Origin of the sequence: Serratia sp. Nf2 (assembly GCF_003028435.1) — a bacterium.
In the GTDB taxonomy this organism is placed as follows: domain Bacteria; phylum Pseudomonadota; class Gammaproteobacteria; order Enterobacterales; family Enterobacteriaceae; genus Serratia; species Serratia marcescens_L.
This window is the reverse complement of sequence record NZ_PYTW01000010.1, coordinates 168,633-225,840: the sequence shown is the minus strand read 5'-3', so window position 1 is coordinate 225,840 and position 57,208 is coordinate 168,633. Positions and strand designations below refer to the sequence as shown.

Genomic DNA, 57,208 nt, shown 5'->3' with positions numbered 1-57,208 from the left:
TGCAGGCTCAACGCCTGATAGGAAGGCAGCCCGGCGCAAAACTTCAGCAGAAAACCGCGGCCGGTACCCTCATACCCCTGTACCGTGGTGGTCAACAACACGCGAGGGAAATAACCGATCAACTGCTGCAACAGCGGCGCGGGGATCGCCGCCGCTTCATCCACCAGCAGCCAGCCCACGGCGCTGACGTCCCCCTCCCGGCACTGCGCCAGCAAGGCATCCGGCGCCCAAAACTGCGCGCGCCCCTGCGCCCACTCCCCGGCCACCTCAGTGGCGGCGCGGCTCGGCCCGGTTATCCAACAGGTCAGCGGCGACTGCGCCACCAGCATGCCGGCCAGCGTCGATTTGCCACGACCGCGCGCGGCGGTCAGCACCCACACGCCGGATTCGGCCTGCAGCAGCGTCGTCAAGATAGCCTGCTGTTCCCCGGTCGGCCGGCCATCCGGCGGTTGCCAACCCTCGCGCGCCGGCAGCGCGGCCAGCGTCAGGGGCTCATCCTGCCGCCAGATCGTCACTTCGCGGTCATCGGCCAGATGCTGCTGCAAATGGTGGATGAAATGCGGAGTGGTAATCGGCTGCGGGCAATCGCTCCAGCGCAGGCTGTCGCCGTCCGGCTGCTGAGGCCATTGCCGCCAGGGCGGCGTCAGCAACAGCAGCCAACTGCCGGCGCGCAATGCGCCGCACAGCGCCGCCAACGCCTCCACGTCCAGCGACTGACTGGCATCGAACACCGCGTGCAGCCGCTCCTGCCCCAGCAATTGGCGCACGGCGCCACTCGCCAACGCCGTCGGGCCGGGCGGCGGGTTTTCCCCCACCCACGGCCAGTCACCCGGCAGGATCGCCGCCAGCCGCTGTGCCTGTTCGCGACACCAGTCGGGTTCGCCGCTGAGCACCAGCAGGCGCCGGATGCCCTGTCGCCGCATGAGTTGTTGCGCTGCCTGTAACATAAGGCTGTGTCTCAATCCGAAAAAAATGCCGGAGTCAGGCTCCGGCACTTGAGGCGTTAACGGGATGCAAAGGTGTTGCAGGTATTGGGATCGCCGCTGTCGAAGCCCTGTTTAAACCAGGTGTAACGCTGCTGCGAGGTGCCGTGAGTGAAGCTGTCCGGCACGACGCGGCCCTGACTCTGCTGCTGCAACCGATCGTCGCCAATCGCCTGCGCGGCGTTCAGCGCCGCCTGCAGGTCGCCCTCTTCCAGCATCTGCTGCTTCTCGGCATATTTGCCCCACACGCCGGCGAAGCAGTCCGCCTGCAGCTCCATTTTCACCGACAGGCGGTTCACTTCCGCCTGGCTGGCGCCCTGCTGCATCTGGCGGACCTTGGGCTCGATGCCCAACAGGTTCTGCACGTGGTGGCCGACTTCGTGCGCCACCACATAGGCCTGGGCGAAATCACCGCCGGCACCCAGCTTGGTTTTCATGTCCTGATAGAAAGACAGATCGATATACACCGTTTTGTCACCCGGGCAGTAGAACGGCCCCATCGCCGCCTGACCGGTGCCGCAGCTGGTGCGCGTCACGCCGCGATACATCACCAGCTTCGGCGGTTGATAGGTTTTGCCCATGCGCTGGAAAATCTCTTTCCAGTTATCCTCGGTCGAAGCCAGCACCACCGAGGTGAATTTGGCCAGCTCATCGTCTTTCGGACTGATGTTGGCGCTCTGTTGTTGACCCTGCGGTGCGACGTTACCGCCGTTCAATAGCGGCGACAGATCGATGCCGTAATAGCCGGCCACCAGCACCACCACCAGAATGACGATGCCGCCCTTGCCGCGCACCGGCACGCGGAAACCGCCGCCACCGCCGCCCAAACCTGAAGACTGCCCGCGACGATCCTCAACATTGTCACTTTCCCGACGCCCTTGCCAACGCATAAATATACTCCAGATATTTCCCCTGCTCGTTGAAGTTGCGCCGCGATCGTAAGCGCAAAGGCAGCTTCAAGCCTGAGTGGGATAGGTTTTAGTCATCTCGCATCCATCATTATAAATGGTCTGCCGCGGAGGAAATGTAGAAATTTTCTGGAAAAACGCAGAATAGCGGGACGATCCGGTCGGATCGCCCCGAATGGCGGTGCCGACGCTTAGTCGAGTTTCACGCCGATGCGGCGCGCTACTTCTTCGTAGGCTTCGATCAGGCCGCCCAGGCTTTGACGGAAACGGTCTTTGTCCATCTTGTCCAGAGTGTTTTTGTCCCACAGGCGGCAGCCGTCCGGCGAGAACTCATCGCCCAGCACCACTTCGCCGTTGAACAGGCCGAACTCCAGTTTGAAGTCGACCAGGATCAGGCCCGCGTCGTCGAACAGCTGGGTCAACACGTCGTTAGCGCGGTAACTCAGCTCACGCATGCGCGCCAGATGTTCTTTGCTCACCCAGCCGAAGGTTTCGCAGTAGGATTCGTTGACCATCGGATCGTGCATGGCGTCGTTTTTCAGGAACAGATCGAACAGCGGCGGGTTCAGCACCAGGCCTTCTTCGATGCCCAGACGCTTCACCAGCGAACCGGCGGCGCGGTTGCGGATCACGCATTCCACCGGCACCATGTCCAGCTTCTTCACCAGCACTTCGTTGTCGGACAGCAGACGCTCCATCTGGGTCGGGATGCCGGCTTCTTCCAGTTTGCTCATGATGAAATGGTTGAACTTGTTGTTCACCATGCCTTTGCGATCGAACTGCTCAATGCGCTGACCATCCAGTGCTGACGTATCGTTGCGGAACTCCAACACCAACAGATCGGGATTCTCGGTGGTGTAAACGGTTTTTGCCTTTCCGCGATACAGCTCAGCTAGCTTTTGCATCTTACTTACTCCAGTGATGTATCCCCGATGTCTCCCGAGCGCGGCCCGAAATTAGGGGGTATAGAATTGACCTAATGAATTCTTTGGCGTGCCGGACACTATTGTGCCAAACCTGCGACGCAAACGATACCGTATCGATAAAACAAAAAGGGGCCGAAGCCCCTTTTTGATTAGTTAACGCTGGTTTTACTGAAGGCAGACTGGAATGCCGCCACCAGTGCGTCGTTTTTCGACTGGGTCAGCGGTTTGCCTTTCGGATCGATAAATTGCAGGCTGGTGCGGTTGTTAAGATCGCCGACCTGCAGTTTGTAATCGCCTTCCGCCAGTTCAGGATCCTTGACGCCCAACGCATCCCAATCGCTGCTGCTCAGGGACTTGTAGGTCACGGCGACGGTGCCCTGCGGACGGCTGCGGTCACCCACTTTCATCCCCAGTTTTTCGAGCGCCGGCGGCAGGCGATCCCACACGACGGTGTACGGGCCGCGCACCACCAGCATCGGCAGGCCGGTGTCATCGGCGCCGCTCTGCACATCCAGCGCGCCGAAGCGGCTGGCGGTCTGGCTGCTCGCCAGGTTGTCCTGCTTGTCCAGGCCTTCGATCAGGGTGTTGATCATCATGCCGTTGTAGCGCTGGATCTCAGACTGATCGGTCACCTGCTCGGTCTTGCCCTGCTGCTGCAGGCCAACGCTTTTCACCACCAGCGCCTGCTGGTAGCCCTGCTGCTGCACGCTGATCTGATAACGGCCTTCGTACTGGTTGTCTTCGTCCAGACGGTTCCACTTCACCCAGTCGGTGGTCAGGGTCTGACCGGCGTCCTGGCGGGAAGCGATCGCGATGTTCTTCGCCTGCAGCAGGCTGACCACGCGCGACCACAGGTTCTGGTTCTGCGGGCTGTTTTCCAGCAGCAGCGTGCCGCTGTCGCCGGCGTATTGCGCGCGTGAACCGCTCAGCAGCGCCAGCGGCTGCACCGGCGGACGAATGTCCAGCTGCTTGCCGACGTTGCCTTGCAGCGTCGTGGCGGGAACGTCATAGTTGCCGCTCTGCACCGGCAGGATCATGCCGGACGGCGCGTTCAGCGCTTTGAGCGGAGCCGCGTCGAGGTAGGCCTCGTCGCCGCTGACCTGGCGCTTGTAGCGCTGATCGCTGCTGCAGGCTGCCAGCATCATCACCAAAGAGATGCCCACTACTTTTGCTACCGTCGACTTTTGCAATGAATAAGCCATCAAATTTCCCTTAGAGTTACAGCAAACCGACGCTTTTCAGCGCGCGCTCCACCACCGGGCGGGCGGCTTCGCTCAACGGCGTCATCGGCAGACGCAGCGTATCGGTTGCCATCAATCCCAACGCCTTACAGGCCCACTTCACCGGAATTGGGTTTGCTTCTACAAATAGATCCTGATGCAACGGCATCAAGCGCTGATTTAAGCGGCGCGCGTCGGCAAACTTGCCCTGCGCCGCCAGCGCGCAAAGTTCCGCCATTTCGCGCGCGGCCACGTTGGCCGTCACGGAAATCACCCCTTTGCCGCCCAGTTGCATGAAGTCCAGCCCGCTGGCGTCGTCGCCGCTCAGCAAGATGAAGTCTTCATCGTCAACCAGCACTTGGATCTGACTAACGCGACTTAAGTTCCCCGTCGCTTCTTTTACAGCAACAATATTCTTGATTTTTGCCAGCCGAGCGATGGTCGGCGGCAGCATGTCGCAGCCGGTGCGCGAAGGCACGTTGTACAGGATCTGCGGCAGCTCGGTGCTCTCGGCGATCGCCTTGAAGTGCTGATACAGCCCTTCCTGCGTCGGCTTATTGTAGTACGGCGTCACCGTCAGGCAGCCCACTACGCCGGTATTGGCGAAGCGGGTGGTGAGCGCGATGGCTTCGGCGGTGGCGTTGGCGCCGGTGCCGGCGATCACCGGAATGCGGCCGTCGGCCAGCTCCAGCGTCTGCAGCACCACGTCAACGTGCTCGTCATGGGCAAGCGTTGCGGACTCGCCGGTGGTCCCTACGGAAACGATCGCCGCGGTGCCACTGGCTACATGATAATCGATCAATTTTTTCAGGCTCGCGCGATCGACAGCACCTTTGTCGTCCATCGGCGTAACCAGTGCAACAATACTTCCCGTAAACATTGGCCGTCCCCTCCACAAACAAGTCACTCATGGTACTTTTGCTGCCTATCCAAAAGCAAGCGCACAACCGCGTTGTAAGCGCTTGGCAGGCGGTTTTTTTTATGTTTACCATGGTAACCCCATTAAGCACGACAGGAAGCGCTATTTTGCCTCAGTCAGACGAACACTATCTCGTGATTACCGCGCTCGGCGCCGACCGCCCCGGAATCGTCAATACCATCACCCGCCACGTCAGCAGTTGCGGATGCAATATCGAAGATAGCCGTCTGGCCATGCTGGGAGAGGAGTTCACGTTCATCATGCTGCTGTCCGGCAGTTGGAACGCCATCACCCTGATCGAATCCACCCTGCCGCAAAAAGGCGCGGAGCTGGATCTGCTGATCGTGATGAAGCGCACAAACTCGCACGAAAGGCCGCCGATGCCGGCCACGGTGTGGGTGCAGGTAGAAGTGAAGGACTCGCCGCACATCATCGAACGCTTTACCGATCTGTTCGACTCCAGCCAGATGAATATCGCCGAACTGGTCTCGCGCACGCAGCCGGCGGAGGGCGACCTGCCGCCGCAGCTGTATATCCAAATCACCGCCCACAGCTCCGGCGATCGGGACGCCTCAAATATTGAGCAAGCCTTCCATCGCCTATGTACAGAATTGAACGCGCAAGGCAGTATTAGCGTGGTGAACTATCCACAGCATGACGAGAAAGATGGAGAGTAGTGATGAGCCCATTGAAAGCCGGTGACACAGCGCCGAAATTTAGTTTGCCTGACCAGGACGGTGAGGAAATTAATTTGGCCGACTTCCAGGGACAGCGAGTATTGGTCTATTTCTATCCGAAGGCGATGACGCCGGGCTGCACCGTGCAAGCCTGCGGCCTGCGGGACAACATGGACGAATTGAAAAAGGTCGGCGTCGAAGTGCTGGGCATCAGCACCGACAAGCCGGAAAAACTGTCGCGCTTCGCCGAAAAGGAGCTGCTCAACTTCACGCTGTTGTCTGATGAAGATCATCAGGTGTCGCAACAGTTTGGCGTGTGGGGCGAGAAAACCTTCATGGGCAAGACCTACGACGGTATTCACCGCATCAGTTTTCTGATCGATGGCAAAGGCAAGATTGAAAAAGTGTTTGATGATTTCAAAACCACCAATCACCACGACATCGTTCTGAGCTACCTGCAGCAGTAATTCTCACGAAGCGCAGCGGCCTGCTGCGCTTCGTTTCTTCCCTGTCAACCGGCCTTGTCTTCCACTTCGACCCGCAGTTCATCCGGCCAGGCGTGGATCACCGCCTTCACCAGCGTCGCCAGCGGTATGGCGAAAAACACGCCCCAAAAGCCCCACATCCCGCCGAACACGATCACCGACAGGATAATCACCAGCGGATGCAGGTTGACCGCTTCGGAGAACAAAATGGGCACCAGCAGGTTGCCGTCCAGCCCCTGCACCACCAGATAGGCGACGATCAGCGTCCAGAAATCGGCGCCGACGCCCCACTGGAACAGCGCCACCACCACCACCGGTATGGTGACCAGCACCGCGCCGATGTAAGGGATCAACACCGAGAAGCCCACCAGCACCGCCAGCAGCAGCGAGTAGCGCATGTCCAGCACGGCGAACACCAGGTAGGTCGCCACGCCGACAATCACCATCTCCAGCACCTTGCCGCGAATGTAGTTGGTGATCTGCTGATTCATTTCGTTCCAGACCTGCCCCGCCAGGCCGCGATTGCGCGGCAGCACGCGGCGCACCGCGTTCAGCAGCTGCTCTTTGTCCTTCAACAGGAAGAACATCATCATCGGCACCAGGATCAGGTAGATAGCCAGCGTCAGCAGGCCGACCAGCGACGCCAGCGAGAATTTCACCACCGATTCGCCCATGCCGGACAGCCGGCTGCGCAGATTTTCCGCCATCATGTCGATGATGCCGGCATCCACCAGCGCCGGATAACGCTTCGGCAGCGTCGCGGCGAAGTTATAGAACTGGTTGAGCATACCCGGCAGATCGCTCATCAGATTGATGCCCTGTTGCCAGGCGGTCGGTGCGACGACGAACACCAGCAGCATGGCGATGCCCGCGAACACCAGCAGCATGATGCTCGCCGCCCAGGTGCGCGAACAGCCGATGCGCTGCAGGCGTGCGGTCGGCCACTCCAGCAGATAGGCCAGCACGATGGCGACCAGCAACGGGGTCAGAATGCCGTGCAGAAAATAGAGAATAAGGAACCCGGCGACCAGGATCACCAGCAGCGCGATAGCCTGCGGATCGGTGAAGCGGCGGCGGTACCACTGTAATAACATCTCCAGCATCAGAGCGGGCTCCTCGAGATTTGGCGGGCGGGCATGGCGATTCCTGTGATGAGCCTGATTAAAGCATAGATACAACGGACGCACGCGAGGTGTGCAAAGCACTCAGAGTACTCAAAGTTCGCCATACATCAACAGCGATTTGGCTGATTTTATCGCGCGGGCAGGCGATCGACGCAAAAATCCGCAGACGCGGCGACAGGCGCGGTGAGCGGCCCCGAGCGGGGCCGCGGAAGATTACAGCGAGGTACCGATGGAAAGGGGCGAACCGACCGCCAATGCGAACAACAACACACAGCCAATCGCGATCGCCGCCGCCAGATCATTTTTCATTGTCCCGTCCCCTGATGCTTAAACTGGTTATCGTCACGAACTCTGTCGGTTCTAGGTTGAAAGCCTTTGCCGATGCACGTCATTAAAAACCCCCGCCTAAGCGGGGGAGAAAACGTTCTGGTGCATCAAGTGTTACAAGGAGGTCATGAGGGATTGCTAACCCTAAATGACTATTTCAAGCTAGGATTATTCCCAGAGCATGGCAAGCGATCGCGTCGAGGTTATCCGCACTTTGAGATAAACCTCATAAAAAAATCCCGCACGGCAGCGGGATGAAGGGATGATAACGTCATGAATTTTTTATGCAGACAATGAGGCGGTATTGTCGTCATTTGGCGACAATACCGCGCCGACACGGTGGTCACAAGGGAAATTTGGCCACGGTCAGGAAATCAGAATTTCGCCAATGTCCGCGATCGTACGCCAGTCAGCATCAACGAAAAAATGGGATTTTCGTCAGACAGTCGCCAGGCAAAAACCGGTAGCATGGCCGATAAAATCCCAAACGCCGTAGGGGAAAAAAGATGAACAGCAAACCGTGTGAATTTGATGAAGCCATCTGCCTGGCGATCGGGCGTGGCATTTGCGAAGTCGTGAAGATAGGGGATGAAATCAGCGTCTTCTCCCTGCTGGAAGCTATCGAGTGCTTCATCGAACGGCAGGCGCTCAGCGAAAGCGAAATCGCGGCGGCGGACGACGCGCTGGATTTGATCAGCGTCCTCACCCATCGGTCATGCTGAAAAACGCCCCCCCGGTGGCGAAGGAACCGGCGACCCATCGCATGTGGGCCGCCGTCGTTTCTGTATCGATTAGAAGTCGTAAGTTACCGACGCTTTCAGCGTCCTCGCCTGTCCCTGGAAGACATAAGTGCCATTGCTTTCTACGCCAGACCAATACTTCTCATTCGTGACGTTGTCCAACCCCACACGCCATACCAGCGTATTTTGATCCTCATTCAAACGCATGCGATAGCGAAGGCCGAGATCCAGGGTCGTGAAACTATCGAACTTTTTGGTATTGGCGGAGTCGGCATATTGCGAACCGGTATGCCGCACTTTCGCCGTTGCCGTCAGGCCATCTACCGGCTTGATATCGTACTCCGCTCCCAGCACCGCGTAGAAGTGCGCTACGCCGATAGCGTCTTTGCCATCGTTACGGCCGCCCTGGGTTTTGGTCAGCTCGGGCGAAAGCCAGGTAGCGCTGCCGTTGAGGCGCAGGCCGAATGCCGGTTCGCCGAACACATTCAATTCCACGCCGCGGTTGCGTTGTTCGCCGTTCAACGTGTAGTAGTTGTTGCTGTCGATCAGGGTGGCCGGCTTTTTGATTTCAAACAGCGCCAACGAGCCGCCCACGCGTTCGAAATCAACTTTCACGCCCACTTCATTTTGCTTGGAACGGGCGATACCGGTACTCTGCCCGAAGTTAGCCGCCTCTTTCGGCGCGATGCCGCCAGGCTGTAACGCCTCGGTATGGTTGGCATACAGCGACACCGTTTCCCACGGCTTGTAGACCAGCCCGAACGTCGGCATCCAGCGGCTTTGCGTATAACGGGAGGCGGTATCCTCCAGGCCGGTGGCGTTGCTGTAATTACGCACCACCACTTTCTGATGGCGCGCGGCCGCCGTTAACAACACCCGGTCGCCGAAAAAGCCCAACGTATCGCTGAATAACCAGCCCTGCGTCCGGTTGCGCGCCGTGGTCAGCGGATCGCTGTAGTTGCCGCCGAAATAGGCGTTGTCCGGTATTGCGACATCATGGTTATCGTAGATATTGGTCGTCGGATTGTTGGCGGACATGCGCCACGCGGTTTTGTCGCGTTTAATCTGTGCGGAATAGCCGACGTTGACCCGATGCGAAACCGCCCAGGTCGTGAACTTGCCCTCAAGCCCCGCCATGCCGCTGAAAGCGTCGATGATGCGATTGGTGTCCAGGCGCCCAACCGTGGCGTCGCCGTTGGCGTTGATGAGCTTCGGCGCGCTGTAAACACCGGTTTCATGGCCGTGCTGCGCGCCCAACCCGGCATAGGCCTTCCAGTCGCGGGTTAAATCATATTCCGCTTTCGCCATGCCGAATTCGTTCTCGATATCGCTGTAGCCCCACTGCTGACTGTAATTTTTACGGGTGTCAGGCACCGCGGGTACCACATCGATGCCGCTGATGTTGACCCCCATCGTTCCGCCATGGAAGGTCTTTTTCTGATAACCGAAGTCCAACGATGAACGGAAACGATCGCCGCGATAGTCCAGCCCGACCGATGCCAGCGTGGTGCGCCGCTTATCATCCTCAACCGCCGTTTCCCCCTCTCGGTGCACCAGGTTGACGCGAGCGCCAAACTGGTTGTCGTCACCGAAACGGCGGCCCAGATCCAGCTTGCCGCCCACCTGAGAGTCGGAGGTGTAGTCGATACCGATCTGAGTGGTCGGCGTTTCTTCCGCCCGCTTCGGTTCAAGATTGATCATGCCGCCAACGCCGCTGGAAGCCAGGCCGTTCAGCAAGGCGTTCGCCCCTTTGAAGATCTCAACCCGCTCCAGCATCTGGGTATCCACTACCTGACGCGGCACTACGCCCGGCAGCCCGCCCATCGTCATGTCGTCGCCGTCCAGTTGGAAACCGCGGATGCGATAGGTTTCGGCGAAGTTACCGTATCCCTGCACCGCCTGCACTCCCGCATCGTTGCTGACCACATCGGCGATGGTCTTCGCCTGCTGATCCTGTACCAGCTTTGCGGTATAGCCTATGACGTTGAACGGAACGTCCATCGCTTTCTGTTCACCCAGCATCCCCAGGCGGCCACCGTGGGCGACCTGTCCATCCAGGTAGGCGGGGACCAAATCATTGCCGCCGGAGTTGAAATCGGCGTGTTTTTCGGCCCGGACGACCAGGGTGTCCTCCCGGTTTTTCTTGGCGTCGCCGTCTGCGGCCAGTGCGCTCTGGCTCAGCGCGCCGATAGTCAGCGCCAGCAGCGTTTTACGTAAAGGGAAATTCGTTGTACTGGTGTTGTGCATAATTCACTCATGAATGAGGATAAAAGTTAAATGGCCCGTTGCCGGGCCGATGGGGCTTATTTATTCAACGCGATGCGAACCACGCTGTCCGGCCCCTGAGTGGAATGATCTTTGTTAAACGGTTGTTTGACCGTAACGAACAATGTCTGGCCGTCTGCCGACAACAACAAGCTGTTTGGATTCGGCGGCAGCGCCCAGCGCTGTTTCACCGCATAGGTCGTCGCATCCAGGCTCAGTACATTGCCGGATTCACGCTGCGAGATATAAATTTCGTTGCGCCGTGAATTGAAAACGACAGCCAAAGAGTCGCCCACATCAAGCCGCTTCAATAACTTTCCGGTGTGAATATCCAAGACCAGCGTGGTCTTCGCCTTGGAGTTGTCAGTGACGAACAAACGACCGGTAGCCTCGTCCTCCGCCATATTGAGCAGCAGTGCCGGTTGGTCTCCCAACGGTTTCCAGCGTTTTTCGATGCGGTTGGAACGCGGGTTGATCACCAGGATCTCGCCGCTGCCATTGGCGGCATACACGCGTTGGGTCTGTTCGGAGTAATGCAGGCCGGTCATCCATTTTCCGGTATTTTTAATGCGCGTTTTCAGCTTGAGCGATTCGGCATCAACCACCCAAATTTGCGCCGGATCGGCCACCGCCCCCACATACAGCGTGTTGTTGTGAGCCAGGATTTGGCGCGCACCATACGGCAACCCTTTCTCATTGCGCTCGCTGAACAGCAAACGCCCTTTCACCTTACCGTCGGCAGCGCCGATTGCGCTGATACCGCCGTCCAGCGAATTGCTGACATAAAGGGTTTTCCCATCCTCAGAGGCCTGCATGGCGAAATTTTTCAGATCGGTATGCGTCGTGCCAAGGGTTTTCAGAGTCTTGGCGTCCAGCTTATAGACCACGCCGCCCTGCACAGCTTTAAAACTTTCGGCGCTGGCGACGTACAGCGCATCTCCCCCTGGCGTCAGCGCCATTTCATACAAGCCATAAGCCAGTTGGCGTTTGACGACGCTGTCGGATTGCGCCGCTTGCGCGAGAGGTTGCACAGCAGGAGAAGAGGAAGTGGTTTGGTGCGGCGCGCAGCCGCTGAGCGCCATACCCGTCAGCAGGGCGAGCACAGAGATTTTCATTTTCATCGGGGAAATCCTTGACCATTTAAAACGGCGTTAACGGGGGCTCTGCAGTTTAGTTTTGAGCTTTCTCATAACGAGAAATGAGCGCCACCGCGCGTCTCAGTGTTTCCCTGTGAATCAACTATCACGCTAATGCAGGCTAATAACTCCTTCATGCGCCCGCGAACAACAAAGAGAATGAGAAACATACTCATTATTATTTACGCAATCAAGCGTAAATATTTTCCTTCTCTCTCTAAAAGTCATGGCGGTATCTCGTATTATCAAAGCCAATACGTCAGCTATCGATCGCGGTGCCGGGCATGATTATCTCGCCTTACACCGTGGATAGACTGCCTCACCCTGCGTACAGGCAATTAACGGCAAACGAGCAGACAACAGGAGAAGAACCCTCATGACAACGCCTGTCCCACAGGAGTGGCAGCGTGCGGACTATCTCGTCAGCACCGATCCCGCCCAGCTGGATCTCGATGCCATTCATGCGTTTCTGACCCGTTCATCCTGGGCGGAAGGCATTGATAAAGAGACCGTTCGCCAGTCCCTCGCCCACAGCCTGTGTTTCGGTTTGTATCACGATGCCAGGCAAATCGGTTTCGCCCGGCTGGTCACCGATTACGCCACCTTCGGCTATCTGTGCGACGTGTACGTGCTGGAGACGCATCAAAAAAGCGGACTGGGCCTGTGGCTGGCAGAATGTTGCCAGGCCCATCCGCTGATGGCGACGCTGCGGCGAGTCATGCTGGTCACCAGCACCGCCCCCTGGCTCTATGAAAAAGTGGGCTATAGCGCCATTAACCGTCCCGATTTTGTCTGGCAGATCGCCCGGCCGGACATCTATCGGCGTTAATTTTTAAGTAAGCTCGCTCTGCTCACACTCTTTCCCCGCGGCATTGGCAATCGCGGCGGTTAGGGTTCATGCTGGCGAAAAATTTTACCGTTTTCCCTTTTCAAGGAGAGTCTATGCCCGTTTCAGCCCGTAACCAGTTAGCCGGTACCGTGTCCGCCGTCGCTAAAGGGGCCGTCAATGACGAAGTGGAGATCACTTTGCAAGGCGGTGAAAAACTGGTGGCCATCGTCACGGTACAAAGCCAGCAGTCGCTGGGTTTAAGCGTCGGCAAAGAGGCCGTCGCGCTGATTAAAGCGCCGTGGGTGATCCTGGCGACGGAGGATTGCGGTTTGCGTTTTTCCGCCCGCAACCAGTTTGCCGGGGAAGTGATTGCGGTTGAGCACGGCGCGGTCAACAGCACCGTACACCTCAAAGCGGATGCCGGTTTTGTGCTGACGTCGGTAATCACCAATGAAAGCCTGCAGGAGATGGCGCTGAAGAACGGTTCGCGCGCCATCGCCCTGATCAAAGCCTCATCGGTGCTGCTCGCCGTCAGAGCCTGATACCGCCTGGCCCGCGCAGGCGGGCCTTCCGTGCCCTATTTCAGCGCCTGTTCGGCCAGCAGCCCGAGGGCGATGACGATCATCGCCGCGCCGGAGATGCGCCCCACGACCTTCGCAGCCTGTGGGCGCGTGCGCAGCACCGACTGCGAACCGAATCCCACCAGCAGATACACCAGGCCGCAGCTGATCAAATGCACGACGCCCAACGCCAGCATCTGCATCGGCACCGACCATTCGGCCCGGGCGTCGGTAAACTGCGGCAGCAGCGCCAAAAACAGCAGAAACACCTTGGGGTTCAGCCCGCTGACGCACACGCCCTTGCCGGCCCAGCGCAGCCAGGAATCGGAACGCTGATCTTCACCGGCGCCAGGCACCGGCGGGTGCAGCAGCATGTTGAAACCGATCCACAAGAGGTAAGCCGCCCCCAACAGGGTGAGCGCCGTCAGCGCCAGCGGGTTGCCGACCAGCAGCGCGCCGACGCCCGCCACCACGATCGCAATCATCAGCAGGTGGCCAAACAGCAAGCCGGCGACGGCGGGCACCACCACCCGGCCGCGAATGCCCGCCGAGATCACATAGGCCCAATCCATACCCGGCGTGATCACCAACAAAATCGACACCGCCCAAAAAGCGGCGAACAGAGCGAGCGTCATGCCGGCGCCCTCTCAAACGCACCGCGCCACACCGAACAGAGAACCATTGCACTTTCCTCGTGGAAGAAGAACGGCCTCCGCCTGCCGCGGCGGCCGTCAAAACCGTTCAACAGATGGCAAGAATATCCTCAAGACGTTAAAATGTGCTTTCAATTACTTGCCTGAAATCGGCATAAGCGGGGAAATTTTTCTAAATGGATAAGATTGATCGCAAGATTCTTGCTGAACTGCAGGTCGACGGCCGTTTGTCGGTGACCGAGCTGGCCGATCGTATCGGGTTGAGCGTTTCTCCCTGCCACCGCCGGGTGCGGGCGTTAGAGGAGTCCGGGGTGATCAGGGGTTATCGCGCCCAGCTCGATCCCGGCAGCCTGGGCTATAACTTCTCCGCCCTGGTGTTCGTCACCATGCGCGAAGGCGATCGCCGCGCCGTTGAAACTTTCGAAAACGCCATGATGGATATTCCCCAGGTGGTGCAGGCGCAGCGGCTGTTTGGCGATCCCGACTACCTGTTGCACGTGATCGCCCGCGATCTGCCCGCCTTTCAACAGCTTTACGACGAGAAACTCTCCGCTTTGCCGGGCGTGCAGCGCCTGAGCTCCACGCTGGTGATGAAAACCGTAGTGCCGGAGCGCTCGTTCCTGCCGCTGGGAAAATGACGACGGGAGCGTTGCCGCTCCCGTTTTGACTTCCTTAAGGCACAATCACGAAATCCGGATTGGCGACGGCAAACAGCGCCTCGCGATCCGCCGCCGGTGGATAAATCCACTGCGTGTTGATTTCCTGCTTAATCTTTTTGCCTTCCTGACGGGTAAAGCGCACCTGGCGCTCCCAGCCTTCGGTATACAGCGCCCCCCACGGCCCCAGATCCAAACAGGTCACATACTTCGGCTGGCTGTACGGGTGCGTCGGCAAGCCCACGAGTTCTGCCGCCGCATTGTGACCGGCGACGCGGCCGAGGCTCATCGCATGCTGGCAGGTCATCAGGTTATGATTGCCGAGATCGTCGGTAGCGGCTTTCACCGTGTCACCGGTCACGAAAATGCCCGTCGCCGCCGGCGCGCGCAGGAAGGCGTCGCCGATCACCCGGCCGCTGCCGTCGCGCTCGCCAGGGATCTGCTCGGTCAGCGGATGCGCCCGCACGCCCGCCGCCAGGATCACCGTGTTGGCGGCGATGCGCTCACCGTTCGACAGCATGACCCCCTCGGCGTCGATGGCCGAGACGCGCAGGCCGGCCCGCGCTTCCACACCGCACTCCGCCAACGCCTGGCGTATCACCGCCCCCGGCTCCGCCCCCATCCCAGCGCCCACTTCCGGCGCGGTATCGACGATCACCACGCGCACGTTCTCGTCTTTACCCAGCGCATCCCGCAGCCGCTGCGGCATCTCCGCCGCGCTCTCCAGCCCGGTCAGCCCTGCGCCCACCACCACGGCAGTGTTGCGCGCCGGCGTCGACGGTTTGGCCGCCAGCGCTTTGATATGGGCATCCAAACGCTGCGCGCTTTCCAGCGTATCGACGTTGAAACCGTATTCGGCAAAGCCCGGCACCGCAGGTACGGAGAGCCGACTGCCGGTGGCCCACACCAGGCGGTCATAGGCCAATTCAAGGGGTTCCCCCGTCGCCTGCGCCACCGTGAGCGTCTTGGCGGCGGCATCGATGCGCTCTACCGCCCCGGCCAGGTGCCGCACGCCGACGGCGGCAAGCTGCGCGGAAATGTCCGGATTCATGTTTTCCAACACCGCTTCATACAGGCGCGGCCGGATGGTGACCGTGGGCGTCGGTGAAACCATGAGCACCTCGATCTCGTCATGCTTACCGGCGATGTTAATGGCGCGCATGGCGGACACGGCGGCCCAAAAACCGGCAAAACCGGAACCGGCAATCACTATTTTCTGCGTCATGGGATGACTCCTTCATACAGGGTTAACCGGGCGATAAGACTGCCCGCAGTTTTTCGGATGAACGATGCCGTTCCGCTCCCGTAACAGGGTGCAGAAGGCCCGCCCGCCCCTTCCGAAGAGGCGGGAAAAGTGTGTTTCGCTTTAAGGAAAAGTGGCGCTTAGGTCTTGGCGCGCGCCGTTTTGCCGCTGCGCGCGGTGCGTTCCGTCATGCGCTCGTCGAGCCAGAGGTTGACCTCGCCGAAGAAGCCTTGCGGCGCTTTGCGGCCAAAGCGGGCCGCGACGGCGCCGAGGGTCTGCGCCGCCAGCGCATCGCGCATCGCCTTCTCCGCCTGCAGCATCACCGCATGGATAGCGCATTTGCCGGAGACTGCCCAGTCCGGTGGGGAGTCATCAAACACCGCACAGCGCCCGCGCACCTCCTGGCAATCGAACAGCGGCTTGTGCCCTTCGATGGCGTCGATGATCGCCAGAAAACTGATCTCATCCGCCGGGCGCGCCAGCCGGTAGCCGCCGCGCACCCCTTCGCTGGCGGCGACGATCCCCGCCTTTTCCAGCTTGGGGAAAATCTTGGCCAGAAAGCTGGGAGAGATCCCCTGTAGTTCGGCGAGCTCGCGGCTGCTGAGCGCGCGTTGGTTATCGCCGACCAGCCACAGCAGGCAGTGGATGCCATATTCAACGCTGGTTGTGATGTACGCCATATGTCCGTTTTCGACCGTCAATGAATCTTCAATAACGCAGACTATATGAGTCTGCGTTTATCTTGTCAATAAAACACGGATCAACTTTGTCCGCGTTTTATTCGAAATGCATATCGCCAGCGACGAAAAAACGCCCTTCAAAATGAAAAATAAAACTTTTTTGCCCGATCCGCGCCCGGCTAACGTTTCCTTGTCGCCTGCGGCTGACTATGATGTGATGGGTGCCGCCGCCGCGGTTTGTGAGCCGCCGCACTTTCACGCGGATTGCGCCGCGGGAATAAAGAACTCTTGTCTGCTGCTGACGTCTTAGAAATGATTATTTAAGGGAAACGCCTGACTATGACCAACCGGTTGACCAAAACCGCGTTAGCGGTGCTGCTGCTCGGCACGCTGAACGCCACCGCCCTGGCGCCAGCACAGGCGGAAAGCCAGGACCAGTTGCCGGATATGGGCACCTCGGCCGGCGGCACCCTGAGCATTGGACAAGAACTGGCGATGGGCGATTTCTACGTGCGCCAACTGCGCGCCAGCGCCCCGCTGATCAACGATCCGCTGCTGAGCCAGTACATCAACCAACTGGGCAACCGGCTGGTGGCCAGCGCTTATTCGGTGCGCACGCCGTTCCATTTCTATCTGGTGCGCAACGACGAGATCAACGCCTTCGCCTTCTTCGGCGGCAACGTGGTGCTGCACTCGGCGCTGTTCCGCGTCAGCGACAACGAAAGCCAGCTGGCTTCAGTGCTGGCGCACGAAATCTCGCACGTCACCCAACGCCACCTGGCGCGCGCAATGGAAGATCAACAGCGCAACGCCCCGCTGACCTGGGTGGGCGCGCTCGGCTCGATCCTGCTGGCGATGGCAAACCCGACCATGGGCATGGCGGCGCTGAGCGGCACCCTGGCTGGTACCCAGCAGGGCATGATCAGCTTTACCCAGTCGAACGAACAGGAAGCCGACCGCATCGGCATTCAGGTGCTGCAGCGCGCCGGTTTCGATCCGGAAGCGATGCCTGACTTCCTGCAAAAACTCTCGGATCAATCGCGCTACGCCTCCAAACCACCGGAAATGCTGCTGACGCACCCGTTGCCGGACAGCCGCCTTTCCGACGCGCGCAACCGCGCCAACCAAATGCCGAAACACATCGTGCAGTCCTCGCAGGATTACCTGATGGCCAAGGTGCGCGCACTGGGCATGTACAGTTCGGAAGGCTATGGCCTGAACGAAGAACTGCTCGGCTCGCTCAGCAAGGGCAACGTGCGCGAACAGGCGGCCGCCAAATACGGCCGCGCCATCCTGTTCTATGAAGCGAAAAAATACGACGACGCGCGCAACATCATTCAACCGATGCTGGCGCAGGATGCGAAAAACGTCTGGCTGATCGACCTGATGACCGACATCGATCTCGGCCAGAAACGCGCGCCGCAGGCCATCGCCCGCCTGCAGGCGGCCAACGCCGCCCAGAACAACAACCCGGTGCTGCAGCTCAACCTGGCCAACGCCTATGTCGAAGGCAACCAGCCGGCGCAAGCCTCGAAGATCCTGAACCGCTATACCTTTGCCCATCCGGACGATCCGAACGGCTGGGATCTGCTGGCGCAGGCCAGCGCCGCCCAAGGGCTGCGCGATGAAGAGCTGTCGGCCCGCGCCGAAAGCCTGGCGCTGACCGGCCGGCTCGATCAGGCCATCGGCCTGCTCAGCAATGCCAGCTCGCTGCAGAAACTCGGCAGCCTGAAACAGGCGCGCTACGATGCGCGCATCGACCAGCTGCGCCAACTGCAACAGCGTTTCCGCCAATACCAGCGCAGCTGATTCAACAAGGAATGAACGCCATGAAAAACGTCACGATTTACCACAACCCGCGCTGCTCCAAGAGCCGTGAAACCCTGGCGCTGCTGGAGCAGCACGGTGTCGATCCCAAGGTGGTGCTGTATCTTGAAACGCCCCCGTCGGCCGATGAGCTGAAAAAGCTGTTGAAGGAACTGGGCTTCACATCAGCGCGCGATCTGATGCGCAAAAAAGAAGATCTGTACAAGGAGTTGAAGCTGGCGGACGACAGCCTGAGCGAAGAACAGCTGCTGGCGGCGATGACGGCGAACCCGAAACTGATCGAACGCCCGATCGTGGTAAAAGGCAGCAAAGCGCGTATCGGCCGGCCGCCGGAGCAGGTGCTGGAGATTTTGTAATCGTCCGGCAAGTCTCTTATTGAACCGCAAAATACCAATAGCCCTGAACAGGGCTATTTTTAATTGTTTGTTATACAAATACTTTTCATCATCTCCCTCTTCTCCTGCTGCTATGCTGCACAAATGCCGAGCCTCACAGCAAGACAAGCGTTGACAACCGTCAACACCCCATCTACTCTGATCGCATCACTGGACGAGCGATGAAAAAACACCCAGACAAGCACATCCAGGCGGCGTTAGATTACGCCCTTTCTCAGGGCTGGCATTTTCGTCCCAGCAAGGGGCATGCTTTTGGCCGACTGCATTGCGCCTTTGTCGGGCATCAAGAACATATGATGAGCATCTGGAGCACGCCGAAAAATCCCGAGCTGCATGCCAAACAGATCCGACGCAAAGTCGATCACTGCCTGGCGCTGTCGCAGAAAAAATAACCGGAGAATCACCATGACGCTCTATCATTTCTCATTGACGCTGGATGGGGTGACCGCCGATACCGCCGGGTTGGAGGATGCGCTGTATGCGGCGGGATGCGATGACGCGCTGATCTGTTTCTACGGTAAAGCCGTCTACCTGGAGTTCGATAGAGAAAGCGATAACTTTGCGCACGCGATTTGCAGCGCCATCAGTGATATTGAGTCTGCAAATATTGGCGCCAAGGTGATATCGGTAGACTCCAGCCTGGTGGGATTAAGCGATATTGCCGAGCTCACTGAACTGTCGCGTCAGGCGATCGCCATGCTAAAAGACGGGACTCGCGGCCCCGGCGGCTTCCCTTCCCCTATTCAACGGCTCGGCGGCACCTCACCGTTATGGCGCTGGGCTGACGTGGCGGCCTGGTTGGCACAGCAGGGGAAAATCGACCTGCACCTTGCAGACAATGCGCAGTGTCTGGAACATATCAATCTCGCTTTGCAACTGCGAAGCGAGCGGCAACGCCAGCAGGTTGAGCACTACTGCTCCCTGCTGGAACACGCGGAAAAACAGGCTTGATGGCTCGCTACAGCCCCAGGATCTCTTTAACGAACGGAATGGTCAGCTTGCGCTGGGCGGTGATCGAGGCGCGATCTAGCTGATCGAGGGTCATAAACAGCGTGCGCATCTCGCGATCCAACCGTTTCAACAGGAAGCGGCCCACGTCTTCCGGCAGCTCGAAACCGCGCAGTTTGCCGCGCAGCTGCAGCGCCAGCAGTTTCTCTTCGTCCGACAGCGGCTGCAGCTTGTATATCTGACCCCAGTCCAGGCGCGAAGCCAGATCCGGTAAACGCAGGTTCAGCTGGCGCGGCGGACGATCTCCGGTGATGAACAAGCGGGTGCGGCCGGTTTCCAGGATGCGGTTGTAGAGGTTGAAGATCGCCATCTCCCACTCTTCGTCGCCGGCGATGCATTCGATATTGTCGATGCAAACCAGCGCCAGCTGCTCCATGCCGTCCAACACTTCGGGCACGAAGTAAGCGCGCTTGTCGAGCGGCACATAGCCCACCGCTTCCCCCTTCTGCGAAAGCTCGGCGCAGGCCGCATGCAGCAGATGGCTGCGCCCGCCGCCTTCACGCGACCAAAAATAGATATAGCTGCCATGTTCCTGACGGACGGCGGATTGGATCGCGGCTAATAGGGATGGGTTCTCGCCCGGATAAAAACTGGCGAAAGTTTCATCATCGGGAAGATAAAGTGGCAGTGAAAGCTGTGCCGGCGTATTCAGAGAAGCACCTCAACCAAAACTGGCAGAAAAACGCGGGCAGTTTAACACAGAAAACGGGCGCTGTTGAACCGGCAGGATCTTATGCCGCAATAGTGAGCAATGCCTTAGCACCGTTTAATCGATTGCGGCTCCCTAACCGGCAAGAATAGTCTGATATCAAACCCTAACCCCATGCCCACGCAGGTTAAATTTGTAATTTAAGTAAAATCTGACCTAGTATAGGTAGGCAAAACGCAATCACCATCAACAAGGTTTCTGCAAGGATATAGACGATGAAAGTATGGAATAAAGTGCTGTTAGCCTCCTTTATCGGGTTGTTGGTTGCCGGCTGTGATGACTCTTCCAAGGTTGACGCCAACCTGGATAAAGCCAAAGACAGTGCCGAGCAGATGAAAGACGCCGCCCAAAAAAAAGCGGACGATCTGACGGACAAAGCGAAAGCGACGGCAGATGACATCAAAAAAGAGGCCGCCACGCAGGCAGACCAGCTGAAGGACAAAGCCTCGGCGATTAAAGATGAAGCCGCCAAGCAAGCCGACGCCATCACCAACGACGCCAAGGCCAAGGCCGCCGCGATTAAGGATGACGCCGGCAAACAAAGCCAGCAGTTGGTGGATCAGGCCAAGGCCATCAAGAACGACGCCATCAACGGTGCCAACGATCTGACCGAGCAGGCCAAGGCGAAGACCGAAGCCATCAAGAACAGCGCCGAAAACAAAGCGCAAGAGTTGAAACAAGAGACCGATGCGGCGGTGAACGGCAATACGCAGCCGGCCACCCAGCAGTAAGCTATTCTCAGCCACAAAAGAAAGGAGCAGTAAATGGGGATTATTTCCTGGATTATCTTCGGCCTGATCGCCGGTATTTTGGCTAAGTGGATCATGCCCGGCAAAGACGGCGGCGGCTTTATTCTGACCGTCGTGCTGGGGATCATCGGCGCCGTGGTCGGCGGCTATATCAGTACCTTCTTCGGCTACGGCAAGGTTGACGGCTTCAACTTCGGCAGCTTCGTGGTAGCGGTTATCGGCGCCATCGTGGTGCTGTTCGTGTACCGCAAAATTCGCAGCTAATATGACATTGGGGAGCTGAGGCTCCCCTTTTTCACTATTTAACTATACGTCCGTCATTAAGAATGAATGCTGTCCTACCGTCCCAAAACTCAGCAATAAAAATATCTTTCGGTTCTATGCCATGTTCACGGATAGTTTGGTTCAACCACTCCTCATCTTTACTAATCTCCTGCAGCTCATAAGGCCTGGCCCTGCCATTTTTCATAATGATAACTGAAGGCAGTTCATTTCCCTCACATACCGCAGTGATCTGACCGCCCGGCTCAATTTGCGCATAGACAATCTCCTGAAAGGCGTGAATCCCCTGCGCATGCAGCTGTGAGGAAACGTTCAAGATGTCGATTTTATTTTTCTTGGCTAAAATATTTTCCATCAAAAAGCGGCCGTTTTTTATAATTGGTATCGGGTTGCCTATAGTGACCGAACGAAAGAAGTTGCAGTGTTTACTGATTGCATTCAACAGAGAAATTAGTCCTACTCCGATAAGTAATACAACGACATACTGGTACAAGGGGATGCTGTCGCTATAGATAACGCCCCCAATAATGCCCCCGAGCACAAAGTTACCGATAAAATCTACTGGGGTCATCTGCGATAGCTGGGTCTTTCCCGACAGGTTCAGGTGGGTGATAACAATGACAAAGCCAATCACAAATTTGAGCAAAATATATCCGTAGTACTCCATACCCTCTTTCCTTTTAACCGATGTTGTTAATGCTATCAGCTACTTTATCCCAACGGATATAAATGCAAAAACACGAATAAAAAGGGCAGCCCCTGGGCTGCCCTTTTCGTTACTTCTGCTCCGCCGGTTCGTCCGGCGCGTCAAGCACCTCTTCTTCCTTGCGGAACAGGCTGATGACCTTGAACAGCAGGCTCAGGCCAATGCCGACGATGGTCGCCAGCGCCATGCCTTTCAGCTCCGCCGCGCCGATATGCACCTTGGCGCCGCTCACGCCGATGATCAGGATCACCGAGGTCAAAATCAGGTTTTGCGCCTTGTTGTAATCCACTTTGGACTCGATCAGCACGCGAATGCCCGAGGCGCCGATCACGCCGTACAGCAGCAGGGAAACGCCCCCCATTACCGGCACCGGCACCGCCTGGATCGCCGCCGCCAGCTTGCCGATGCAGGACAGCAGGATCGCCAGCACCGCCGCGCCGCCGATCACCCAAGTGCTGTAGACCTTGGTGATAGCCATCACGCCGATATTCTCGCCGTAGGTGGTGTTCGGCGTAGAGCCGAAGAAGCCGGAGAACACCGTCGAGATACCGTTGGCGAACATCGAGCGGTGCAGGCCCGGATCGCGGATCAGGTCTTTTTTCACGATGTTGGCGGTCACCACCAGGTGGCCGACGTGCTCAGCGATCACCACCAGCGCCGCCGGCAGAATGGTGAAGATGGCGAACCACTCAAAGCGCGGGGTGTAGAAGGTCGGCAGTGCGAACCAGTGCGCCTCGCGGATCGGGGTCAAATCCACCACGCCCATGAAGAACGACAGCGCATAGCCCACCAGCACGCCGATCAGGATCGGGATAATCGCCAGGAAGCCGCGGAACAGCACCGAGCCGAGCACCGTGACCCCCAGCGTCACCAGCGAAATGGTGATGGTGGTCGAGTCGGCGCTGGTGCCTTCCGCCGGCAGCAGCCCCGCCATGTTGGCCGCCACGCCCGCCAGCTCCAGCCCGATGACGGCGACGATCGCCCCCATCGCCGCCGGCGGGAACATCACGTCCAGCCAGCCGGTGCCGGCTTTTTTCACGATCAGCGCCACCAGGCAGAACAGCACGCCGCACATGATGAAACCGCCCAACGCCACTTCATAACCGAGCGGCAACAGCAGCAGCACCGGCGAGATAAACGCGAAGCTGGAACCGAGGTAGGCCGGGATTTTGCCTTTACAGATGAACAGATACAGCAGCGTGCCGATGCCGTTGAACAGCAGCACGGTCGCCGGGTTGATCTTGAACAGGATAGGCACCAGCACCGTAGCGCCGAACATGGCGAACAGGTGCTGGAAGCTGAGCGGAATGGTCTGGAGCAGCGGCGGGCGCTCGCTGACGCCGATGGCGCGACGGGTCATGTGTGCTTTTCCTCGGTTTATTGGTTTTATAGGTTTTAGTCAAAAAAAAGCCGACTCGTTAAGTCGGCTTAAATGTTTACTTGGTACCAAATATCTTGTCGCCCGCATCACCCAGGCCAGGCACGATGTAACCCTTGTCGTTCAGGCACTGATCGATGGAGGCGGTGTACAGCTCGACGTCCGGGTGCGCTTTCTCCAGCGCGGCGATGCCTTCCGGCGCCGCCACCAGAACCAGCACCTTGATGCTGTGGCAGCCGGCTTTCTTCAGCAGATCGATAGTGGCGATCATCGAACCGCCGGTGGCCAGCATTGGGTCGACGACCAGCGCCATGCGCTCTTCGATGTTGGAAACCAGCTTCTGGAAGTACGGCACCGGCTCCAGAGTTTCTTCGTCGCGGTATACGCCCACCACGCTGATGCGCGCACTCGGCACGTGCTCCAGCACCCCTTCCATCATGCCCAGGCCTGCGCGCAGGATCGGTACTACGGTAATCTTTTTCCCTTTGATCTGCTCCACTTCAACTGGCCCGCACCAGCCTTCGATGGTGACTTTTTCCGTCTCCAGATCGGCGGTCGCTTCATAGGTCAGTAAACTACCCACTTCTGAGGCCAGCTCACGGAAGCGTTTGGTGCTGATGTCATTTTCGCGCATCAGGCCAAGCTTGTGTTTTACCAGCGGGTGTTTCACCTCAACGATCTTCATCATTTTTCTCCTATTAAGGTGGTTGCGGCCAAAAAAATCGCGGGATTATACCGCCTTTTTTTCGCCGCGCCACCCACAATAGCCCGATCGGGATCAACAAAAGTTTGAATATCAGTATAGATGACGAAAAAGCAGAGCCGGTTCACAAGCCGCTCGCAAACGTTTGCCTGCGCTGTTAGAATTGCCGCGCCTTATTCCGGAATCAACATCGGAAGCACAGTTTTCAAACCGCAAACCGTCGTGGGGAATCGCGCAGTGACCGACAAAACCTCTCTCAGCTATAAAGACGCAGGTGTCGATATCGATGCAGGCAACGCATTGGTAGATCGCATCAAAGGTGTAGTTAAACAGACCCGTCGCCCGGAAGTGATGGGCGGTCTGGGCGGGTTTGGCGCCCTGTGTGCGTTGCCGCAGAAATACCGCGAGCCGGTGCTGGTTTCCGGTACCGACGGCGTGGGCACCAAGCTGCGTCTGGCGATGGATCTGAAACGCCACGACACCATCGGCATCGATCTGGTGGCGATGTGCGTCAACGATCTGGTGGTTCAGGGCGCCGAGCCATTGTTCTTCCTCGACTACTACGCGACCGGCAAGCTGGATGTAGACACCGCGGCCAGCGTGATCACCGGCATCGCCGAGGGCTGCAAACAGTCCGGCTGTGCGCTGGTGGGCGGCGAAACCGCTGAAATGCCGGGCATGTACCACGGCGAAGATTACGACGTGGCCGGTTTCTGCGTCGGCGTGGTCGAAAAATCCGAGATCATCGACGGCAGCAAAGTGCAGTCCGGCGACGCGCTGATCGCTCTGGGCGCTTCCGGCCCGCACTCCAACGGCTACTCGCTGGTGCGCAAAATCCTGGAAGTGAGCAACACCGATCCGACCGCCACCCAGCTGGAAGGCAAACCGCTGGCCGACCACCTGCTGGCGCCGACCAAGATTTACGTGAAGTCCGTGCTGGAGCTGATCGAGAAGGCGGACGTACACGCCATCGCTCACCTCACCGGCGGCGGCTTCTGGGAAAACATTCCACGCGTGCTGCCGGAAGGTATGCAGGCAGTGATCGACGAAGCCAGCTGGCAGTGGCCGGCGGTGTTCACCTGGCTGCAGCAGGCCGGCAACGTCAGCCGTCATGAAATGTACCGCACCTTCAACTGCGGCGTAGGCATGGTCATCGCCCTGCCGGAAGCCGAAGTGGAAGCGGCCATCGCGCTGCTGACCGCGGCAGGTGAAAAAGCGTGGAAAATCGGTAAACTGACCGCCTCTTCCGACGAACAACAAGTGGTCATCAACTGATGAAAAAGATCGTGGTGTTGGTCTCCGGCCAGGGGAGCAATCTCCAGGCGCTGATTGACGCCTGCCAGCAGGGCCGCATCGCCGCCGAGATCGTGGCGGTGTTCAGCAACAAGGCGCAGGCTTACGGCCTGCAGCGCGCCGAGGCGGCCGGCATCGCCGCTCAGGCGCTGGATGCCAAAGCCTACGCCGATCGCGCGGCGTTCGACGCCGCGTTGGCGGACGCTATCGACCAACACCAGCCCGATCTGGTGGTGCTGGCCGGCTACATGCGTATCCTCAGCCCACAGTTCGTGCAGCGCTATGCCGGCCGCATGCTGAACATCCACCCTTCCCTGCTGCCGAAATACCCGGGGCTGCATACGCATCGTCAGGCCATCGACAACGGCGACAGCGAACACGGCACCTCGGTACACTTCGTGACCGAACAGCTCGACGGCGGCCCGGTGATTTTGCAGGCCAAGGTGCCGATTTTCGCTGACGACGAAGAGGATGACGTGGTTGAACGGGTGCAAACCCAGGAACACACGATCTATCCACTGGTGGTGAGCTGGTTCGTCGACGGCCGCCTGGCGATGCGCGATGGCGCCGCCTGGCTGGACGGCGAACGCCTGCCTGAGCAGGGTCACGCCGCCGACTGATGCGCGCAGCCTGAACCTTGCCTAAACGGCGCCCACGCGGCGCCGTTTTTTTTCGCCTTCTTCCATTCTGTGAAGTTATACTTTGCACAATTTCACGGCACAGAGGAGCCCACATGTCCAGCACTGCCAGCGTCAGGTTACGCCCATTGGAACGGGACGATCTGTCGTTCGTCCACCAGATGGACAACAACGCCAGCGTCATGCGCTATTGGTTTGAAGAACCCTACGAAGCCTTTGTCGAGCTTTCCGATCTCTACGATAAACACATCCACGATCAGAGCGAGCGCCGCTTCATCATCGAGCACGAAGGCGCCAAGGTCGGCCTGGTGGAGCTGGTGGAGATCGATCACATCCATCGCCGCGCAGAGTTCCAGATCATCATCGACCCTGCCCACCAGGGCAAAGGCTACGCCAGCACCGCCGCCCGCTTGGCAATGGACTACGGCTTCTCGGTGTTGAACCTGTACAAACTGTACCTGATCGTCGACAAGGAGAACCCGAAGGCGATCCACATCTACAGCAAACTGGGCTTCAACGTGGAAGGCGAGCTGATCGACGAGTTCTTCGTCAACGGCGAATACCGCACCGTGCTGCGCATGTGCATCTTCCAGCCGCAATACCTGGCGAAGTTCAAAACGCCCAATGATAAGCCGCTGGTGAAGTGACGCTGAGCGAGAAAAAAGTGAAAACCCGCGCAGGCGGGTTTTTTATTGGAAAATAAGTGACTAGTATTAATGGATGCTATTTTATCGTCAGTAAATAGCCTGATGAATGCGGAAATAAATAATATTAATCCGCGATAATTAATCGAACAATAATTAATAGTGATAGTAAGAGTTACCCTCTGCCTCTACAAAGGAAAAAAACCATGATGACCGTCTCAAACCTGCTGATTTTTATCGGTCTGGTCATGTTCGCCATAACCGCCGGCCTAAATACCTATAGCGGCTACGCCTCCGCAGATCCCAATAGCACCCCGCTATTTTCCCCGCTCTGGTGGACACGCTGGTTCCCGCTCTATGCCTCGGGGGCTGCGTTGCTGCTGGTGGGGGGCGTGTTGAGGCTAGCCGATAAAACACGTTAAGAGTCATGTGATGATATGACGCTTAGAGGTTAATTATCTTTCTTGCCCAGCCTACGCATCAGCCATCCGCGCAGTGGCTTTTCGGCCGGTGACAAATCGGCAGCGGTGTCCGAAGCGATATCCGGTACGTTTTCCTGCGCCGCAACATTGCGCGCATGCTGACAATGCGCCTGATATTCCGCTTCGGTTTGATACAGGTGGGGCTGCCACTTCAGCCAGAAAGCCTTGGCATGCCGCAGGGACTCCCATTCATTAATCGACCAGGCCACGACGAAAATCGCCATCATCAGATAGGCAAAGAAGAAGAATACTCCCCACAAGGGGCTGTTATCTGTCGCGCTGGCTCCGCTTTCCGCCAATGGAAACACGCTGATGTAGAATCCCCAAGTGATAGCCAACGCGCTAATGATTAGGAACACAAACAGCGAAACACGCTGGTGTAGCAGCCGGCAGCCATCCAAGGAAAAAACGTCGTTTTTGTTCGAAGTGAGGGAGGTGCGGCGCAAGAAACAGTTCAGCGCAAGATCGCTCAATGCCACTGGTGCACGACCCAGATAATCTACCAGTTGGTGCGCCACCCAGACTGGTAAACGGATGCCGATACTTTCATAGAGTGCTTTGGTTCGCAGCGGCACCATTCCGTTCTGTGGCCCATCCCGCAACCCCTGAATGCGTGACAGAACAGACTGACGTTTAACATCGCTGACTCGGTCAAACTGGTTATTGCGGCGACTGTCGTAATTCTTTGACCAGCGTGAATACCACCATTTTACCACTGAAATAAAAACAGGAAATAATAACGTTAGCGTGGGAATAACAATATCTTTGATATAATTCGTATCAATAGTCATGCATATATGTCCTTATATATAAATTGCAGATCATTTATTAGGGATAATGTAATCAATAATGAATGATTGGATAAAGCAAGCTCGCAGACTGTGAGATTTATGCCAAAAATGTAATCTATATCGTCTCAATGCGTCTGTAAATCCAGATGGAATAAAAAGTCATAGACACGGCATAACAACGCCGGCATATCGATGCGACGGAGAACAAAAACCTCCGTCGCTCATCCCTCACCCATACCGCCCGGTAATATAATCCTCGGTGCGGCGCTGGCGCGGCGAGGTGAAGATGGCGTCGGTGTCGTTGTACTCCACCAGCCGCCCCTGATGAATAAAGGCGGTGTAGTCGGAGACACGCGCCGCCTGTTGCATGTTGTGCGTCACCAGCACCACGCTGTAACGCTGTTTCAGCGCGGAAATCAGCTCTTCGATGGTCAGCGTAGAGATCGGATCCAGCGCCGAGGTCGGCTCGTCGAGCAGCAATACCTCCGGCTCGATGGCGATGGCGCGCGCGATCACCAGGCGCTGCTGCTGGCCGCTGGACAAGCGGAACGCATTTTCGCGCAGCCGATCCTTCACCTCATGCCACAGCGCGGCGGCGCGCAGCGAACGCTCCACCGCTTCATCCAGCAAACGCCGGTCGCGCACGCCCTGCAGCCGCAGACCGTACACCACGTTTTCATAGATCGATTTCGGGAACGGGTTCGGCCGCTGGAACACCATGCCCACTCGCCGCCGTAGCGCCGCCACGTCGATCTGCGCGCCGGAGATCGGCGCGCCGTTCAGCTGCAGATCGCCCTCGATGCGGCAGTTGTCCACCAGATCGTTCATGCGGTTGAAACAGCGCAGCAGCGTCGATTTACCGCAGCCCGAGGGGCCGATCAGGGCCGTCACCCGGTGCTTCGGAATGCGCAGCGAAATATCGTGCAGCACCTGTTTGTCACCATAAAACAGGTTCAGTCCGTTGACCGCCAGCGCGGTCTGTTCATCGTCGAGATGCTGGACATCCAGCCGGGGCAAACTGCCTGGCGTCATCAAACCCATTACGCACTCCCCAAAAATAGCGTCATTGTTACTGCGACCATGCTCGGTACCGCTCCCTCAACGAATGGCGGATACCCATCGCCGCCAGATTCAAACTCACCACGATCGTCACCAGCAGGAAAGCGGTGGCGAACACCAGCGGCCGGGCCGCCTCTACGCTCGGGCTCTGGAATGCCATATCGTAGATCTGAAAGCTCAAATGCATGAACTTCCGTTCCAGGTGCAGATACGGGAAAATCTCGTCCACCGGCAGCACCGGCACCGACTTCACTACCCCCACCAGCATCAGCGGCGCGGTCTCCCCGGCGGCGCGCGCCACCGCCAGAATCAGGCCGGTCATCATCGCCGGCGCCGCCATCGGCAGCACGATGCGCCACAGCGTCTCGGCCCGGCTGGCACCCAGCGCCATCGAACCCTGCCGCAGCGAGGTGGGAATGCGCGACAGCCCTTCCTCGGTGGCGACGATCACCACCGGCAGCGTCAGCAGCGCCAGCGTCAGCGCCGCCCACAGCACGCCGGGCGTGCCGAAGGTCGGGTTGGGCAAGGATTCAGGATAGAACAGCTGATCGAGCGTGCCGCCTATCATATAAACGAAAAAGCCGAGGCCGAAGACGCCGTAGACGATCGAGGGCACGCCGGCCAGGTTGACCACCGCGATGCGAATCACCCGCGTCAGCAGATTGTTGCCGGCATACTCGTGCAGATACACCGCCGCGATCACGCCAAACGGCATCACCACGATCGACATCAGGATCACCATCAATACCGTGCCGAAAATGGCCGGGAACACCCCGCCTTCGGTATTCGCTTCGCGCGGGCTGTCGGTGAGGAATTTCTTCACCTGCTCGCCCCAGTGTGCCAGCTTCTCGGTGGTGTTCATGGCGTTCGGGTACCAAGCATCGCGCACCTGGCTGAGCGGAATGGTCAACGTCTGGCCGTGCATGTCGCGCAGCAGCAGCGCATCGCGCTGGCGATCGCGGTTCAGCCCCGCCAGGCGTTCGGACAGCAGCTGGTATTGCCGCTGCAACTCCAGCCGCTCGGCCTTGATGGCGTCCTGCGCGCGGGCATCCAGCTTATCGTCGCGCTGCAGGCGCTTTTCCCGCAGCCGCAGCGCGTCAAACTGCTGATTGATGCGCGCCATATCGAGGAATTGAATGTCGTGCGCCTGGCGCGAGAGCGCGGCGATTTGTGGCAGCCGCTGCTGCAACGCCTGCCCCAGATTGCGGCCGGTCAGCGGTTGCCCATCCTCCAGCAGCCCCGCCAGATAGCCGTAGGCGGTACCGTGGCTGTCGCGCTCCAGCACCAGCAGGCTGCGCGGCGTGCTTTGGCTGCGGATGTCGCTGGCCAGCAGCGTGCGAAAATCCTGCCCCTCGCGCTCGCGGTTACCGACCTTGATCAGATAGCGTTCGACGCTCTGCGCCTCGCCCGGCGGCGCCACGCCCGCCTCCGTCAGCTGGCGGCGCGAAATGCTTTGCTGCTGGTACAGCTCGCCGATCACCGTCACCGGCCCGGCGCCGTTCTGATTCAACTCAAACTGATAAACCGGGCTCGGCCAGAAATAACGCATCCCTTGTCCGGCCAGCAGCAACAGAATGCCGATCAGCGCCAACAGGCTGACGGCCACCGAACCGGCGGTCAGCCAAATCCACGGCGACCCGCTCTTCACCCAGTTCTTCATGGCGCCTCCTGATTCGGCGTGTAGCGCTTGCGCAGCCGCAGGCGCACCGCCTCCGCCAGCGTGTTGAACACGAAGGTGAAGACAAACAACACCAGCGCGGTCAGGAACAGCACGCGGTAATGGCTGCTGCCGGAGACCGCCTCCGGCATTTCAATGGCGATATTGGCCGCCAACGCCCGCAGCCCCTGGAACAGGCTGCCGTCGATAATCGGCGTATTGCCGGTGGCCATCAGCACGATCATGGTTTCCCCCACCGCGCGGCCAAAGCCGATCATCAGCGCGGAGAAAATGCCGGCGCTGGCGGAAGGCAGCACCACCTTGATCACCGTCTGCCATTGGGTGGCGCCCAGCGCCAAAGAGCCCTGGCTCAGGGTGGCCGGCACGCTGAACAGCGCGTCCTCCGCCAGCGAGAAGATGATCGGCACCAGCGCGAAGCCCATCGCCACGCCCACCACCAGCGCATTGCGCTGGTCGTAATTATCCCCCAGCCAGAAATGCAACGGCTCACCGAACAGCGCCACCTCCAGCTGCGGCCCCAGGCTAAGCGCCAGCCACACCGTCAACGCCAGCAGCGGCAACAGCAACAGCAGATCGACACCCGGCCGGCAGCGCGGCATAAAGCGATGGGTCAACGCGCCGCACAGCAGCACCGCCGCCGCCAGCAGCAGCGGTAACGCCAGCACCGCCAACAGATACTGCTCGATGATCGGCGCCAGCCAAATGCCGGCCACCAACCCGATCACCACCGTCGGCAGCGCGCCCATCACTTCGATAGCCGGTTTGATCACCCGCCGCAGCCCCGGCGTCATAAAGTAAGCCGTGTAAATGGCGCCGGCCAGCGCCAAGGGAATGGCGAACAGCATCGCGTAAGCCGCCGCCTTGAAGGTGCCGAAGATCACCGGCATCAAACTGAATTTGGGTTGGTAGCTGTCTTCGCCGGAGGTGGACTGCCAGACGTAGGCCGGCTGCGGGTAGTTCTCATACCACACCTTGCCCCACAGCGAACGCCAGGTGACGTCCGGATACGGGTTGTCGAGCGCATAGCGCTGCCAGCCCTGTGCACTCTCCAGCAGCAGGCCATCGCCACGCGGCGCGAACGCCATCTGCCGCACCTCGGCGCCCAAACGGGTATTCAGCAGCGGCTGCGGTTGAATAGTGGAGAACAGCGAGAAGCCGCCATCGGGCCGCAGGGTGGCGAACACCCGGCGATAGGGCTCAGCCACCGTCAGCTCTTGCCCGTCGGCACCATGGTCGAAATGCTGCACCGGCGTCAGGCGCCAGCGCTGCTCTTTTTCTACTTCGAACCACTCGCGCAGATTGCCGTCGGCGCCCTTGATCAGCAGCGCGCTGCCGCCGGGCAGCGCCGTCATCTGATACGGGGCATGTTCGCCAAGGGTACGCGTTTCACGCAGCTGCAGCTGCACGCCGTCGATTTCATAACGCGCCAGCCGGTTGCCGGTCAGCAGGTAAAGCTGGCGGCCATCCGGCGTCAGCACCTGTTGCTCTGCATCCTGTTCCAGCGGCCGCTCGCTGAACTGCGGCGGCCGGTCAGGGCTGAAACGGCCGAACACCAGCCGCCGATCGTCGGTCACCCCAGCCAGCAAATACTGCCCGCGATGCGCATCCGCCAGCGACAGCAGTTTCAGCGGCTTGCGCTGTGGATCCAACGCCAATGGCTGCTGCCCGAGCGGGAACAACCACTGCGGCCGGCCGTTTTCCGCCGTCGCGAAATCCGCACGCGCCACCACCAACCGGCCGTCGGCCTGCGCCAGCGCAAACAGATCGCGCTCTCCGGCAGCCTGCGCGAGCAGCGCCGGTTTGGCCAGCAGCGTCTGCTGCGCCAGCGGCGTCTGGGCCTGGCCGCTCGGCGCCGGCGTCAGACGATAAAATTGCCCCGCGCCCTGCGCGTCGATGCGATAACCTACGCGCTGCTGCACGTCCATACCCAGCGCCAGCGCCGGGGCCGACGCCGCGATCGGCAACGGCTGCGCCTGCCCAAGCGAGGCCGGTTTGAACAGCGGCAGCACCGCAAACAGCAGATAAACGAAGATCAGCATCAACGTCATCAGCACCATCAGCCCGCTGGCGGTTACTGCCGCCTGCACGCCGCGGTCGATGCGCCCGCGCAGGCGATCTCGGGGATGTTGGTTTGCTGTCGTCTGTGTCATGTGTCTCGCTGTCGCTGATGTAATCGGACTTGCGCCGTAAGATAACCGGGCATCTTATGTCAGTTTTATGACGTTTGCATGACAAAGTTGCCCGCCACAACCCAGGTTTTTTACACTGCAAAAAGACAATATGGCGTGGGTATATTGCTGAAAAATGAACGTAAACACGCTTGATATCTCCAAAAATGAGCCCGCTAATCGTCATTTCATGCTACTCATTCCACTGCCGGGCATCCCGCCTCGGCGAAAATTTATTGCCGCCGAAAAACGTCGCGCGCCAACGCAATGGATATGTTGGACTTTCCTGTCAATCTCTCGCAATAATGATGAAGGACACTAGAGCGGCATCCGGGCGCTGCGTCCCGGATCCTATTCTAAATTTGAACTGGAGTGGCAATGGGTCAGGAAAAGCTCTACATCGAAAAAGAACTAAGCTGGTTATCCTTTAATGAACGCGTGTTGCAGGAAGCCGCAGATAAGAGCAATCCCCTGATTGAACGTATGCGTTTTCTGGGCATTTACTCCAACAACCTCGACGAGTTCTATAAAGTCCGCTTCGCCGATCTCAAACGGCGCATCCTGATCAGCGAAGAGCAAGGCTCCGCCGGCGCCTCGCGCCACCTGCTGAAAAAGATCCAGGCCAAGGTGCTGAAAACCGATCAGGAGTTCGACAGCCTGTACAACGATCTGCTGCTTGAAATGGCGCGTAACCAGATCTTCCTGATCAACGAACGCCAGGTGTCCGAGAACCAGCAAATCTGGCTGCGGCAATATTTCAAACAGCATCTGCGCCAGCACATCACACCGATCCTGATCAACCACGACACCAACCTGGTGCAGTTCTTGAAAGACGATTACACCTATCTGGCGGTGGAGATCATTCGCGGCGCGCGCATCGACTATGCGCTGCTGGAGATCCCGTCCGACAAGGTGCCGCGCTTCGTTAATCTGCCGCCGGAAGCGCCGCGCCGCCGTAAGCCGATGATCCTACTGGATAACATTCTGCGTTACTGCCTGGACGATATCTTCAAGGGCTTCTTCGACTACGACGCGCTCAACGCCTACTCGATGAAAATGACCCGCGACGCGGAGTACGATCTGGTCACCGAAATGGAATCCAGCCTGTTGGAACTGATGTCCTCCAGCCTGAAACAGCGCCTGACCGCCGAGCCGGTGCGCTTCGTGTATCAGCGCGACATGCCGAACGAAATGGTGGAACTGCTGCGCGGCAAACTGGGCATCTCCAACTACGATTCGGTGATCGCCGGCGGCCGCTACCACAACTTCAAAGATTTCATCAGTTTCCCGAACGTCGGCAAGGCCAATCTGGTCAACAAGTCGCTGCCGCGCCTGCGCCACATTTGGTTCGACGGTTTCCGCAACGGCTTCGACGCCATTCGCGAAAAAGACGTGCTGCTCTACTACCCGTATCACACCTTCGAGCACGTACTGGAATTGCTGCGCCAGGCGTCGTTCGATCCGAGCGTGCTGGCTATCAAGATTAACATCTACCGGGTGGCGAAAGATTCGCGCATCATCGAATCGATGATCCACGCCGCGCACAACGGCAAAAAGGTCACGGTGGTGGTCGAGCTGCAGGCGCGCTTCGACGAAGAGGCCAACATTCACTGGGCGAAGCGCCTGACCGAGGCCGGCGTGCACGTGATCTTCTCGGCGCCGGGCCTGAAAATCCACGCCAAACTGTTCCTGATTTCGCGCCGTGAAGGCGATGAAATTGTGCGCTATGCTCATATCGGTACCGGCAACTTTAACGAAAAAACCGCGCGCATCTACACCGACTATTCGCTGTTGACCGCCGACTCACGCATCACCAACGAGGTGCGCCGGGTATTCAACTTTATCGAGAACCCCTACCGGCCGGTCACCTTCGACAACCTGATGGTGTCGCCGCAGAACTCGCGCCTGAAGCTGTATGAGCTGATCGACAACGAAATCGCCAACGCCCAGGCCGGGGAACAGGCCGGCATTATGTTGAAAATTAATAATCTGGTGGATAAAGGGCTGGTAGATCGGTTATATACCGCGTCCGGCGCCGGCGTGAAGATCCGCCTGCTGGTGCGGGGCATGTGTTCCCTGATTCCCAACCTGCCGGGGATCAGCGACAATATTCAGGTGATCAGCATCGTCGATCGCTTTTTGGAACACGATCGGGTTTACGTTTTCGACAACAAAGGTGACAAACGGGTGTATCTGTCCTCCGCCGACTGGATGACCCGCAACATAGATTACCGTATCGAAGTGGCGGTATCGCTGCTGGATCCGGCGCTGAAACAGCGCGTTCTGGACATTCTGGAGATCCTGTTCAGCGATACGGTCAAGGCCCGTTATGTGGATAAAGAACTGAGCAACCAGTACGTGCCGCGCGGCAACCGCCGCAAAGTGCGTGCCCAGGTGGCTATTTACGAGTATTTAAAAGCTCTGGAACAACCAGGACAGTAGGCCAGCAACTATGCCGCTAAAAAACACTGCAACGAACAAACCGCAGGAAATCGCCGCCATCGACCTCGGGTCGAACAGTTTCCACATGGTGATCGCCCGCGTCGTCAACGGCGCCTTACAGGTATTGGGCCGTTTAAAACAGCGAGTGCATCTCGCCGACGGATTGGACAGCAACAACGTACTCAGTGAAGAGGCGATAGAGCGCGGCCTGGCCTGCCTGGCCCTGTTTGCCGAACGGCTGCAGGGCTTCCCGGCGGATAACGTCACCATCGTTGGGACTCACACCCTGCGTCAGGCGGTGAACGCCGAAGTGTTCCTCAAGCGCGCCGCCAAAGTGATCCCCTACCCGATCGAAATCATCGCCGGCCAGGAAGAAGCGCGTCTGATCTTCATGGGCGTGGAGCACACTCAGCCGGAGAAAGGCCGCAAGCTGGTGATCGACATCGGCGGCGGCTCTACCGAACTGGTGATCGGCGAAGACTTCGAGCCGCTGCTGGCGGAAAGCCGCCGCATGGGCTGCGTCAGCTTCGCCCAGCTGTTCTTCCCGGGCGGCGAGATCAGCAAAAACAACTTCCGCCGCGCGCGGCTGGCGGCGGCGCAGAAGCTGGAAACGCTGGCCTGGCAGTACCGCATTCAAGGCTGGCAGTACGCGCTGGGCGCCTCGGGCACCATCAAAGCCGCCCACGAAGTGCTGGTGGCGATGGGAGAAAAAGACGGCCTCATCACCCTGGATCGCCTGGAAATGCTCGCCGAACAGGTGCTGCAGTTCAAAAGCTTCGGCTCGCTGAGCCTGCCGGGGCTGTCGGAAGACCGCCAATCGGTGTTCGTGCCTGGGTTGGCTATTCTGTGCGGCGTGTTCGACGCGCTGGCGATCCGCGATCTGCGCCTGTCCGATGGCGCGCTGCGCGAAGGCGTGCTGTATGAAATGGAAGGCCGTTTCCGCCACCAGGACATCCGCAGCCGCACCGCCAAAAGCCTGGCCGATCACTACAACATCGACCGCGAACAGGCCAAGCGGGTGCTGGAAACCACCGAGCTGCTCTACTCGCAGTGGATGGCGCAAAACACCAAGCTGGTGCATCCACAGCTGGAGGCCCTGCTGAAATGGGCCGCCATGCTGCACGAAGTGGGGCTGAGCATCAACCACAGCGGCATGCACCGCCATTCGGCCTACATTCTGCAAAACTCCAATCTGCCTGGCTTCAACCAGGAACAGCAGCTGCTGCTGTCGGCGCTGGTGCGTTTCCACCGCAAGGCGATCAAGCTCGAAGAGCTGCCGCGCCTCAACCTGTTCAAAAAGAAACACTACCTGCCGCTGATCCAGCTGCTACGCCTGAGCACCCTGCTCAACAACCAGCGTCAGTCGACCACCACGCCGGAAACGCTGCGCCTGACCACCGACGACAATCACTGGACGCTGCGCTTCCCGGCCGGCTACCTGGCGCAGAACAACCTGGTGCAGCTCGATTTCGAACGCGAGCAGGCCTACTGGAACGACGTCGTCGGCTGGAAGCTGCTGATCGACGAAGAAGGCTCGCAAGACGAACAACGCTCCGCCTGATCCCCCGCCCCCTGCCTGCCAGGGGGTTTTTCTTTCCGCCCTCGCCCCGTCAACCTAAACGAAACCCTAATGCGCCGTGCCGCACGCCGGAAAAAAATGGACAACTTTTGTCATCAGCGCCTAAAATCCGGTTACAAATTCTCGAGCGAATAACACAGGACACCGGCATACCGGGTGATATATGCGCAAGAAAACCACCGGACAGATGACGAAGATAGTGTTGTTTATCAGCTTTATCATTTTAGTCGGCCGACTGCTGTACGCCGCCGTGGTGGCGGTGCCTCATCATCAGGAAAAAAAGCAGGCCGCTGCGCAAAACGCCGCCGAAGTCAGCGCGCCGCAACAGGACGCCTCCTCTGAATAACCGCTGCGCCCCGTCCGTTTCATAAAAATGACTCCGGCACTCGCTATGCTCTATCTTTTAATGAGCCTGCGTCAGGAACGCCGAGCGCCCGTTAAGGAACACCATGTCAGCCGCAACCCATAACGTCAAAAAAGTCGCTGAACACCGCCAGCGCATTCTCACTCTGCTGTTGAACAATAAGGAATTGGTCGACGGCATTCTCGGCCGGCCAGGCGATGAACAGGCCCTCAGCCAAAGCGAACGGCTGAACCAGACGGCGGAAATCACCGGCCTGTTGGACGACATGCACGCCGCCGACCTGGCGGACCTGCTGGAAGCGCTGCCACAGGACGAACGTATGGCGCTGTGGCGGCTGGTGGGCAACAGCAAGCGCGGCCAGACGCTGGTGGAGGTCGCCGAGCCGGTCTGGGACAGCCTGATCGAGGAAATGAGCGACAAAGACCTGCTCAAGGCGATCAAAACGCTGGACGTCGACGAACAGGCCTACCTGGCGCAATACCTGCCGCGAAATCTGATGGGCCGGTTGCTGACCTCGCTGGAGCCGGAGCAGCGCGCCCAGGTGCGCGAGATGAGCCAGTACGCCAAAGACAGCGTCGGCTGGATGATGGATTTCGAACTGGTGACGGTGCGGCCGGACGTCACGCTAGGCGCGGTGCACCGCTTCTTGCGCATGCGCAAAACCATTCCCGATGCCACCGATAAACTGTTCGTCACCGACCGCAAAAACACCCTGCTGGGCGAGCTGCCGCTGACCGCAGTGCTGCTGAACGATCCGGAAATCCCGGTGCGTGACGTGATGGACAGCGATCCCGCCACCTTTCAACCCGAAGACAAGGCCGATGATGCGGCCGGCGCGTTCGAACGTTACGACCTGATCAGCGCCCCGGTGGTTGATGCCAAAGGCAAACTGATGGGCCGCCTGACCATCGAAGAGATCGTCGACGCCGTCAACGAAGAGAGCGACACCAACCTGCGCCGCATGGGCGGTTTGAGCCCGGAAGAAGACGTGTTCGCCCCGGTCAGCAAGGCGGTCAAAACCCGCTGGGCCTGGCTGGCGATCAACCTCTGCACCGCATTCATCGCCTCCCGAGTGATCGGTCTGTTCGAACACACCATTTCCCAGTTGGTGGCGCTGGCGGCGCTGATGCCGATCGTCGCCGGCATCGGCGGCAACACCGGCAACCAGACCATCACCATGATCGTGCGCGCGCTGGCGCTGCACCAGATTGAAGTCGGCAACATCTCGCGCCTGATGCTCAGGGAGCTGGGGGTGGCCATCATCAACGGCGTGGTGTGGGGCGGCATCATGGGCGTGATCACCTGGCTGCTGTACGGCGACGCGGCGATGGGCGGGGTGATGACGTTGGCGATGCTGCTCAACCTGCTGCTGGCGGCGCTGATGGGCGTAGTGATCCCGATGACCATGCTCAAACTGGGTCGCGATCCAGCGGTCGGCTCCAGCGTGCTCATCACCGCGCTGACCGATACCGGCGGCTTTTTCATCTTCCTCGGCCTCGCCACCCTGTTCCTGCTGTAATACGCCAAAAGCCGGCCCCGCGCCGGCTTTTTCGTCATTCTGTCGCCGGGCTTGCGTTAACGCAGTAAAGTCGGCCTTCCCGGTAGGTTTTCCTCTCGCGCTGTACTACCCTTTGCCAATAAATCGTCTTAATTCATCCACGTCATGAATCCAATCACTGACAGAGGCCATCGGTAAGGGTGTCTATGGAGATCAGCGCGCCGAACACGTTCGGCACCCACAAAGGCGTCGTGCTGACGCATTCCCTGTTAGTGGCCCTGGCGACGTTTCTGCTCGCCTTGCTGAGCCTGTCGCTGTCCAGCGAAGCCCGCCACTTCACGCCGCTGTGGTTCCCGACCGCCGCCGCGATCGCGGTACTGTACCGCCACGCCCCGCGCCACTGGGGCCTGCCGATGTTGGCCAGCGGCCTCGGCATCGTACTCGCCAGCTTCTTGCTGTTCGGCATCAGTGCCACTCCCGTCAAGCTGGCCGCCATCAACCTGCTGGAAGCGGCGGTTTGCGCCCTGCTGCTGCGCCGCATGCTACACCCGTACGATCCGTTGAATGATCTCGCCAGTTGGTTGCGTTTTGTGGTCTGCGCAGTGATTTTTACCCCGCTGTTCAGCGCGCTGCTGGCCGCCGGCCTGGTGCCCGCGCCAGACCAGCCTTTTTGGCAGCCGTTCGGTACCTGGTTCATTTCCGAAGCGATAGGGGTGCTGTCGCTGGCGCCGATCGGCCTCTCTTACAATCGTCGCACCCTGACGGCGCTGAATCCGTTTCCATTATTGCTGACGCTGATGGTTACGCTGGCTTTCAGCTTTATGGCGCTGACCTATCTGCCTTTTCCATTCACGTTCGTGATTTTGCCGCTGCTATGGGCCGCCATCGCACTGCCGCGTTTTGAGGCATTCACCGTTTGTTTCTGCACCCTCTTGCTGATCACCGTGATGATTTCGCTGGGGTTGCTGCATTTTCAGGCTTCCGGCAAGCACCTTGGCGATCTCGGTCTGTACTTGCCAATGCTGCTGATTTTAATCCCGGCGCACGCGATGGCGGTGGTAATGCACGCCTTCCGGGTGGAGAAACAGCACATCGTCGAAAGTGAAAGCCGCTTTCGCAGCGCGCTGGAATATTCCGCCATCGGCATGGCGCTGGTGTCGCCGCAGGGGAAGTGGCTGCAGGTCAATCAGGCGCTGTGCACGCTGCTCGGCTATCCCCCTGAGGCGCTGCACAAGCTGACCTTTCAAGAAATTACGCATCCCGACGATCTCAACGCCGATCTCAGCCAGTTGCACGATCTGCTCGACGGCCATATCAGCAGCTACACCCTGGAGAAACGCTATATCCGCAGCGACGGCCAGACCGTCTGGGCGCTGCTGGCGGTCTCGCTGGTGCGCGACGCCGAAGGGCTGCCGCTGTACTTCATTTCGCAGGTGGAGGACATCAGCGATTTGAAGCGCAGCCAGGCGGAAAACAATCGGCTGGTGGAGCGCATTACGCTGGCCAATCAGGTGGGCGGCGTCGGCATCTGGGAATGGGTGATGAACCAGGAAAACTTCACCTGGGATCAGCGCATGTTCGAACTCTACGATCTCAATCCCGACCAAACGCCGACGCTGGCGCTGTGGCGCACGCTGTTGGTGCCGGAAGATCGCGACCGCACCGATCGCGAGCTGGCCGAGATTCTGGCGCAGCCACGGCCGTTCGTCATGGAATTTCGCATCATCACGCGCGGCGGTAAATTGCGCCATATTCGCGGCCAGGGCAACGTGATCCTCGACGACCAGGGCCAGCCGCTGCGCATGATCGGCACCAATATCGACATGACCGAGCTCAAGATCCTCGCCGAGGCGCTGCACGAGGAGAAAGAGCGTTTGCACATCACCCTCGACGCCATCGGCGAAGGGGTGATCTCCACCGACGGCCATCTGCGCATTACCTTTATGAATCCGGTGGCCGAGCAGATGTGCGGCTGGCCGCTCGAGCTGGCGATCGGTATGCCCATCGCCGGCGTGGTGCGCCTGACCAACGGCAAAGACGGCCCGGAAATCGAAAACCTCACGCAATACCCGCGGCAGTGGCCGGCGGATTACGCACTGGTGCTGCACAGCCGCGACGGGCGCTATTTCGACGTGCAGCAGTCGGTCTCACCGCTGAAAACCCTCGACGGCGAAACCATGGGCGCGGTGATGGTGCTGCAGGATGTCACCGCCTCGCGCGAACTGATGAAAAAGCTCAGCTACAGCGCCTCACACGACGCGCTGACCGGCCTGCCGAACCGTACCCGCTTCGAGAAGCAGTTGAAAGCGGCAATCGCCGCCGCCGGGGAACCGTCGCCGCCGCATTCGCTGGTGTTCCTCGATCTGGATCGGTTCAAGGCGGTGAACGACACCGCCGGCCACGCGGCGGGCGATGCCTTGCTGCGGGACATCGCCCAACTGATGCGTCACCATCTGCGCAACAGCGACTGCCTGGCCCGGCTGGGCGGCGACGAGTTCGGCCTGATCCTGTTCGACTGCCGGCTGGAGCAGGCCAAATCGCTGATGCAACAGGTGGTCAACCAAATCAGCCAACACCCGTTCTACTGGGAAGGGAAAATTTACCGCGTCGGCGCCAGCGCCGGCATCACGCGCATCGGCGGCGACGCCAAAAGCAGCGAACTGCTGGCCCAGGCCGACATCGCCTGCTACACCGCCAAGCACCACGGGCGCGGCCAGGTGTATCTGTATGAAGCACGGCAAAAACAGCTGTTGGAGCGACAGCATGAATTACTGAGCCCACAGGAGGTACAGACGATCATCAGCGAGGGGCAGCTGCGGCTGCTGACCCGCGCGGTCGCGCCGCCGGCGACGCCGCTGTCGGCCGCTTTCCACCAGGTGAAACTGCAGGTGATGGCGCCGGACGATCGGCCGCTGCCGCACGAGGCGTTCATCGCCGCCGCGCAGCTGTATGGCCTGATGCCGGACATCGACCGGTGGACGGTGACGCAGCTGCTGGTACGCTGCGCCGACGACATCAAACGCAAGGGGCTGTCGCTCGCGTTGCCGCTGGCCACCGACAGCCTGCTGAACACCGACTTCCAGCGCGAGCTAACGGAAACGGTGCGCGCTTCCTCGCTGCCGCCACGGGCACTGCTGTTTAGCGTCGATGAGACCGTGGTGCTGGAACACGCCGCACAGTGCCGGGCGTGTCTTCGCGAACTGCAGCAGTTGGGCTGCCGGCTGATCGTCAATGGCTTCGGGCATAACATCAATGCCTTCGATGAGTTGGGCGATCAGAAAATAGACATCATTCGCGTCGATGAACGCTTTATCACCAACGTGCACTGCAACCAGATGGATGAATTGATGGTCTCGATGCTCAACGGCGCGGCGCATCGGATCAAGGCGCAGACGCTCGCCGGGCCGGCACACCAGCCGGTGACGCTGCAGGCGCTGCGCGATATCGGCATCGATCTGGCGGATGGCGATCAGGTAGCGCTGGAGCAACCGCTGGCGGTATTGCTCAGCGACGGCTACTTCGGCATTCGCTAACCCCTCCCCCTTACCGGCGCCGTCTCGCGGGCGGCGCCGCACTCCCGTTATTCACATTGTGTTAACCCATACGAGATTAGTGATATAAATAACACCTGAAGCTTAAACGATTAAGTAATATGAAACTCCCATGCGAACATCAGCGTATACGTTGATTTTCCTCGACATGTGATGGCTCAGGGATAAGGGACTATGGAAAAGAAATGGTTTTCCGCCAGGGAACTGATGGGCAAGGCGGGGTTGCCTTCAACCCCGCAAGGGGTCAATTTGATGGCCCGACGCGAAGGCTGGCTCAGCCGCCGTCGCAGCGGCGTGCAGGGCAAAGCGCTGGAATACCATATCGACAGCTTGCCGTACGGCGCGCGCAGCCTGTCGGCCTTGCGCGAGGCAGACCATCCGGACTACGACGTCAAACGCCAGGATCCGATACGGGTCTGGATCGAGTATTACTACCACCTGACGCCGGCCGAGCGAGAAAAGCTGCTGGCGTTCCTGATGCGCGAGGGCATGAGCCGCCTGTTGCAGCTGATCGAGTCCCCCCGCTAGGCCGAATGCTCAAATCTCCCCTTCCGGCGCCCAGCCGCCGTTGTGCCACAGATGCAGCGTGGCGTAAGAACGCCACGGGCGCCAACGTTCGGCATAGCGTTCGATCTGGCGCGGCGTCATGCCGGGAAAACGCTGTTTGATCAGGTAGTCGCCGGCCAGGAACACATCCGGCCACGACCAGGCGCGCATCGCGATATAGCTGGCGGTCCAGTTGCCGATACCCGGCAGCGCGGTCAGCGCCTTGATGCCCTGTTCGATATCCAGCACGTTATCGAGCTGCAGCCGCCCTTCGCCCAGCGCCCGGGCGATCTCGATCAGCGCCGCCGCGCGCTTCAGCTGCACCCCGAGCGGGCGCTGTGCTTCGGGCTGCAGCTGTGCCACCCGTTCTGCGGTGGGGAAAACATGGGTGATGCCCTCGTGCGGCGCCGCCAGCGGTTCTCCCCAACGTTCGGCCATCCGCCCGGCGAAGGTTGCCGCCATTTTCACGCTGACCAACTGACCCAGCACCGCACGCGCCGCCTGCTCGAAGCTGTTCACGCAGCCCGGCAGGCGCAGCCCCGGCGCATCGGCCGCCAGCGAACCCAGCGCCTCATTGATGCGATCCGGCGCGGCGTCCAAATCGAACAGCAAGCGTACGCGGCGCAGCACCTCCGTCGTCACCAAACTGAGCGCCGGCGCGATCTCGACCCTGACCCGGTTGCGCGCTTCTTCCGGCTGCACGCTGAGCCAGCCGCAATACTCCGTACCGCCCTGGTTGACGGCGATCGAACGCAGATAGCGCCGGCCCTCGACCCGCTCGACGCCCTGCACGGCGCGCGCCTGCAAGAAGTTCAGCATGCGATCCCAGTCATAGGGCGGCCGATAACCCAGGTGAAACACCAGGCCGCTGGCGGCGGCCCGTTCACCGCGCGCGCCGCCGCTGCGCAGCGCCGACGGAATCAGGCGATAGCGCGCCTTGAACAGCTCGTTGAAACGCCGCAGGCTGCCGAAACCGGCGGCGAACGCCACCTCGCTGAGCGGCAGGTCGGTATCCGCCAGCAGGCGTTTGGCCTGCAGCAGCCGATGCGACTGCGCGTAATCGATCGGCGAAGCGCCAAACTGTTCGGCGAAGATGCGCCGCAGGTGGCGATCGGAAATGCCCAGCCGCGCCGCCAGCGCTTCGCAGCTGTGTTCGGACAGATAGCCCTGCTCAATGAGCTGTACCGCCACCTGCGCATAGCGGTTGCCCAGATCGATCAGCGCCAGGCCGGGCGCCAGCTCCGGCCGACATTTAAGGCAGGGGCGAAAGCCCGCCAGCTCGGCTGCCGCCGCGCTCGGATAGAAGGTGCAGTTTTCCAGCTTCGGCGTGCGGGCGCTGCACACCGGGCGGCAATAAATGCCGGTGGAAGAGACGCCGACGAAAAAGCGGCCGTCGAATTTGCGGTCACGCGCGCGCAGCGCGTCGTACAACGCTTGCTGTTGGGTATTCATGGCAACGCTCGGGTTCGGTTTTTTCTGCATTATGGGGCTCGGCTGGCGCGCTGACGTGCGGAATTCGGACATTAAGTTAAGCACGCCGCCGCCGCGCCCGCTAAATTTTTCGACACTCGCGCATCGGCGCATTGCCCGCCGGCTCCGTCTCGGGTAAAGTCGCCCCCCTTCATTGGCATGGGGACAAAAAAGAGATGTTTATTGGATTCGACTACGGGACAGCCAACTGTTCCGTCGCGGTGATGCGCGACCACGGCCCCGAGCTGTTGACGCTGGAAAACAACGAACCGTATCTGCCTTCGATGCTGTGCGCGCCGACCCGCGAAGCGGTGAGCGAATGCCTGCACCGCCACTGGCAGGTGCCGACCGGCAGCGAAGAAAACCAGCAGCTGCTGCGCCGCGCCATCAGTTACAACCGCGAAGAAGACATTCCGGTCAACGGCGACAGCGTGCTGTTCGGCCTGCAGGCGCTGGCGCACTACATGGAAGATCCGGAAGAGGTGTACTTCGTGCGCTCGCCGAAATCCTTCCTCGGCGCCAACGGCCTGAAGCCGCAGCAGATCGCCCTGTTCGAAGACCTGGTGTGCGCCATGATGTTCCACATCAAACGCCAGGCGGAAAACGTGCTGCAGACCGGTATCGAGCAGGCGGTGATCGGCCGGCCGATCAACTTCCAGGGCATCGGCGGCGAAGAGGCCAACCGGCAGGCGCAGGGCATTTTGCAGCGCGCCGCCGAACGCGCCGGTTTCAAAGCCATTGAATTCCAGTTCGAGCCGGTCGCGGCTGGGCTGGACTTCGAGGCAACGCTGAACGAAGAGCAAACCGTGCTGGTGGTAGACATCGGCGGCGGCACCACCGACTGCTCGGTACTGCTGATGGGGCCGCAGTGGCGCGACCGCGCCGATCGCCAGCAGAGCCTGCTGGGCCACAGCGGCTGCCGGGTCGGCGGTAACGATCTGGACATCATGCTGGCCTTCAAACAGCTGATGCCCCTGTTCGGCCTGGGCGGTGAAACCGCGAAAGGCATTGCCCTGCCGGCGCTGCCTTACTGGAACGCGGTGGCGACCAACGACGTGCCGGCGCAAAACGACTTCTACAGCGCCACCAACGGCCGCGTGCTACGCGATCTGATCCTCGACGCGGCGGAGCCGGAAAAGGTCAAACGCCTGCTGAAAGTGTATCAGCAGCGCCTGAGCTACCGACTGGTGCGTGCGGCCGAAGAGAGTAAGATAGCCCTGTCCGGTCAAACGGCCATCAGCGCGCCGCTCAATTTCGTGCAGGCCGATCTGGCGGAGAGCATTAGCCAGGCTCAGCTCGCCGACGCCATCTCGCAGCCGTTGATGCGCATTCAGGAGCAGGTCAGCGCCGCGCTGGCCAGCAGCCAGACCGCGCCGCAGGTGATCTACCTGACCGGCGGCAGCGCGCGCTCCCCCCTGCTGCGCGCCGCGCTGCAACAGCAGTTGCCGGGCATTCCGATCGTCGGCGGCAACGACTTCGGCTCGGTCACCGCCGGGCTGGCGCGCTGGGCGCAAACGCTGTTCCGTTGACGGCCCAAGGGCGCGGCTCGCCGCGCCCTTGTTCATTGGAGGCTATGCATCATGTCAACCATCCTTACCCTCGACAGCGCCAGGCTGCGGCTGCGCCTCTGGCGCGACGACGACCTGCCGGCCTTCGCCGCGCTTAACGCCGATCCGCAGGTGATGCGTTATTTCCCGGCGACGATGACGGCCGAGGAATGTAGCGCGGCGAAAAATTCTGGACTGAATTGCATAATAAATCGGACTGCAAAATAATGCGAAAGCGCACGATTTTGGACAGTCCGAAATAAAATGAAACTTATGGTTACGACAGATAGCCGATTGACTTCTCCATGTCCTTCTCGCTTAGCGTTTGCGGCCAATACACAACCTTTTTGATGTGCCCATTGAACCAATTATTTGGCCCAAGATACGACCTGCCGAAACACAGGCGGGATAACGTGGGAGGCATACCGGTAATCGTGCGGCCAAACCAATTGAACCCATCAAATAACCTCAGTCTTAATTGAGCTGACTCATACGAAAATATAGCCGACTGCTCACTATCTCTGACTGGGGCCATGCTTGGGATTTCAAGGGACTGAGAAACCCCGGATGCATCAGGAACTGACGCAAACTGTGCCTGGCCTGAGTTATTCGTAGTTAGTCGATATGCCAATCTCAGGTGTGCACCTTCAACGGCATTGTCGATTACAAGGGCACATGACAGCGCGTTGTATTGGCCGCTGATAGATTGCAAGCTGTGTGACGTTACACACGTTAAAAGCACAGTACCATTAGACGACGATATAAAGTCAGCTGTCCCAGATGTTGTGCAAATATCATCAGCGCGCTGAGCTTCGGCTCCAGACGTTGGTATGTATGACGACGCACCATCCCGGCGCTCAGCCTGGGCACCCCAAATCCATACTGAACCAACGGTAGACGGTTGATAAGAAGGCAGCGCGCCAGCCCCTGAATCACTATTAACCAGCGCCAGGGTGAATTGTGGTGATACAGCCCCGGTTGGGGTGATCGTTATTGCGCATCGATACCATCCATTAGGGTACTGCTCCATCGACACCTGCAAAATCTGGGACGTTGTCTTTCCAATTTTGCCGTTAGCCAGGTCGAAATTCGTATACTGGGTGCTGGCAACGGCTCCCTGCGCCGCAATCTGCAACACCTTCCCGGTATTAGCCTTAGCCCACACACTAAATGTATATGGTTGGTCTTTTGCAGCCACCATCGTGGTATTTGCAAGCAACGTTCGGGGGGAAACCGTAGAGTCAGACGCTTCAATAATTTTTGTCGCCGTCAAATTGCCATCTGGCGCAATAACATCATCAGCAGTGAGAGCAATACCGGTGGGCGTCCAGCCTGCTGCATTAGAGAAATTCTGGCTGTAGGCCAGGCGATTTGTCGCTGCATATTCAGCTCGCAAGCCCAAACACACCCCCGTCATAGGATGGTAATCAATGGCTGGCTGATTAGCCGTCAAATACTCAATCAACCCGGTTTTGCCAATGCGCGTGGCCGCGCTAGACCGGTTGAATGACAGGATGCTGGTCAGGTCAGATGAACGAGCCACCTGACCAGACGCCAGTTGAATGACAAACATCGAATTGGCGAAATCGGCATAGAGGGCGGCCCCAGCTGGCAGCGGCGCATTGATACTGGGCAGATGGCTTACATCACCATTATATCTGCTATTACTTTGTAGAATCGTTGCCATAATAAATAGCCCCTGATGTGATATTGCAAGTGGTTTGCCTGATTCCATTGATGAACACAATGTTTTTAACGAGCGTCATCATTGAATCCCCGCATTTGAGAACGTGGTCACGCGTGTCTGGGTGCCGGTCAAGTTAAACGTATTGGCGGCATTCCCAACACAATGATTAAACGAAATATCTGTGTCCGTCAGCGCAGCTGAAACATTCACTGGATATTGTTGTGTTGGCGCTGGTTGCCCTTCCGAATCAAACTGCAAAATATCCCGCAATTTGTTGGAGGTGATACTGCAACCCAGCATTGGGACATTGATATTAATAGCATTACCTGACGATAGCTTGCCGTTAGCCCAGATTCGGTTATTGGTAATGTCGGTATTGATAGCAATGTTACCCGCTTCAAAATGGATGCCATGGCGACCATTTTCATAAATGTCATTACCATGGATAACAATGCTGCTGATTTTAACCGCTGGGGAGGTATAGCGGTGATTAATACCATCCTCAGCGTTGCCACGAATTTTATTGCTGACAAATTGATACTCGCCGAGTAGTGGATCGGTTTTCTGGCTATATGAATACACACCATGAGATAAGCTGTTGCAAATGAGATTATTTGTCACCAGACCTCGTCGGCCTGGTTTGCCGCCGAGGTTCGTACCGGGATACAGCAGAAATCCATACTTGTTACTGTCCATCACGTTACCCGCCGTCAACAGCCCATCGATGCCACAATCGGCAATGCCTGCAAAGTTTCCAATGCAGACATTATTAACACAGACCGCTCCTTTGGCTGCCCCTGCCAGCTGAGGCTCAAAGAAGATGCCGAAATTCATATTGGAAATATTCACCGTTTCGCTGACGAATATAACCTCAACATCTTTAGCCCCGGTTCCCAGTCCGATGCCCGATGCACCCAAAGGGCGACGAAGGATGGGCGTGTTGATATCAGCCGGCTCTCCCGTGCCGGTATCCGTACCCAATCGCCCACAGTTTTGTGTCCTAACCCTGTTAATCCAAACATTATCAGGGAAGTCGAGACCCAAACCTGTTGCACCAGTGTTTTTAATTTCTACCCTATCAATAATGGTGTTTGAATAATATTGGAAAAACATACCTTTTATATCTGGGATATACACGCCATTTGATGGCAGCACCTGATTGATGCCGTCAATGGTAAAATCTGAAAACACACAATTATCCAAATAGGTAATGGTGTTCCCGTTTTTACCGATGTATCTGAATGCCGCATTAGCTTTGTACGGCATGAGCACGGTTTTACCCATCCCGGCCCCAATAACAGCAACACCACTCCGCGGAACGATGTGGCTTGAGAGGGGGTAAATGCCTTCTGGCAGGTAGAGGACTCCACCGCCAGCCGCGTACAGGGTGTTAATGGCTAATTGTATTGCATGTAATGCATTCTCGCCCCGACCAGGGTAATATCCACACTCACGAATATCGAGATAACGGCGATTATTGATAATCTTCTCGATTCGTCTACGATGGCTATTTAGCATGTTTTGCACAGAGTCTGGGAGGTGAGGCAAATTCAAATGCCCAAAATCATTAATAACCCCAATAGCCAGTTTCTCTACATCACTGAGAGTCAGAATGAAAGGTGCACGGTCTTTACCTATCGCGCCGAGGCGTTCCTGAACGCTGCCATCCATTCCGGTTAAATGAACACCAGCGCTATCCCCAATAACAATCAGGCTTTGTTCATCAACATCATTGATAAGAATGGCATTACCGTTATCGTCAAAGGTGATGAGCTTTGTTATCGCGCTTCCATCTAAAAGAAACTTGCCGGTTTTAACCGGTGTCCCTGCCTGATTAACATATTCCTCCATCCAGTAGTCAGGATTATCGGAACGAACAGAGAATTTACTGCCTTCTGGAATGATACCTGCTGCAATCGCATCGATGGCCTTTTCCAACGATGAATAGGGAGTATCACCCGACTGCAGACCATCTACGATGGATTTAAGATAGAGGGTTCGGTTGGCAAGCTGTTGAGCCTGCATGTTGTCTGGCCCCCCTGGCCCACCCAATACGGGAGTGTCTTTCTCAAGCTGATAAACACTGGGTTCCCATTTATTTTGTTCTGGCAGTGAGCTGGCCATGATTTTAACCTCTATGTGTATATGCGCCATTATGAGTAATGGCCCCGTTGTGAGTTATCCCGCTTAACCGTTTAAACATCACGATACGGCCTAAACGGCCTAATAACGGGTCTTCACCTTTCGAAAAGTCATAAAGAATATCGGCGCTGGTTTCCAATCCACTCAGGTCAGAGTCCTTGTTCAATAACGCCATTTTTGATACGGGGTCAAATTTCACACGATATATCTCGACTAAAACGGGGCTGTTATTTTCAGCAAGGTTTATTCCCTCATAACGCAACGCAAATTCTTCACCCTGGTGCGTGAGAATGGGCAGCGTTTCGTTGCCTAAATGTTCATAATCGACAATCACTGGCTGATTCACCGGTGTGGTGAGCCAGACAATAACTCCCCACAGTTTATCGACACTATAATGTGTGCCTTCGGTCATCCCGTTGATTCTCACACCCCAGACTTGTTGATTACTCAGGCTGATGCGATCGCCAGCCACAATCCCTGCCGGCAATATATCTTGCGCAAACAGGTTGGGAGTGCGTGAGGTATGGCTACCTGACAATAATATGTTCAAGTTGTCAGGTGCATACTCATGCCAGATTGACGTAACTTTTCCACTGATAGCTGAAATATAACGCTGCATTGTAACAAGCTGGCCGCCGGCCGAGCCTTTGGTTTTTTTCTCGTCAAACTCCAGCTCTAAATCCAGCGCTGAAACATCACCGACCCATCGCCACGATAAAGCCTGGCCCGCCGTATTCCGGCGAGCCAGGTAAAGTTTCCCTTGACCGTAATAAAAATCACTCATTGGTTACCGCCTTATGCCGCAGGTTCTTCCGGTTGCGGCTCCGGCTCCGGAGTTGGTTCAACATAGTGGCCTGTTGGTAATGTGATGATCCAATTGCTCAGCGATGCAATATCGCCGCGCCTGGCTTCTATACTGACCGTGTGAACCCGATTTAATGGGGAGGTCGCGGACGAATACGGCAGCGTCAATGTTGCTTCAACGGTATTTGTCGTCCAAACAATATCCCCGGTATCAGGGCGAACGAGTGTAATTACATAAACCACCCCCGACTCTGGGCCAATACTGCTATCAAGATAATCAATTAACCGGTCAGCTTGTAATTGCCTGTCACGGTGAGACCAGGTTAAAATATATTCCGCTGCCGGTTCTGCAACGAGGGGATAAGGTTCGTCATTTAAACGAATATTTGCCGGCAAATAGGGTTTTGCCTGGCGAGCCTGTAGCGTCAAATGGTTAACAGGTGCAGCGCCGGCAGCGAGTGTTTCTTGTGCCGTTCGCGTCAACAAACGAACGTCTATTGTTTCTCCCTCCAGATATTCCAACCCATCACTTTCAATCGCATCCTGGAAGAAACGCAGCCGCGCGCCGGCCAGATGGCCAGCCGGCAACGTATCGGCACAGCCACGCCCAACGGTCAACGTCCCGGTCGCCAGATCGGCGGCATCGATACGAACAATCTCATCACCGATAATCGCCCCGGCACCCACTGCCGGCAGCGTGGTTAATGACGCCTTAAAGGTGGTATCAAAGCGACCTGCAGGCTGTGTGAGCGTGACGGCCGGCGTCCAATCGCCGTTAAGATTACCGCGCCAGTTCACGCCGTCGGCGCGCGTCTGCAGCAGGTAGTTGATGGAGGCGCTGCTGGGCGCACTGGCCATCACGCCCAGGTAACCTGCCTCCGGGGGAATGGCCGCCAGCTCCGCCGGCCCGACGGTGGCAGCCAGGACGATATAGGGCAGTTCAAGGAGCTGGCTATCAGTAACGGGACGTGCCGTCTTGTCTGGCGGTGACCAGGTGCTGCCTTGCTCGCCGCTGCTGTACGACGTGCTCGGCATCCCGAACACATCCTGAATGGCCGTCACCTTCAACTCACCGGTGTCCTGTTCTTCAATCTTGCCAACACGCATCACCATGTTGCCGATGTTGCGCTCTGGCAAGCTGATGCGAAAAACGCCGGCCGGCGTCAGCACGCCGCCGCGTCGGTCGAAATTGATAATTAGTCGGGTCAACCCGGCCGCGCGGGTCTCGAGGTCACGTTGCGCCAACCTCGCGCCCAGCGCATGGGTCGGCACGGCTTTGTATTCGACGCTCTCTGATATCAACCCCACGTTCTGGATCGCCCCCAGGTTCTGCGCGCGCACTTCGCCTTCGCTGTTGGTCACCGGGTCGCGGTACGTCACCACAATTTCATTCGGGGCCGCATCGGCGCTGGTGCTGTCGTCGTCCTGTACGCCCACGATGCCGTTGTCGTAGGTAAACAGCGGCAAGGTATTGGGGTCGTAGTCATCACGCAGCAGCTTGAGCGTCAGTTTGCCCGTGCTCAGGTCACCGTATTGGGCTGCGCCGATATGATCCAGGACTTGCTGCACAAACGTGTTGAGGTCGTCCTGGCGGTTGTAACGAAAACAAAGGCCAAACCCTTCGTCATAGAGCCGGTCTGCCGCGATGCGGTAGCTGTCAATATCCAGGTCACCCAGCACCAGCCCGCGCCCCCAGTCACGATTGAGCGCGCACTCAACCAGGATGTGCGCCGGGTTCATGGCATGGATCGCACGCAGGTTGGCAATCTGTTCAGCGGTCAGGTCGGCCTCGTCATCAAGCTGCCCCTCGGTGTTCTGCAGCAGAATAAGCGCCTTCTCCGGATACCACACCGGCCCATCCCAGCCTTGCGTGGTGCGGCGAACGCGGTAAGACCACGGCTTAGGTGAGGCGCTGTAGCAGCTGACTAACCCGCTAAAGAAGGTGGTGACCAGCCCCCGAAAACCCGGCACTAACCCCGTGAGCAACGTCAATAATGAGGGAGACGGCACCTGATCAGGGCCGCCCATCATCACCTCGAGTGTTCCCTGGATACCACCTTCACCGCCGGTGTCTTCACCCCCGAACAGGTTCGGCTTGTCGATGTACAGCGACGTGTTGCCGGAAACCTGGCCGGGCGTGCCGGCAAACACCGTTTTCTTATCGGCGCTGATGGCCACAATCTCATTGACCGGGCCACGGCCAACCCCGGCCTGGATATCCCAGGAATATCTGTAGCCCACCGTGACTTTCTTCGACCCCTTGCCACCGCCGCCCATCAGTTGGCCTCCGGCTCAGCTTTGGATTGCGCCAGGCGCACAATCTTGATAGCCAGCGCATCCCCGGTGCCGGCCAGCAGCTCGGCATCGATACCGCCATCGCGAATGAAGGCTTTAAGGTCTAGCCCATAGCGGGCAAAGAAGGCGCGCAGACCAGGCGCACAACCGCCGCCGGCGCGAATATCTTCCATCGTGATCAACATGGCGTTCCCCTTATTTCTTAATGGCTTCATAGCGGTAATTGCCATAGGCAAGAACAAACCAGTCCTCGCTCCAGCAATCGCCAAAGAAGATGCATTGCGGCGTGCCTTCGGTCGGCTGAGGCAGGTTCCAGTCATCTTCCGTCGCCGCTTCCGGCGTGTTGTTCTTCTGACGCGGAGCCAACGCCGTATTCAGCACATAGGACGCCACAATCACCGCAACGAATTTCGCAACAGCCCACCACATACGCGTTTCCTCAAAACAGTTTGATAATCTGATACGGCGACTTGCCCGGCATATGGGGTTGTCCGCCGTAGTTCAGGACGTTGTTAAACTTGTCGTTACAGGTCGTGATGGTGCGATCGCATCCCGGAAAAACCGCCACCACCTGGCCAACGCTTAGCCCGGCCGAGCCGCCGAACAGGCCCAGCACGTTGCCACTCTGCGCGCGCAGCCCACGCCGTTCTGTCACGCCATCCGCCAGCCATTCCAGATAGCCGCCGGAAAACCAGCCGTCGGGAGAACCAGCCGGCAGATTGACGGTGATACTCACGCCATCGAGTGCGCTGATAACCAGGCCGCCGACGCCAAACGCCGCCGGCGATACCTTGCAATTGTGGTCATACAGCGAATACGGACAGGCGCGCCCCCAGGTCAGGCGCAGGCCGCTGCGGGTAAAGGTGCTGGCCAGACTGGCGGTGACAAGCCGGGTGCGGTCTATTGCCTCGCGCTTGACCTCTGTAATGGAGCCGATCCAGACGGTGCGGAACTCGCCCTGGCTGTCGCCGACGTGCCAGCGATGAATGCGAACGCGCACCGGCTGGGACGGTGGCAGGCCGCGAAAGAGCATGGCCACCGGGTTGGTCGTAGGCAGCGTAATGTCCATGCTGTCGCCGGCACCTACGCTCAGACCGCCATCACTGATCGCCTGCTGCTGCCATACGGCACCGGCGGCGGTGATATCTTGATCGGCGTTGGTGTAGCGGAAAAACTGCGTATCGCCCCGCACGAACTCATAGAGCGTGACCGGCTGGCCGTTGGCGGTGGAATACTCAAAATCACTCCAGCTCATCGCGTAGCCCTCGGAATGTGGTTGATACCTGGGCAAACCCGTCCGCATCGGTCGTGTGTTCCCAAGTGATGTCGTCAGTGTTCTGGCGGCAAAGCGCCATCAATGACACCTGGCTGATGGAATCCGCCGGCGGAACGTCACCGTCCAGCGCCAGCAGTTCGTAATCACTCAGGCGCGTGGCGGTGAGGATACGGCGGTAAACGCGGGTGCCATCGACCAACTGCAGACGCAGATCACGCCGGCCAGGCACCACACCAAACTCACTAAAGCCGGCAACCGCCACAACCAGCGCATTGCCGACAGTCCGCACAGGGATGAAGTCCTGCGCCTGGCTGGCGACCCAAATCGCACGCTGGCGACCGCGCAGGTAATAGAGCTGGCCGCGCAGCCTGGCCTGGGCCTGGCGACCGATTTCAGACCACACATGCTGTTGCATGATAAAGGCCCGGCCGGCAGTATCGGTGCGGTAGGGAATGCCCACCTCGTTGTCCAGCTCCAGGAGCTGTCGCTGATACTCGGCCGTCAGGTCGTCAACCCAATCGGCATCTTGTTCGAGCACGGGATGCCCGCGATAGATAGCGGCATTCATCGCCGGAGCAAACGGGTTATGTGCCGCCAGGCGAAAGCGCAGCTGCAGACGCATCAGGCTGTCACTGTGACGGGTGATTGCCGGCGTATCGGTAAAGACGGCCGGCCGTAGCGGATAAACCCATGTGCCGGCTGGCCACGCGCCTAACGGGGCCGTGACGGTGACGCTGCCTGCATCGATGCTCTGGATCTGCGCGACGGTCTGTTTGGCCAACATCCCGAAACCCTCTTTAAGCAGCAGGTTATCGCCCACGACAAAATCACGGCCGGCCGCTGGCACCGCGATAACCTGGCTGCCGGCCGCGATTGGGGCCGACAAAACCGCAACGTCAGGAAACACCGGCATATCCCAGGTGACGCCGCCGGCATGAAAAAGCTGGGTCTCCAACGCGCGGGCGTCGGCATTGCCGGCAAGCACGGTAAACTCATACAGCCGGCGCGGCGACAGACGTCGGGCAATGCGCTGTTCTGCCCCGGACGGGGAGGTCAGGACGTCCGTTTTCCAGGACAGGGTTTCACTGACACCCTCGGCCCAATCAGGCTCCATCAACCATGGGAGACGAACGGCCATTATTTCCCCCCCAGCAACTGCTTGAGCGTCGCGGTATTGGCCTTGACCCAGGTCATCATGACGCGGTTACCTGGCGCACTTTTGACGGCCCTGTCCAGCATCTCGTTTGGATCGAGCACCAGATACTGCTGCAGGTTGGTCGTACCGCCGCCGGCACCTTGCGCACCCGGTGCATCAGGGTTAACGGATTGATTCACCCCGGCCGCGCGGCTAAAACCGGGGTCGGAGACCAGCCCGCCATCGGCGAACGCACCGAGGCGGCCCTGGTTAACCGCGTGCATGAAGTCCACGCCATAACGCTGGACAGCGGCGGTTTTCATGACAAACTCGCCGTTTGACAAGCGAGCCGCGATGCTGTCGGAGGTGCCGGTGCCGGGGCCGGTGATCTGGCCACCGGTCGCGGCCGCCACGCTGGCAGCCGCACCCAGACCGGAGGACGCGCTGCCGGCGGCGCTGGCAGACGCAATGGCCGAGGCCAGTGTGGCCGCACCGGTCGTGAATGCCGTCGTCAACGCCGTGGTGAGTGCCGTGATGCCGGTTGTCAGCGCCGTGGTGAAACCGCCCGTCAACGCTGTACTGCCTGCAGTGATTGATGTGCCCATTGCGGTGGCTCCCGCCGTGGAGGCGGTGGTGATGGCCGTCGCGTAGGTGGTCGCACCGGCGGCATCGGTCGCGGTATCCGTGGCCGCGTTAACAGCGGTGCCGGCGGCACTGCCGGCCGTACTGGCTCCGAGACCCAGCAGCCCCTTGAGGCTGTCGGTCACGCTGCCGAGGCCTTCCATCGCCATGCCGGCCAGGTTGCGTGATGCGACTTGCGCCATGGCATTGGCGACCGATTTAGCCAGGTTTAACACCGCATCACTGAGGTTTAGCGTGCCATCTGCCAGCCCGTTGAGCGTGCTCTCCATGCCATCCTGCAGCCCGTCTTTAAACGCGGCCGTCAGGTCGTCCGTGGTGGATTTTAGCGTTATCAGCTCGTTCTCCAGGTTGACCAGCAGGTCGCGCATCTGCTCGCCGGCTTCGCCAGGCAAGGCCGCCATTTCGCGCAGCTGCGGCAAGCTCTCGGTGATTTTGCTGCCGACTTCCTGATGCAATGCGACCAGTTGCCGGCGGCCCTGCAGTTCTGAGATGAGGCCCGCTTGCACCTGCGCCTGGATGCTGCTTTCTTTCTGGCTGCGGTAGGTTTGCAGGTCGTCCAGGCTCTTTTTGAGCGCGTCGGCGCGCACCTTGGCTTCCTGCACCGGCAGCAATTTGTCCAGCCAGGCCAGCCCCTCGGTGTTGCCGGTCTGGGTGAACTCCTTGCGCATCTCGGCGATGTTGGCCCGCACTTCCGCCAGGCCGCCTCCGAGCACGTCGCCGGTGGCTTTCAGATATTGCGCCTGCAGCTGGGCGTTCTTGGTGGCGTTGGCGTCCGATTTCTCTTTCTGCTCGCCGGCTGCGATAACCGCCAGCGCCGCTTCGGCCCGCGATTTCAGCGCCCCGGACAGGCCTTTTTCCGCCAGCTCGTAAGCCGCGACCTGCGATTTGGTCTTGCCGACGGCAAAGGCCTGTTTCTCCAGCCCCTTGACGTAGGTCTCATTGGCCGAGGCGGCCGACTTGGCCGAACGCGCAGCCGCATCTGAGTTCTTCTTGTTCTCCTTGGCCTGGTCGGTTTGCTTCTGCAGGTTGATCAGCTTTTCCAGACTTTCACGCAGTTTGTCGATATCTTCCGGCGCCTTGCCGGCCGCCAGCGCCGCAGCAATGGTTTTGTCACGCAGCTGCTCCAACTGCTGGGCGGCCGTGTAGGTCGCATCGGCCAGCTCTTTCTCCAGCTTCGGCCGCAGCTTGTCGGCTTCGGCGCTCAGCGCGGTAAAGGACGCCTCGCTTTGCGCCATCTGCGCCACGGCCTCATCCATCCAGCGAATGGGGCCGGCGTTCTGCAGATCGGTCAACACATCACGCAGCGTCTTGCCGCTTGCGGTCGGCGCATCCATCGCGCGCGCCAGGCGGTTTTCCAGCTCATCGGACAGCTTGTCTTGCACGTCGCTG

52 protein-coding genes and 1 pseudogene (2 of these 53 only partly in view) are annotated in these 57,208 nt (G+C 58.9%); 24 read left to right on the top strand and 29 right to left on the bottom strand.

Annotation, left to right across the window (positions count from 1 at the left end):
* The 5 genes from C9411_RS21245 to dapA all read right to left on the bottom strand — a co-directional run.
* On the bottom strand, positions 1-947 hold the 5' portion of the coding sequence (locus C9411_RS21245) for a tRNA(Met) cytidine acetyltransferase TmcA (RefSeq protein WP_107227875.1). The gene continues 1,066 nt to the left of window position 1, outside the view; the window shows 947 of its 2,013 coding nt (coding positions 1-947); its start codon is at positions 945-947; its stop codon lies beyond the left edge, outside the window.
* 56 nt (positions 948-1,003) lie between these two features.
* Positions 1,004-1,873, bottom strand: a complete 870-nt coding sequence (locus tag C9411_RS21240; RefSeq protein WP_060428635.1) for a neutral zinc metallopeptidase — start codon at positions 1,871-1,873, stop codon at positions 1,004-1,006.
* Between the two features lie 209 nt (positions 1,874-2,082).
* The gene (purC, locus tag C9411_RS21235) at positions 2,083-2,796 is read right to left on the bottom strand and encodes a phosphoribosylaminoimidazolesuccinocarboxamide synthase (protein ID WP_107227874.1); all 714 of its coding nucleotides are present in this window, start codon (positions 2,794-2,796) and stop codon (positions 2,083-2,085) included.
* Between the two features lie 170 nt (positions 2,797-2,966).
* Positions 2,967-4,019, bottom strand: a complete 1,053-nt coding sequence (gene bamC, locus C9411_RS21230) for an outer membrane protein assembly factor BamC (protein ID WP_033648812.1) — start codon at positions 4,017-4,019, stop codon at positions 2,967-2,969.
* Between the two features lie 16 nt (positions 4,020-4,035).
* The gene (gene dapA / locus C9411_RS21225) at positions 4,036-4,917 is read right to left on the bottom strand and encodes a 4-hydroxy-tetrahydrodipicolinate synthase (protein ID WP_043147806.1); all 882 of its coding nucleotides are present in this window, start codon (positions 4,915-4,917) and stop codon (positions 4,036-4,038) included.
* Positions 4,918-5,027: 110 nt separating this feature from the next.
* Here dapA and C9411_RS21220 point away from each other — a divergent pair, with 110 nt between their 5' ends.
* Positions 5,028-5,633: a glycine cleavage system transcriptional repressor gene (locus tag C9411_RS21220; protein WP_369919484.1), complete on the top strand. Its 606-nt coding sequence runs from the start codon at positions 5,028-5,030 to the stop codon at positions 5,631-5,633.
* Positions 5,634-5,635: 2 nt separating this feature from the next.
* Positions 5,636-6,100: a thioredoxin-dependent thiol peroxidase gene (gene bcp / locus C9411_RS21215; protein ID WP_049271993.1), complete on the top strand. Its 465-nt coding sequence runs from the start codon at positions 5,636-5,638 to the stop codon at positions 6,098-6,100.
* Between the two features lie 44 nt (positions 6,101-6,144).
* Here bcp and C9411_RS21210 read toward each other — a convergent pair whose 3' ends face one another.
* A complete protein-coding gene (locus C9411_RS21210; RefSeq protein ID WP_063990467.1) occupies positions 6,145-7,221 on the bottom strand; it encodes an AI-2E family transporter in 1,077 nt (358 codons plus the stop codon).
* Positions 7,222-8,075: 854 nt separating this feature from the next.
* Between C9411_RS21210 and C9411_RS21205 the strand changes: the two genes are divergently transcribed.
* Positions 8,076-8,291, top strand: coding sequence for a hypothetical protein (locus C9411_RS21205; RefSeq protein WP_063990468.1), 216 nt, complete (start codon positions 8,076-8,078; stop codon positions 8,289-8,291).
* A 69-nt stretch (positions 8,292-8,360) separates the two neighbouring features.
* On the opposite strand, the gene C9411_RS21200 is transcribed toward C9411_RS21205, so the two are convergent.
* Both C9411_RS21200 and C9411_RS21195 read right to left on the bottom strand, forming a co-directional pair.
* Positions 8,361-10,556, bottom strand: coding sequence for a TonB-dependent siderophore receptor (locus tag C9411_RS21200; RefSeq protein ID WP_107227873.1), 2,196 nt, complete (start codon positions 10,554-10,556; stop codon positions 8,361-8,363).
* 56 nt (positions 10,557-10,612) lie between these two features.
* Positions 10,613-11,695 carry a YncE family protein gene (locus tag C9411_RS21195; RefSeq protein WP_107227872.1) on the bottom strand — a complete coding sequence of 361 codons (1,083 nt, stop codon included), beginning with the start codon at positions 11,693-11,695 and terminating at the stop codon, positions 10,613-10,615.
* A 391-nt stretch (positions 11,696-12,086) separates the two neighbouring features.
* Here C9411_RS21195 and C9411_RS21190 point away from each other — a divergent pair, with 391 nt between their 5' ends.
* Together C9411_RS21190 and C9411_RS21185 are read left to right on the top strand one after the other, a co-directional pair.
* Positions 12,087-12,539 (top strand): GNAT family N-acetyltransferase, encoded by a 453-nt coding sequence (locus C9411_RS21190; RefSeq protein ID WP_107227871.1) that lies wholly within the window; start codon positions 12,087-12,089, stop codon positions 12,537-12,539.
* Between the two features lie 113 nt (positions 12,540-12,652).
* The gene (locus C9411_RS21185; RefSeq protein WP_063990472.1) at positions 12,653-13,081 is read left to right on the top strand and encodes a molybdopterin-binding protein; all 429 of its coding nucleotides are present in this window, start codon (positions 12,653-12,655) and stop codon (positions 13,079-13,081) included.
* A gap of 35 nt (positions 13,082-13,116) precedes the next feature.
* Here C9411_RS21185 and C9411_RS21180 read toward each other — a convergent pair whose 3' ends face one another.
* Positions 13,117-13,734 carry a LysE family translocator gene (locus tag C9411_RS21180; protein WP_004941674.1) on the bottom strand — a complete coding sequence of 206 codons (618 nt, stop codon included), beginning with the start codon at positions 13,732-13,734 and terminating at the stop codon, positions 13,117-13,119.
* A gap of 194 nt (positions 13,735-13,928) precedes the next feature.
* Between C9411_RS21180 and C9411_RS21175 the strand changes: the two genes are divergently transcribed.
* On the top strand, positions 13,929-14,390 hold the full coding sequence (locus C9411_RS21175) for an Lrp/AsnC family transcriptional regulator (RefSeq protein WP_063990473.1): 462 nt from the start codon (positions 13,929-13,931) through the stop codon (positions 14,388-14,390).
* Positions 14,391-14,424: 34 nt separating this feature from the next.
* Here the strand turns inward: C9411_RS21175 and C9411_RS21170 are convergent, their stop codons facing one another.
* Together C9411_RS21170 and C9411_RS21165 are read right to left on the bottom strand one after the other, a co-directional pair.
* On the bottom strand, positions 14,425-15,633 hold the full coding sequence (locus tag C9411_RS21170; RefSeq protein WP_107227870.1) for an NAD(P)/FAD-dependent oxidoreductase: 1,209 nt from the start codon (positions 15,631-15,633) through the stop codon (positions 14,425-14,427).
* A gap of 158 nt (positions 15,634-15,791) precedes the next feature.
* Positions 15,792-16,331, bottom strand: a complete 540-nt coding sequence (locus C9411_RS21165; RefSeq protein ID WP_025303838.1) for an Rrf2 family transcriptional regulator — start codon at positions 16,329-16,331, stop codon at positions 15,792-15,794.
* Positions 16,332-16,670: 339 nt separating this feature from the next.
* On the opposite strand from C9411_RS21165, the gene C9411_RS21160 reads away from it, so the two are divergent.
* From C9411_RS21160 to C9411_RS21145, 4 genes are all read left to right on the top strand, one after another.
* Positions 16,671-18,140: a M48 family metallopeptidase gene (locus C9411_RS21160; RefSeq protein WP_038873698.1), complete on the top strand. Its 1,470-nt coding sequence runs from the start codon at positions 16,671-16,673 to the stop codon at positions 18,138-18,140.
* Between the two features lie 20 nt (positions 18,141-18,160).
* Positions 18,161-18,514: an arsenate reductase (glutaredoxin) gene (gene arsC / locus C9411_RS21155; protein WP_033648817.1), complete on the top strand. Its 354-nt coding sequence runs from the start codon at positions 18,161-18,163 to the stop codon at positions 18,512-18,514.
* 200 nt (positions 18,515-18,714) lie between these two features.
* Positions 18,715-18,945: a hypothetical protein gene (locus C9411_RS21150; protein WP_074181238.1), complete on the top strand. Its 231-nt coding sequence runs from the start codon at positions 18,715-18,717 to the stop codon at positions 18,943-18,945.
* 13 nt (positions 18,946-18,958) lie between these two features.
* A complete protein-coding gene (locus C9411_RS21145) occupies positions 18,959-19,504 on the top strand; it encodes an AlpA family transcriptional regulator (RefSeq protein ID WP_107227869.1) in 546 nt (181 codons plus the stop codon).
* 7 nt (positions 19,505-19,511) lie between these two features.
* Here the strand turns inward: C9411_RS21145 and hda are convergent, their stop codons facing one another.
* On the bottom strand, positions 19,512-20,213 hold the full coding sequence (hda, locus tag C9411_RS21140) for a DnaA inactivator Hda (RefSeq protein WP_025159568.1): 702 nt from the start codon (positions 20,211-20,213) through the stop codon (positions 19,512-19,514).
* A gap of 272 nt (positions 20,214-20,485) precedes the next feature.
* Here hda and C9411_RS21135 point away from each other — a divergent pair, with 272 nt between their 5' ends.
* On the top strand, positions 20,486-21,001 hold the full coding sequence (locus C9411_RS21135; protein WP_063990478.1) for a hypothetical protein: 516 nt from the start codon (positions 20,486-20,488) through the stop codon (positions 20,999-21,001).
* Between the two features lie 33 nt (positions 21,002-21,034).
* Positions 21,035-21,283, top strand: coding sequence for a GlsB/YeaQ/YmgE family stress response membrane protein (locus C9411_RS21130; RefSeq protein WP_016926728.1), 249 nt, complete (start codon positions 21,035-21,037; stop codon positions 21,281-21,283).
* 34 nt (positions 21,284-21,317) lie between these two features.
* Here the strand turns inward: C9411_RS21130 and C9411_RS21125 are convergent, their stop codons facing one another.
* From C9411_RS21125 to upp, 3 genes are all read right to left on the bottom strand, one after another.
* Entirely contained in the window at positions 21,318-21,968 is a 651-nt protein-coding gene (locus tag C9411_RS21125; RefSeq protein WP_019452427.1) for a DUF421 domain-containing protein, read from the bottom strand.
* A 109-nt stretch (positions 21,969-22,077) separates the two neighbouring features.
* Entirely contained in the window at positions 22,078-23,367 is a 1,290-nt protein-coding gene (gene uraA / locus C9411_RS21120; RefSeq protein WP_107227868.1) for a uracil permease, read from the bottom strand.
* A 76-nt stretch (positions 23,368-23,443) separates the two neighbouring features.
* Positions 23,444-24,070 carry a uracil phosphoribosyltransferase gene (gene upp, locus C9411_RS21115; protein WP_038873707.1) on the bottom strand — a complete coding sequence of 209 codons (627 nt, stop codon included), beginning with the start codon at positions 24,068-24,070 and terminating at the stop codon, positions 23,444-23,446.
* A gap of 255 nt (positions 24,071-24,325) precedes the next feature.
* Here upp and purM point away from each other — a divergent pair, with 255 nt between their 5' ends.
* The 4 genes from purM (at position 24,326) to C9411_RS21095 (ending at position 27,085) form a co-directional block, all read left to right on the top strand.
* Positions 24,326-25,363: a phosphoribosylformylglycinamidine cyclo-ligase gene (gene purM / locus C9411_RS21110; RefSeq protein WP_025303843.1), complete on the top strand. Its 1,038-nt coding sequence runs from the start codon at positions 24,326-24,328 to the stop codon at positions 25,361-25,363.
* Positions 25,363-26,001: a phosphoribosylglycinamide formyltransferase gene (gene purN / locus C9411_RS21105; RefSeq protein ID WP_063990481.1), complete on the top strand. Its 639-nt coding sequence runs from the start codon at positions 25,363-25,365 to the stop codon at positions 25,999-26,001. Before purM ends, purN begins: the two co-directional genes overlap by 1 nt.
* 113 nt (positions 26,002-26,114) lie before the next feature.
* Positions 26,115-26,666: a spermidine N1-acetyltransferase gene (gene speG / locus C9411_RS21100; protein ID WP_004941631.1), complete on the top strand. Its 552-nt coding sequence runs from the start codon at positions 26,115-26,117 to the stop codon at positions 26,664-26,666.
* A gap of 203 nt (positions 26,667-26,869) precedes the next feature.
* Positions 26,870-27,085, top strand: a complete 216-nt coding sequence (locus tag C9411_RS21095) for a hypothetical protein (protein ID WP_063990482.1) — start codon at positions 26,870-26,872, stop codon at positions 27,083-27,085.
* A gap of 29 nt (positions 27,086-27,114) precedes the next feature.
* Here C9411_RS21095 and C9411_RS21090 read toward each other — a convergent pair whose 3' ends face one another.
* The 4 genes from C9411_RS21090 to C9411_RS21075 form a co-directional block, all read right to left on the bottom strand.
* Positions 27,115-27,936: a hypothetical protein gene (locus tag C9411_RS21090; protein WP_130018169.1), complete on the bottom strand. Its 822-nt coding sequence runs from the start codon at positions 27,934-27,936 to the stop codon at positions 27,115-27,117.
* A gap of 228 nt (positions 27,937-28,164) precedes the next feature.
* Positions 28,165-28,977 carry a phosphate ABC transporter ATP-binding protein PstB gene (pstB, locus tag C9411_RS21085; protein WP_063990484.1) on the bottom strand — a complete coding sequence of 271 codons (813 nt, stop codon included), beginning with the start codon at positions 28,975-28,977 and terminating at the stop codon, positions 28,165-28,167.
* A 28-nt stretch (positions 28,978-29,005) separates the two neighbouring features.
* Entirely contained in the window at positions 29,006-30,655 is a 1,650-nt protein-coding gene (gene pstA, locus C9411_RS21080; RefSeq protein WP_107227867.1) for a phosphate ABC transporter permease PstA, read from the bottom strand.
* Complete coding sequence (locus C9411_RS21075; RefSeq protein WP_107227866.1) at positions 30,652-32,823, bottom strand: ABC transporter permease subunit; 2,172 nt, start codon at positions 32,821-32,823, stop codon at positions 30,652-30,654. Before C9411_RS21075 ends, pstA begins: the two co-directional genes overlap by 4 nt.
* A gap of 396 nt (positions 32,824-33,219) precedes the next feature.
* Here C9411_RS21075 and ppk1 point away from each other — a divergent pair, with 396 nt between their 5' ends.
* The 6 genes from ppk1 to C9411_RS21045 all read left to right on the top strand — a co-directional run bounded on the left by ppk1 (position 33,220) and on the right by C9411_RS21045 (position 42,803).
* Entirely contained in the window at positions 33,220-35,283 is a 2,064-nt protein-coding gene (ppk1, locus tag C9411_RS21070) for a polyphosphate kinase 1 (protein WP_063990487.1), read from the top strand.
* Positions 35,284-35,293: 10 nt separating this feature from the next.
* Positions 35,294-36,844 carry an exopolyphosphatase gene (gene ppx / locus C9411_RS21065; protein ID WP_063990488.1) on the top strand — a complete coding sequence of 517 codons (1,551 nt, stop codon included), beginning with the start codon at positions 35,294-35,296 and terminating at the stop codon, positions 36,842-36,844.
* A gap of 181 nt (positions 36,845-37,025) precedes the next feature.
* Positions 37,026-37,208 carry a YfgG family protein gene (locus tag C9411_RS21060; RefSeq protein ID WP_004941600.1) on the top strand — a complete coding sequence of 61 codons (183 nt, stop codon included), beginning with the start codon at positions 37,026-37,028 and terminating at the stop codon, positions 37,206-37,208.
* Positions 37,209-37,311: 103 nt separating this feature from the next.
* The gene (mgtE, locus tag C9411_RS21055; RefSeq protein ID WP_063990489.1) at positions 37,312-38,745 is read left to right on the top strand and encodes a magnesium transporter; all 1,434 of its coding nucleotides are present in this window, start codon (positions 37,312-37,314) and stop codon (positions 38,743-38,745) included.
* Positions 38,746-38,930: 185 nt separating this feature from the next.
* Positions 38,931-42,257: a diguanylate cyclase gene (locus tag C9411_RS21050; RefSeq protein WP_107227865.1), complete on the top strand. Its 3,327-nt coding sequence runs from the start codon at positions 38,931-38,933 to the stop codon at positions 42,255-42,257.
* A gap of 192 nt (positions 42,258-42,449) precedes the next feature.
* Positions 42,450-42,803: a DNA-binding protein gene (locus C9411_RS21045; RefSeq protein ID WP_107227864.1), complete on the top strand. Its 354-nt coding sequence runs from the start codon at positions 42,450-42,452 to the stop codon at positions 42,801-42,803.
* 9 nt (positions 42,804-42,812) lie between these two features.
* Here C9411_RS21045 and alkA read toward each other — a convergent pair whose 3' ends face one another.
* On the bottom strand, positions 42,813-44,303 hold the full coding sequence (alkA, locus tag C9411_RS21040; RefSeq protein WP_107227863.1) for a DNA-3-methyladenine glycosylase 2: 1,491 nt from the start codon (positions 44,301-44,303) through the stop codon (positions 42,813-42,815).
* 164 nt (positions 44,304-44,467) lie between these two features.
* Here alkA and yegD point away from each other — a divergent pair, with 164 nt between their 5' ends.
* Positions 44,468-45,820, top strand: coding sequence for a molecular chaperone (gene yegD, locus C9411_RS21035; protein ID WP_107227862.1), 1,353 nt, complete (start codon positions 44,468-44,470; stop codon positions 45,818-45,820).
* Between the two features lie 51 nt (positions 45,821-45,871).
* Positions 45,872-46,018, top strand: a pseudogene (locus tag C9411_RS21030) (GNAT family N-acetyltransferase); the annotation flags it as partial.
* Between the two features lie 97 nt (positions 46,019-46,115).
* Here C9411_RS21030 and C9411_RS21025 read toward each other — a convergent pair.
* The 9 genes in view from C9411_RS21025 to C9411_RS20985 are tightly spaced (at most 30 nt apart) and all read right to left on the bottom strand, a layout consistent with a single transcriptional unit that may run on beyond the window.
* Entirely contained in the window at positions 46,116-47,573 is a 1,458-nt protein-coding gene (locus tag C9411_RS21025; RefSeq protein WP_233221937.1) for a hypothetical protein, read from the bottom strand.
* 30 nt (positions 47,574-47,603) lie between these two features.
* Positions 47,604-49,649 (bottom strand): glycosyl hydrolase family 28-related protein, encoded by a 2,046-nt coding sequence (locus C9411_RS21020; RefSeq protein WP_107227860.1) that lies wholly within the window; start codon positions 49,647-49,649, stop codon positions 47,604-47,606.
* Between the two features lie 4 nt (positions 49,650-49,653).
* Positions 49,654-50,451 carry a hypothetical protein gene (locus C9411_RS21015; protein WP_107227859.1) on the bottom strand — a complete coding sequence of 266 codons (798 nt, stop codon included), beginning with the start codon at positions 50,449-50,451 and terminating at the stop codon, positions 49,654-49,656.
* Positions 50,452-50,462: 11 nt separating this feature from the next.
* A complete protein-coding gene (locus tag C9411_RS21010) occupies positions 50,463-52,748 on the bottom strand; it encodes a hypothetical protein (RefSeq protein ID WP_107227858.1) in 2,286 nt (761 codons plus the stop codon).
* On the bottom strand, positions 52,748-52,951 hold the full coding sequence (locus C9411_RS21005) for a hypothetical protein (RefSeq protein WP_060435846.1): 204 nt from the start codon (positions 52,949-52,951) through the stop codon (positions 52,748-52,750). The genes C9411_RS21010 and C9411_RS21005 overlap by 1 nt, the downstream gene beginning before the upstream one ends.
* 10 nt (positions 52,952-52,961) lie before the next feature.
* Positions 52,962-53,195: a hypothetical protein gene (locus tag C9411_RS21000; protein ID WP_094859834.1), complete on the bottom strand. Its 234-nt coding sequence runs from the start codon at positions 53,193-53,195 to the stop codon at positions 52,962-52,964.
* 10 nt (positions 53,196-53,205) lie between these two features.
* Entirely contained in the window at positions 53,206-54,021 is an 816-nt protein-coding gene (locus C9411_RS20995) for a phage BR0599 family protein (RefSeq protein WP_094859835.1), read from the bottom strand.
* A complete protein-coding gene (locus C9411_RS20990) occupies positions 54,008-55,180 on the bottom strand; it encodes a phage tail protein (protein WP_146158893.1) in 1,173 nt (390 codons plus the stop codon). The genes C9411_RS20995 and C9411_RS20990 overlap by 14 nt, the downstream gene beginning before the upstream one ends.
* Positions 55,180-57,208 carry the 3' portion of a tape measure protein gene (locus C9411_RS20985; RefSeq protein ID WP_107227856.1) on the bottom strand. The gene runs 1,688 nt beyond the window's last position, so the window shows 2,029 of its 3,717 coding nt (coding positions 1,689-3,717); its start codon lies beyond the right edge, outside the window; the stop codon is at positions 55,180-55,182. The genes C9411_RS20990 and C9411_RS20985 overlap by 1 nt, the downstream gene beginning before the upstream one ends.

What these genes read in the sequence shown, in the direction of transcription:
- C9411_RS21180 (WP_004941674.1), bottom strand. Translation starts at nt 13,734, where the DNA reads ATGACGCTCGCTCTGTTCGCCGCTTTTTGGGCGGTGTCGATTTTGTTG.
- C9411_RS21060 (WP_004941600.1), top strand. Translation starts at nt 37,026, where the DNA reads ATGCGCAAGAAAACCACCGGACAGATGACGAAGATAGTGTTGTTTATC.
- C9411_RS21130 (WP_016926728.1), top strand. Translation starts at nt 21,035, where the DNA reads ATGGGGATTATTTCCTGGATTATCTTCGGCCTGATCGCCGGTATTTTG.
- purC (WP_107227874.1), bottom strand. Translation starts at nt 2,796, where the DNA reads ATGCAAAAGCTAGCTGAGCTGTATCGCGGAAAGGCAAAAACCGTTTAC.
- bamC (WP_033648812.1), bottom strand. Translation starts at nt 4,019, where the DNA reads ATGGCTTATTCATTGCAAAAGTCGACGGTAGCAAAAGTAGTGGGCATC.
- C9411_RS21200 (WP_107227873.1), bottom strand. Translation starts at nt 10,556, where the DNA reads ATGCACAACACCAGTACAACGAATTTCCCTTTACGTAAAACGCTGCTG.
- pstB (WP_063990484.1), bottom strand. Translation starts at nt 28,977, where the DNA reads ATGGGTTTGATGACGCCAGGCAGTTTGCCCCGGCTGGATGTCCAGCAT.
- C9411_RS21170 (WP_107227870.1), bottom strand. Translation starts at nt 15,633, where the DNA reads ATGACGCAGAAAATAGTGATTGCCGGTTCCGGTTTTGCCGGTTTTTGG.
- C9411_RS21175 (WP_063990473.1), top strand. Translation starts at nt 13,929, where the DNA reads ATGGATAAGATTGATCGCAAGATTCTTGCTGAACTGCAGGTCGACGGC.
- speG (WP_004941631.1), top strand. Translation starts at nt 26,115, where the DNA reads ATGTCCAGCACTGCCAGCGTCAGGTTACGCCCATTGGAACGGGACGAT.
- C9411_RS21015 (WP_107227859.1), bottom strand. Translation starts at nt 50,451, where the DNA reads ATGAGTGATTTTTATTACGGTCAAGGGAAACTTTACCTGGCTCGCCGG.
- purN (WP_063990481.1), top strand. Translation starts at nt 25,363, where the DNA reads ATGAAAAAGATCGTGGTGTTGGTCTCCGGCCAGGGGAGCAATCTCCAG.
- C9411_RS21010 (WP_107227858.1), bottom strand. Translation starts at nt 52,748, where the DNA reads ATGGGCGGCGGTGGCAAGGGGTCGAAGAAAGTCACGGTGGGCTACAGA.
- C9411_RS21195 (WP_107227872.1), bottom strand. Translation starts at nt 11,695, where the DNA reads ATGAAAATGAAAATCTCTGTGCTCGCCCTGCTGACGGGTATGGCGCTC.
- C9411_RS21240 (WP_060428635.1), bottom strand. Translation starts at nt 1,873, where the DNA reads ATGCGTTGGCAAGGGCGTCGGGAAAGTGACAATGTTGAGGATCGTCGC.
- C9411_RS21095 (WP_063990482.1), top strand. Translation starts at nt 26,870, where the DNA reads ATGATGACCGTCTCAAACCTGCTGATTTTTATCGGTCTGGTCATGTTC.
- C9411_RS21075 (WP_107227866.1), bottom strand. Translation starts at nt 32,823, where the DNA reads ATGACACAGACGACAGCAAACCAACATCCCCGAGATCGCCTGCGCGGG.
- C9411_RS21090 (WP_130018169.1), bottom strand. Translation starts at nt 27,936, where the DNA reads ATGACTATTGATACGAATTATATCAAAGATATTGTTATTCCCACGCTA.
- C9411_RS21000 (WP_094859834.1), bottom strand. Translation starts at nt 53,195, where the DNA reads ATGTGGTGGGCTGTTGCGAAATTCGTTGCGGTGATTGTGGCGTCCTAT.
- C9411_RS21005 (WP_060435846.1), bottom strand. Translation starts at nt 52,951, where the DNA reads ATGTTGATCACGATGGAAGATATTCGCGCCGGCGGCGGTTGTGCGCCT.
- C9411_RS21020 (WP_107227860.1), bottom strand. Translation starts at nt 49,649, where the DNA reads ATGGCCAGCTCACTGCCAGAACAAAATAAATGGGAACCCAGTGTTTAT.
- pstA (WP_107227867.1), bottom strand. Translation starts at nt 30,655, where the DNA reads ATGAAGAACTGGGTGAAGAGCGGGTCGCCGTGGATTTGGCTGACCGCC.
- uraA (WP_107227868.1), bottom strand. Translation starts at nt 23,367, where the DNA reads ATGACCCGTCGCGCCATCGGCGTCAGCGAGCGCCCGCCGCTGCTCCAG.
- C9411_RS21050 (WP_107227865.1), top strand. Translation starts at nt 38,931, where the DNA reads ATGGAGATCAGCGCGCCGAACACGTTCGGCACCCACAAAGGCGTCGTG.
- C9411_RS21125 (WP_019452427.1), bottom strand. Translation starts at nt 21,968, where the DNA reads ATGGAGTACTACGGATATATTTTGCTCAAATTTGTGATTGGCTTTGTC.
- C9411_RS21135 (WP_063990478.1), top strand. Translation starts at nt 20,486, where the DNA reads ATGAAAGTATGGAATAAAGTGCTGTTAGCCTCCTTTATCGGGTTGTTG.
- yegD (WP_107227862.1), top strand. Translation starts at nt 44,468, where the DNA reads ATGTTTATTGGATTCGACTACGGGACAGCCAACTGTTCCGTCGCGGTG.
- bcp (WP_049271993.1), top strand. Translation starts at nt 5,636, where the DNA reads ATGAGCCCATTGAAAGCCGGTGACACAGCGCCGAAATTTAGTTTGCCT.
- dapA (WP_043147806.1), bottom strand. Translation starts at nt 4,917, where the DNA reads ATGTTTACGGGAAGTATTGTTGCACTGGTTACGCCGATGGACGACAAA.
- C9411_RS21145 (WP_107227869.1), top strand. Translation starts at nt 18,959, where the DNA reads ATGACGCTCTATCATTTCTCATTGACGCTGGATGGGGTGACCGCCGAT.
- C9411_RS21045 (WP_107227864.1), top strand. Translation starts at nt 42,450, where the DNA reads ATGGAAAAGAAATGGTTTTCCGCCAGGGAACTGATGGGCAAGGCGGGG.
- C9411_RS21165 (WP_025303838.1), bottom strand. Translation starts at nt 16,331, where the DNA reads ATGGCGTACATCACAACCAGCGTTGAATATGGCATCCACTGCCTGCTG.
- ppk1 (WP_063990487.1), top strand. Translation starts at nt 33,220, where the DNA reads ATGGGTCAGGAAAAGCTCTACATCGAAAAAGAACTAAGCTGGTTATCC.
- upp (WP_038873707.1), bottom strand. Translation starts at nt 24,070, where the DNA reads ATGAAGATCGTTGAGGTGAAACACCCGCTGGTAAAACACAAGCTTGGC.
- mgtE (WP_063990489.1), top strand. Translation starts at nt 37,312, where the DNA reads ATGTCAGCCGCAACCCATAACGTCAAAAAAGTCGCTGAACACCGCCAG.
- alkA (WP_107227863.1), bottom strand. Translation starts at nt 44,303, where the DNA reads ATGCAGAAAAAACCGAACCCGAGCGTTGCCATGAATACCCAACAGCAA.
- arsC (WP_033648817.1), top strand. Translation starts at nt 18,161, where the DNA reads ATGAAAAACGTCACGATTTACCACAACCCGCGCTGCTCCAAGAGCCGT.
- C9411_RS21150 (WP_074181238.1), top strand. Translation starts at nt 18,715, where the DNA reads ATGAAAAAACACCCAGACAAGCACATCCAGGCGGCGTTAGATTACGCC.
- C9411_RS21210 (WP_063990467.1), bottom strand. Translation starts at nt 7,221, where the DNA reads ATGCTGGAGATGTTATTACAGTGGTACCGCCGCCGCTTCACCGATCCG.
- ppx (WP_063990488.1), top strand. Translation starts at nt 35,294, where the DNA reads ATGCCGCTAAAAAACACTGCAACGAACAAACCGCAGGAAATCGCCGCC.
- C9411_RS21220 (WP_369919484.1), top strand. Translation starts at nt 5,028, where the DNA reads ATGGTAACCCCATTAAGCACGACAGGAAGCGCTATTTTGCCTCAGTCA.
- C9411_RS20990 (WP_146158893.1), bottom strand. Translation starts at nt 55,180, where the DNA reads ATGGCCGTTCGTCTCCCATGGTTGATGGAGCCTGATTGGGCCGAGGGT.
- C9411_RS21025 (WP_233221937.1), bottom strand. Translation starts at nt 47,573, where the DNA reads ATGGAATCAGGCAAACCACTTGCAATATCACATCAGGGGCTATTTATT.
- C9411_RS21205 (WP_063990468.1), top strand. Translation starts at nt 8,076, where the DNA reads ATGAACAGCAAACCGTGTGAATTTGATGAAGCCATCTGCCTGGCGATC.
- C9411_RS21190 (WP_107227871.1), top strand. Translation starts at nt 12,087, where the DNA reads ATGACAACGCCTGTCCCACAGGAGTGGCAGCGTGCGGACTATCTCGTC.
- C9411_RS21185 (WP_063990472.1), top strand. Translation starts at nt 12,653, where the DNA reads ATGCCCGTTTCAGCCCGTAACCAGTTAGCCGGTACCGTGTCCGCCGTC.
- C9411_RS21160 (WP_038873698.1), top strand. Translation starts at nt 16,671, where the DNA reads ATGACCAACCGGTTGACCAAAACCGCGTTAGCGGTGCTGCTGCTCGGC.
- C9411_RS20995 (WP_094859835.1), bottom strand. Translation starts at nt 54,021, where the DNA reads ATGAGCTGGAGTGATTTTGAGTATTCCACCGCCAACGGCCAGCCGGTC.